The sequence below is a fragment of the Saccharopolyspora sp. SCSIO 74807 genome (genome assembly GCF_037023755.1).
GTDB lineage: Bacteria > Actinomycetota > Actinomycetes > Mycobacteriales > Pseudonocardiaceae > Saccharopolyspora_C > Saccharopolyspora_C galaxeae.
The window spans coordinates 2,504,078-2,561,748 of record NZ_CP146100.1 but is presented as its reverse complement, the minus strand read 5'-3'; the positions used below and the strand labels follow the sequence as shown (position 1 = coordinate 2,561,748).

The following is a 57,671-nucleotide window of genomic DNA, read 5'->3' as shown; positions in this document are numbered from 1 at the left end:
GGCCAACTCGAATCCCGGATCCGCCAGCTGCAGGAACTGCTGCGCACCGCCAAGGTCGGCGACGTCCCGACGGAATCCGGCATCGCCAAGCCCGGCTCGGTGCTGACCGTCCGCTTCGACGGCGAGGACGAGACCGAGAAGTTCCTGCTGGCCACCCGCGAGGAGGGTGCGCACGGCGAACTGGAGGTCTACTCGCCCAGCTCCCCGCTCGGCCAGGCGCTGCTGGAGGCCAAGCAGGGCGAGACCCGCGAGTACGAGCTGCCCAACGGCGGCACCATGAAGGTCACGCTGGTGGAGGCCGAGCCGTTCCTCGGTTGACCCGCGGGCGGTGCGGGTGCGGCCCCGCGCCCGCACCGCGCTATTGCTGACCGGTCGGTTTTCCGACCGGTCTTTTTCTCGATCCGCTTTTCGGACAATCGCGAGTTCGCGGAACGACCGGTGGTGGATTCCTCGGCATTGCGGGGAATTAGCGGAATCGATCTGGGCGCCGCCCCCGCTGCGGTCCGCGCGGGCGCGGCGCGGTTTTTGATCGGCGCTCGCCGCGTTCCGGCCCCAACGATCTCGAACCAATTCGGGCCCGCCGGCGAGCGCATCGCGCGCCCGGTGCGCTGATCCACCCGGCTTATCCCGGCACTCATCCATTGGTGCCGGATCCGGTTACGTTGCGCAGTCGCGTTTCGCGCAGCGCTGAGCGGTCACTCCTCCTCGGCGATCCGCTCCAGCAGCGGCCGGAACCGCGGCGGCACCGGCGTGGACAGCGCGATCGAAGTCGAGGTCCGCAGCACGTGCGGCACCGCCACGACCTCGTCGACCACCCGCTGCAGGTCCGCGTTGGAGCGCGCCACGATCCGCACGAACAGATCCCCTTGGCCGGTGGTCGCGTGCACCTCGCACACCTCGCCGATCGCCGCCAGCTTCGCGGCGACCGCGTCCCGCCTGCCCTGCGCGATCTCCAGCACCGCGAACGCGGTGAGCCCGTAGCCCATTTCGGCCAGGTCCAGGTCCGGCGGGAACCCGCGCAGGATCCCGCTGCGCTGCATCCGGTCCATCCGCGCCTGCACGGTCCCGCGGGCGACGCCGAGCCGCCGGGAGCACTCCAGCACTCCCAGCCGCGGCTCGTCGGCCAGCAGCAGCAACAACCGGGCGTCCAACGAGTCCATTCCGCACCTGCACAACCTGCTCGGAGTTCCGCGGTTCGCCGCGGCCATGCTGGACAACTTGTCCAGTGTTCTCGACGGCGATTGCTCAGGATGCCCGACGGGCCCACGCTGGCGCAGCAGCGCCGTACCAGCGAGGAGGACATCGTGACCACTGTGGACCCGCACGGCACCGAGCACGTGGGCACCGGCGAACTCGATGACGTCACCTTCGACCAGATGCAGCGGCTCGTCGGCCTCGTCGAGCACGACGACAGCCGCGACCCGTTCCCGGTGCGGGCGATGGACGCGGTGGTGTTCGTCGTCGGCAACGCCACCCAGAGCGCGCTGTTCTACCAGGTCGCGTTCGGCATGGAACTCGTCGCCTACCGAGGCCCGGAGCAGGGCGAACGGGACCACAAGTCGTACGTGCTCAAGTCCGGGTCCGCGCGGTTCGTGCTCAACGGCGCGGTCGATCCGGACAGCCCGCTGGCCGACCACCACCGGCGGCACGGGGACGGTGTCGTGGACATCGCGCTGGAGGTCGAGGACGTGGACCGCTGCGTCGAACACGCCCGCGCGCAAGGGGCGCGGGTGCTCGACGAGCCGCACGAGGTCTCCGACGAGCACGGCACGGTGCGCACCGCCGCGATCGCCGCCTACGGCGAAACCAGGCACACGCTGCTCGACCGCAGTCGCTACACCGGCCCCTACCTGCCCGGTTACGTGCCCCGCAGCGGCGGCTACGTCAAACCCGAAGGAGCCCCGAAGCGGCTGTTCCAAGCCGTGGACCACTGCGTCGGCAACGTCGAACTGGGCCGGATGGATGAGTGGGTGTCGTTCTACAACCGCGTGCTCGGGTTCGTGAACATGGCCGAGTTCGTCGGCGACGACATCGCCACCGAGTACTCCGCGCTGATGAGCAAGGTCGTCGCCAACGGCAACCACCGGGTGAAGTTCCCGCTCAACGAGCCTGCGGCGGGCCGCAAGAAGTCGCAGATCGACGAGTACCTGGAGTTCTACCGCGGCGCGGGCTGCCAGCACATCGCGCTGGCCACCGGCGACATCCTGCGCACCATCACCGCGATGCGGGCGGCGGGCGTGGAGTTCCTGGCCACGCCGGACTCCTACTACGACGACCCGCAGCTGCGGGCGCGGATCGGCGAGGTGCGGCTGCCGATCGAGACGCTGAAGGAGCACGGCATCCTCGTCGACCGGGACGAGGACGGCTACCTGCTGCAGATCTTCACCAAACCGATCGGGGACCGGCCGACGGTGTTCTTCGAGCTGATCGAGCGGCACGGTTCGCTCGGCTTCGGCAAGGGCAACTTCAAGGCGCTGTTCGAGGCGATCGAGCGCGAGCAGGAGCTCCGCGGCAACCTCTGAGTCCGATCGGGCGCCGCGCGGGCGTGTCGGCAAGCTCGCACATCCGGCGAAACCGTCCGGTGATCCCGAGTGAGCGGACCGTTGGACCGATCTTGCGGGGCGAACGGTCCGCTCACTCCGGCACGACCACACCGGCCCGGATGGCGCGCGGGCGTGTCGGCCGGGGCCGAGTGCTCAGCGCTTCGCCACGACGGTGAAGCCCGCACTGGACAGCTCCGAGACCACGTGCTCGCGGTGCTCCGGCCCGCGCGTCTCCAAGCTGACCTCCACGTCGACCTCGCCCAGCGCCAGCGCCCCGGAAATCCGCGAATGCTCGATGTCCAGCACGTTCGCCGCCAGATCGCCGAGCTGCGCGACCAGCCCGGCCAGCGAACCCGGCCGGTCCGGCAACCGCACCCGCAGCGACAGGTACCGGCCCGCGGAGGTCATGCCGTGCTGGATGAGCTGCAGCAGCAGCACCGGGTCGATGTTGCCGCCGGAAAGGACCGGCACCGCAGGCGGGACGACCAGGTCCGGACGCTCCAGCAGCCCGGCCACCGCGGCCACCCCGGCAGGCTCGGCGACCAGCTTCATCCGCTCCAGGCACAGCAGCAGCGCCCGGGACAAGGACTGCTCGCTGACCGTGATGACCTCGTCGGCGAACGCCGACACGTGCTCGAAGGTCACCGCGCCCGGCTCGGCGACCGCGATGCCGTCGGCCATCGTGCGCGTGTCGGTGACCCGCACCGGATGCCCGGCGGCCAGCGAACCCGGCCAGGCCGCGGCCTGCTCCGCCTGCACCCCGATCACCCGGACCTCCGGACGCAGGGCCTTCACCGCGGCGGCCACCCCGCCGAGCAGACCGCCGCCACCGGTCGGCACCAGGATCGTGCCGACCTGCGGCAACTGGTCCAGGATCTCCAGCCCGACCGTGCCCTGCCCGGCCAGCACCGCGGGGTGGTTGAAGGGGTGGATGAACTCGGCGCCGGTGCTGTCGGCGTATTGCGTGGCGAGCGCGAGCGTCTCGGACAGCACTCCGCCCTCCGCCCGCACGGTCGCGCCGTAGGACTGCGTCGCCGCGAGCTTCGGCAGGGTGGCGCGTTCCGGCATGAACACCGTGGAGCGAATGCCCAGCAACGACGCGGCCAGCGCCACGCCCTGGGCGTGGTTGCCCGCGCTGGCGGCCACGACACCGGCCGCGCGCTGCCGCTCGGTCAACTCCTGCAACCGCACGTATCCGCCGCGCAGCTTGAACGACCCGGTGCGCTGCAGGTTCTCGCACTTCAGGAAGACTTCGCCGCCGACCTGCTCGGCGAGCACGCGGGAATGCTCCAACGGCGTGCGGCGGATGACGCCTTCGAGCTCCTCGGCGGCCGCGCGCACCCGGTCCAGGCTGATCAGCATTCTTCCATCGTGCACCAGCGCGAATCCCGACCGCTGCGCGAGGTGTTGGGTACTCTCGGAGGGCACCTGATCGTCCGGACTTCGACCGCGGCGCTCGACCGGCGCCGGCGGCACGCCAGGCGCCGAAAGGGCACTGGTCCGCACGGCGCCACTGGTCCGCAAGGCGCCACTGGGAGGACGCATGACCTCGGCGACAGCCTCGACGGGCACGGTCCGGCTGGTCGGCGGGATCGCGGTGGCCACGATCCTGTCCGGGACCGCGGTGCTGGTGGTGGCTCAGGCGGGCTGCGACGACCCGGGCGGCTACGCCCCTCGCGAGGAGGGCGTCACCGAACTCGTCGGCGGCTGCGTCGGGCCGGAGGACCTGCCGATCGCACCCGAGGTCGAGTCCGGCCAGCACCCGCTCGTTCCCACCAGCGACCCCGCGGTAGCACCCTGACCTGCACGTACGCGGAAGTGCGCGCTGGCAGCCCGCGCGCACTTGAGCGCACGGGTCGCCGCGGCGATCCGCTCAGAGCGCGGCGAGCAAGTCCTCGACGAGGTCGTCCGGGTCCTCGATGCCGACCGACAGCCGCACCAGCTCGGCGGGGACCTGCAGCACCGAACCGGCGGTGCTCGCGTGCGTCATCTGCCCCGGGTGCTCGATCAGCGACTCCACGCCGCCGAGCGATTCGGCGAGGGTGAACAGCCGGGTCCGGGCGCACACCTCAAGCGCCGCCTGCTCGCCGTCGACGTGGGTGAACGAGACCATCCCGCCGAAGCCGCGCATCTGCTTGGCGGCGACCTCGTGGCCGGGATGTTCCTCCAGGCCCGGGTAGTAGACCTTGGCGACCTTCGGGTGCCCGTGCAGCGCGTTGACGATCCGCTCGGCGTTCGCGCTGTGCCGGTCCATCCGGGCGGCCAGCGTCTTGAGTCCGCGCAGCGTCAGCCAGGCGTCGAACGGGCTGGGCACCGCGCCCGCGCTGTTCTGCAGGAAGGCCACCTGCGCGGCGAGCTCGTCGGAGGAGGTGAGCACCGCGCCGCCGACCACGTCGGAATGCCCGCCGAGGTACTTCGTGGTCGAGTGCACCACCGCGTCCGCACCCAGCTCCAGCGGCCGCTGCAGGTACGGCGAGGCGAACGTGTTGTCCACGACCAGCTTCGTGCCCACGTCGCGCGAGAGCTGCGCCAGCGCGGCGATGTCGGCGATGTTCAGCAGCGGGTTGGTCGGCGTCTCCACCCAGATCAGCTTCGTCTCCGGGCGCACCGCCTGCCGCACCGCGCCGACGTCCGAGACCGGGACCGGGGTGTACTGCACGTCCCAGCCGGTGAGGACCTTGTCGATGAGCCGGTACGTGCCGCCGTAGGCGTCGTCCGGGATGATCACGTGGTCGCCGGGGCGCAACGTCGCGCGCAGCACCGCGTCGCTGGCCGCCATCCCGGAGGCGAAGGCCGCGCCGTGCTTGGCGCCCTCCAGCGCAGCCAGGCATTCCGCCAGCGCGGTGCGAGTGGGATTGCCGGTGCGCGAGTACTCGTAACCCGCTCGCTGTCCGCCGACACCGTCCTGCGCGTAGGTGGAGGTGGCGTGGATCGGCACGATCACCGAGCCGGTGGCCGGGTCGGGTTCCTGGCCCGCGTGGATCGCGCGGGTGGCGAAGCCGTCACTCATGTGCAGCAGCGTACGGGCCCCTTCGGCGGATGGCGCCCGGCAGGTCCGAGCGCACCCGAAGCGGTGATCTCCACGACGACGGCCCCCGGCGAACCGGGGGCCGCGGCGTTGGAGCGCTCAGCTCACAAGGGGTGCTGCGAAGGCTTGATCACCACTGCGGGGGCTGCTGCCCGTACTGCTGCTGCGGGTAGCCGCCCTGCTGCGGTGGCTGGCCGTAGGGATTGCCGTACGGGCCGGGCTGTCCGTAGCCGGGCTGGGGCTGGCCGGGCTGGCCGGGCTGGGGCTGGCCGGGTTGCGGCTGCCCGAACCCGCCCTGCGGCGGCTGGCCGTAGGGGCCGGCCTGCGGCGGCTGCTGCCCGAACTGCGGCTGGCCCGGATGCGGTTGACCGGGCTGGGGCTGGCCGAACGGCTGACCGGGTTGCGGTTGACCGGGTTGCGGCTGGCCGAACGGCTGGCCCGGCTGGGGCTGGCCGAACCCGGCGGCAGCCGGGGCCGGAGCCCCCGCCGAACCACCGGAGAGCCACGCCCCGGTCCCGGGCAGGAACGCCAGCACCGCGACCGCGGCGCCGATGAGCAGCGTCAGGATCGCCGACCACACCGCGGAGGGGAGCACGAAGATGTTGATCAGGGACACGACCGCGACCACCGCGCCGGTACCGCCAGCCAGAATCTGGCCGAGCGACTTGCGCTGCAAGATGAACGCGCCACCGACGATCATCGCGATCAGCACCACGATCGAGATCACGATCATCGTGACCGGGAACGCCAGCGACGGCGTCGGCGCGGTCATGCCGAGGGATTCGGACAGCTGCTTGAGCCGGTTCACCGCCGAGATCATCATGAACATCCCGACCAGCTGCAGGACCAGCATCAGCCCGCCACCGCCGATCGCGGTCCAACCGGCCGCCTGCGCGAGCCCGCGGTTGTTCTCGCCGCCTTGCTCGCCGAACGCGCCGTAGCCGGTGTTCGGCGGCGGGGCACCGAATCCCGGCTGGGCCTGCGGAGCGGGGAAACCGCCGCCGGGCGTGCCAGGCTGCTGAGGCGCGCCCGGGTACTGGGGCTGCTGGGGGAACCCGCCCGGCTGGCTCTGCGTGCCGGGCTGGTTGTACATCGGCTGCGCGGGCTGCATGTTCGGCGGGACGACCTGCGTGGTGCCTTCACCGGGAGCCGAGCCGGACGTGCCGGGCTGCTCGTACATCGGCTGCGGCGGCTGCATCGTCGGCGGCACGACCTGGGTGGATTCGCCGGTGCCGTACTGCTGCGCGGGTTGCTGGGCAGGCCGCACGACCTGCGTCGAATCACCGGGCGCTTGCCCGGACTGCCCGGTGCCCTGCTGTCCGGTTCCCTGCTGCCCGGCGTCCTGCTGCGGCTGCGCCGGGCGAACGACCTGCGTGGCGTCCGGGTTGGGGGCCTGTTCGGCGTCCGTGGCCTGCGGGTCCAGCTTGGAACCGATCTGGGTGCCTTCCGCGTCCGGCGGCTCGCCACCGGCTCCCTGCGGTTGCTGTCCCTGCTGGCCACCGTCCGGCGGCTGCGGAGAGCTCATCGGGTTTCCTGACCCCCTTGGGCGTGAAGCACGAAATCCTTGGTGTTGCGTCCTGCACACGCTATCCGATAGGTGAGCAGCGTAGCGGCCATCCGTAACGAATCGTCAACGTCCGGCGATGAAGGCCAGCACGTCCTGCCGGGTCACCACCCCGGCCGGTTTGCCGCCGACGAGCACCATCGCGCCGTCCGCTCCCGCCAGCGCGGACATCGCGGCGCTGATCTCCTCACCCGCGCCGATGGTCGGCAGCGGGGGCGACATGTGCTGCTCCACCCGGTCGGCGAGCTGAGCGTTGCCCGCGAACAGCGCGTCCAGCAGGTCGCGCTCGTTGACCGCCCCGGCGACCTCGGCGGCCATCACCGGCGGTTCGGCGTTGACCACCGGCATCTGCGAGACGCTGAACTCGCGCATGATCGCGACCGCCTCCGCGACGGTCTCGTTCGGGTGCACGTGCACCAGCTCCGGCATCGTGCCGTCCTTGCGCAGCAGCACGTCCTTCATCGACCCGCCGGCGTGGTCCGGGGACAGGAAGCCGTACTTGGCCATCCAGGAGTCGTTGAACACCTTGCCGAGGTAGCCGCGCCCGCCGTCGGGCAGCAGCACCACGATCACGTCGTCCGGCCCGGTGCGCTCCGCGATCCGCAGCGCCGCGGCCGCGGCCATCCCGCACGAGCCACCGACCAGCAGCGCCTCCTGGTGCGCGAGCTCGCGGGTCATGCCGAAGGAGTCCTGGTCCGAGATCGGCACGATCTCGTCGCAGATGCCGCGGTCGTAGGTCTGCGGCCAGAAGTCCTCGCCGACGCCCTCCACCAGGTACGGCCGCCCGCCGCCGCCGGAGTACACCGAACCCTCCGGGTCGGCGCCGATGATCCGCACCTTCCCGCCGGAGACCTCCTTGAGGTAGCGGCCGATGCCGGAGATGGTGCCGCCGGTGCCGATGCCCGCGACGAAGTGCGTGATCCGGCCCTCGGTCTGGCGCCAGATCTCCGGGCCGGTGCTGAGGTAGTGCGACTCCGGGTTGGCGTCGTTGGCGTACTGGTTCGGCTTCCACGCGCCGTCGATCTCGGTGACCAGCCGGTCCGAGACGCTGTAGTAGGAATCGGCGTGCTCCGGCGGAACCGCGGTCGGGCACACCACGACCTCCGCGCCGTACGCCTCCAGCACGCTGCGCTTGTCCTCGCTGACCTTGTCCGGGCACACGAACACGCAGCGGTAGCCCTTGCGCTGGGCCACCATCGCCAGCCCGACGCCGGTGTTGCCGGAGGTGGGTTCGACGATGGTGCCGCCGGGCCGCAGCTGCCCGGACTCCTCGGCGGCCTCGACCATCCGCAGCGCGATCCGGTCCTTCACGCTGCCGCCCGGGTTGAAGTACTCGACCTTCGCCAGCACCGGCGTGGAAGCGGAGCCTGCCAGCGAGTTCAACCGCACCAGAGGGGTGTTGCCGACGAGGTCGACGACGTGCTCGACGTACTCCACTGCGCCAGTCCCTTTCGCAGTCGTGACGATGTGGTGTTGAGCCTAAATGCCCGCAATCGGCTAACCCCGCCGCCCGCCCGGCCGACACGCCAGGCGGGAAGGTTTTGCCGGTCGGCAGCGTCTTCGGTGATGGAGAGATTTTTCGGTCCGAGCCGACGACATCGGGCGGCCGACGGATTTCGCGCCGGTCGGCGCAGGAGGGGCAGGTCATGATCGGGGCTCGTGCGGTGCGGCTGGCGATGATGGCCGCCGGCACCCTCGGAGGGCTTTCCGGAGCGGCGTACGGACTGCTCAACGGCCAGTCGCGGTACGCGCGCCGGGTGATCGGCGTGCCCTCGGCGGTGCCGCTGCGCTCCGACGGGGTCCACCTGCCGGACGGCAGCGGACCGGTGGCACCCGCCGACCTGCCCGCGGGCACCGAGCCGCTGGAGCTGGTGGTGCTCGGCGACTCGTCGGCGGCGGGGCTGGGCGTGGACTCCCCGTACGAGCTGCCGGGCGCGCGGATCGCCCGTGGCATGGCCGAGGAGACCGGGCGGCCGGTCGCGCTGAGCACCTACGCGATCGTGGGGTCGACCTCGAAGGACCTGGCCGCTCAGGTGCAGGCGGCGTTGAGCAGACCGCCGCAGCTGGCGCTGGTGATCATCGGCGCGAACGACGTGACCGCCCGGCAGTCGGTCGCGGCCTGCGCCGCGCTGCTCGGTTCCGCGGTGGGCGAACTGCGCGCTGCGGGCGTCGGCGTGGTCGCGGGGACCTGCCCGGACCTGGGTGCGATCCGGCCGATCCCGCAGCCGCTGCGGTCGGTGGCCTCGTCGTGGAGCCTCGCGCTGGGGCGGGCGCAGCGCCGGGCCGTGGAAGCCGCCGGCGGGCACGCGGTGCCGTTGGCCGATCTGCTGTCTCCGGAGTTCCTGACCCGGCCGCAGGAGTTCTTCAGCCCGGACCGGTTCCACCCCTCCGCCGCCGGGTACGAGGCGGCCGCGAAGCTGCTGCTGCCCGCGTTGTGCGCGGCCATCGGCGAATGGAGTGGTGGACCGTTGCCGCAGGCACCGACCCGTTCCGCGGCCGCGGAGGCGCGGCGGCCGACCAGCCGGGCGATGGCCCGGCTCAACCGGCGCTTCGGGCGCCGCGGCACGGACTGAACCGCACGCGGAAGGTGACGGTCGTCTCAGGCGGAAGCGGGCCGCGTCGGTTTTACAGTGGCCGAGAACGGCACGCCGTGCCAGCTCGGTGTCGTGCGCAGTGCGTCGGCGTTCGCTTACAACGCGGTCATCGCGGTCCTGCCCGGCGCGGTGCCAGCATCGTGCGCAGCACGGTATTGGAGATCGTGCGAAGCACGGTGTTCGGACACGGTGCGAAGCACGGTGTTGGGCACAGTGCGCAGCACGGCATCGGACACCATGCCCCGGCACGCCCCGAACGAAGGAGTTCCCGCCATGCCCGAAGCAGTGATCGTTTCCGCTGCCCGCTCCCCCATCGGCCGCGCAGGCAAGGGCGCACTGGTCGACGTCCGCCCGGACGACCTGTCCGCGCAGATCGTGCGCGCGGCGCTGGACAAGGTGCCGGAGCTGGACCCCACCGAGATCGACGACCTGCTGCTGGGCTGCGGCCTGCCCGGCGGTGAGCAGGGCTTCAACATGGGCCGCGTCGTCTCGGTGCTGCTGGGCTACGACCACCTGCCCGGCGCCACGATCACCCGCTACTGCTCCTCCAGCCTGCAGACCACGCGGATGGCGCTGCACGCGATCAAAGCCGGTGAGGGCGACGTGTTCATCAGCGCCGGTGTGGAGGCGGTGTCCCGGTTCGCCAAGGGCAACTCGGACTCGCTGGACGACACGCACAACCCGCTGTTCGCCGACGCCGAAGCCCGCACCCAGGCCACCGCGGAGCAGGGCGCCGACGACTGGACCGACCCGCGCGAGTTCGGCAAGGTCCCGGACGTCTACATCCCGATGGGCCAGACCGCGGAGAACCTGGCACGGGCCAAGGGCGTCTCCCGCGACGAGATGGACGACTTCGGCGTGCGTTCGCAGAACCTCGCCGAGAAGGCGATCGCGAACGGGTTCTGGTCGCGCGAGATCACCCCGGTGACCACGCCGTCCGGACAGATCGTCGACTCCGACGACGGGCCGCGCGCCGGGGTCACCAAGGAAGCCGTGTCCGGCCTCAAGCCGGTGTTCCGCCCGGACGGCCGGATCACCGCGGCGAACTGCTGCGCGCTCAACGACGGCGCGGCCGCGCTGGTGATCATGAGCGACACCAAGGCCAAGCAGCTGGGCCTCACTCCGCTGGCGCGGATCGTGTCCACCGGGGTGAGCGGGCTGTCCCCGGAGATCATGGGGCTCGGCCCGGTGGAGGCGTCCAAGCAGGCGCTGGCCCGCGCCGGGATGGGCATCGGCGACATCGACCTGGCCGAGATCAACGAGGCGTTCGCCGCGCAGGTCATCCCGTCCTACCAGGAACTCGGCCTGCCGCTGGAGAAGCTGAACGTCAACGGCGGCGCGATCGCGGTCGGGCACCCGTTCGGCATGACCGGCGCGCGGATCACCAACACGCTGCTGAACTCCTTGCAGTGGCACGACAAGCAGTTCGGCCTGGAGACGATGTGCGTCGGCGGTGGCCAGGGCATGGCGATGGTCCTCGAACGGCTCTCCTGACCCGCTGCGCCGGGTGTGAGCGACGGATCACGCTCCCGAAAAAGCGCCCGTTCCCTGCTGGGAACGGGCGCTTTTCGTGCGTTGCGCGGCGCTAGTTGTTGTTGAAGTAGGACAGCAGCCGCAAGATCTCCAGGTACAGCCAGACCAGCGTGGTCATCAGACCGAAGGCGATGTACCAGCTGACCTTGGCGTCCACACCGCTCTTGATCGCCCGGTCCGCGGCGTCGAAGTCCAGCAGGAAGCTGAACGCGGCGATGCCGATGCACAGCAGGCTGAACCCGATGGCCATCGGGCTGCCGTCGCGCAGGCCGAGCCCGCCGGGCACGAAGAACCCGACGACCAGGTTGACCAGCATCGCGACCGCGGCACCGGCGACCAGGCCGATGATCCACTTGGTGAGCTTCGGCGTCACCCGGATCGCGCCGGTCTTGTAGACCACCAGCATCGCGGCGAACACGCCCATGGTGCCCGCGATCGCCTGCATGATCATGCCGGGGCCGCCGACGCCGGTCCGGCTCAGCAGTTCGCCGAAGACGTAGCTGATGCCGCCGAGGAACACGCCCTCGACCGCGGCGTAAGTGACGACCAGCCAGGGGCGCACCTTCTTGGTGAAGATGATGACCAGCGACACCACCAGGCCCACGATCGCAGCGGGCAGCGCCAGCATGGCCATCCCGCTGACGTAAGTCGCAGCACCGGTGATCAGCGTGATGGCGAGCGTGATGGCCGTCTTGGTGACCACGTCGTCGATGGTCATCGGACGCGCGGTCTGCGGCGGAGCAGCCGGCGCGCGGCCGGGCGCTGCGGTGCCGCCCCGGCCGTAGTCGAAGTTCGCGTACCCGCCGCTGTGTCCCGGCAGGTTCTTGAACGCTGGGTTGCTCGTTGTGCGCAACTCGTCCTCCTGGCGTGCTTTGCGCCGTCACCGTGCTAACGACCGAACCCGCCGGTTGGTTCCCGACTAGGTAAAGCCGACATTACCTGCCTGGCGGTGATCAGTGCCCGCCCCGTCGGAAACTACTCCGCATCGCAATGTCCGGGAATAACGGTCACGTTCCGGCGGCAACCTTTCCACCGGGCTGCGGCCGGTACTGCTGGAACTCCTCGGAAGGCCGCTGCGCTGGGCCGGAAGAGTGCCGATCGAGGCCGAGCCCGCCGCCGATGTCGCTTTCGGTGACCGCGCCGATTACCCGGATGCCCGCTTGTAACCACATTCCGTGACCGGAAGTATCCGCTGCGGGCGTCCGCGTGCCACGTCGGGGGGTTTGCGCCGGTCAGCGGCTCACGAAAGTGAGCCGCTGATCGCGAGGACGTCGGCGCCCCGCTCTCCCAGACCGAGACTGGAGCATGGATGCGCACGTTCAAGAAATTGCTCACAGCGGTGGCCGGATCCGCTGTGCTCGCCGGCGGCGTGCTGCTGGCGACGCCCGGCGCCGCCGTCGCCGCACCGGAAGAAGGGATCGGCCACGAAACCAAACCAGGACAGCCCTACGCAGGCGTGCAACGGGACCGCGACTGGCTCGGCTCGTACATCGTCGGCGACAAGCAGGTGTGGTGCGTCCAGTTCGCGCTGAAGGCGCCGGACACCGGTGAGCAGTACCAGCCCGGCGACGAACTGCTGACCAAGTGGGGCACCCCGCTGCCCGACGACGTCGCGGCGAACATCTCCTACCTGCTGCTGCGCTACGGCAGCACGCAGAACCCGGACGAGGCGGCGGCGCTCGCGCACCTGCTGCACTCGTGGACCTCGCCGCCGCGCACCCCGGACGACCTCGACCCGGGCAAACCGTTCGAGCAGATCGCCTACGACGTCGACTTCCAGTTCGGCAAGCTGCCGCAGAGCACCAAGGACGCGGTCGAACGGCTGCGCGCCGACGCGGAACGCAACCGCGGGCCGTGGCAGGCGTCGCTGGCCGCGCCGGAGCAGGAACAGGTCATCGGGCAGCAGGCCGACTGGACGTTCACGGTCGAGCACCCGGACGGCCGCGGCGTCACCGGCGTCCCGGTCCGGATCAACGCCACCGACGCCGAGGTCGAAGGGCTCGACGAGAACGGGACCATCACCACTCCGGAAAGCGGTGAGCCGCTGCAGCTGAAGGTGACCCCCACCGGCCCGAACCCGAAGGTCTCCGGTGAGCTGGCCACCCCGGCCGAGCGGCCGCACGTGCAGGAGGCGGTGCAGAACCCGGACGGCGTGCAGCGGGTGGTCTCCACCGGCGGCGAGAAACAGCTCACCGTGGACGACACCGTCCCCGCGGTGACCGCGCCAGGGACGGTCTCCGTCGGCAAGGTCGACGAGCAGAGCAAAGCAGGCATCGCCGGGGTCGCGCTGCGCGTGAGCCTGCCCGACGACCAGCCCGCACTGCGCCAGGACGGCACCCCGCTGACCGGGCAGGACGGACAGCCTGCCGTGATCACCACCGGTCCGGAGGGCACCGCGGAGATCCCCGACCTGCGCACGCCGCAGGAGATCAAGATCACCGAGGTGGCTCCGGCGGAGGGCTACGAGGAAGCGTTCGACCCGCAGCAACCGCCCTCGGTCACCGGCACCTTGGAACCCGGCGCGACGCTGGCGCTTAATCTGAGCAACAAGGCGAACACCCCGACCGTGCCGATCCGCATCCCCGCGGGCGACCCAGGTGCGGGCGGAGTCGTGGAGTTGCCGGGTGACGACGGGACGCCCGCCGGGCTGCTCGGTCTCGGCGCACTTGCGCTGACCAGCGCGGCCGTGACCGGTGGCGTCGCGTACCGCAAGCGGCTCGTCTCGGCGGGCAGGCGTTGACCGCCCCCAAGCGGCGGCGGTGGCTGATCGCGCTGGTCGTGGCCGGTGCGCTCGCGATCGCCGGGGTCTTCGGGGTGGTCGCCGGGACGCTGGGCGGTGGGCGCGAGGTCGCCGCCTCGGCGCCGCGGGGCACCACCGGAGCGCAACCGGCGCCAGGACCCGTGCAGGCCGCTGACCTGCCGCCGCAGCCGGTGCAGATCCCCGCCGGGCAGCCACCGGGCACCGTCAAACTGCCGCAGGGCGGCACGGCGGAACTGGTGCGCAAGGAAGTCGACCGCTCCGGCACCCTCCCGGTGCCGGACGGGGTGGACGAGGCCACCTGGTGGGGCGCCGGGCTGGACGCCCCGGACGGGGCGACGGTGCTAGCCGGGCACGTGAACTGGAAGGGCTCCGTAGGCCCGTTCGAGGAGCTGTGGGAGTCCGCGGCGGACCAGCCGGTCACCGTGGTCGACGACGGCGGCCGCGAATACCGCTACCGGGTCTCCGAAGTCGTCACGGTCTCCAAGGAAGAACTGCCCGCCCGCGCGGCCGAGCTGTTCGGCCAGGGCGGCCCGCACCGGCTGGTGCTGGTCACCTGCGGCGGCCGGTACGTGGGCGGCGGGCTCGGCTACGACGAGAACCGCATCGTGGTCGCCACACCGGCCTGACGAACGCGAAAAAGCGGGATCCCCGGGCGGGGATCCCGCTTTTTCGCTGCTGCGCTAACGGCGCTTCTTGCTCTTTTTGGCGGAAGCTGCCTGCTTGCCCGGGCGCTTCTTCTGCTGCGGGCGCCGGTTCCCCGGACTTGATTGCTGCGCGGGTTTCGCACCGGGCGCGGGTTTGCTGCCGGCCACCGCGGTGGCGCCGTCCTCGGACGACGGGGCCTGGCCGTTCTCGGACTGCTCGGCGGTCTCGGTCGCCTCGCCGTCGCCGGAGTCGTTGTTCTTGGTCTGCGAAGGCTTCTGCCCCGGCTTCGGACGCGGCGCGTCCTTCTTCGCGGCGAGCTCCTTCTCCTTCTCCCGCTCCTGCTCGCGGTCGATCTTGTTGCTGATGAAGTGCTGCTGGCCCAGCGTCCAGATGTTGTTCGCCATGAAGTACAGCACCACGGCGATCGGCAGCACCCAGCCGGAGAACAAGGTGCCGACCGGCGCCACGTACATCATGAACTTCCCCATCATCGCGGTCTGGGGATTCGTCATGGAGGCGTCGGTCTGGCGCTTCTGCGACATCCGCATCGTGAAGAACGTCGCGATCGAGGCGATCACCATCAGCGGAATGCCGACCGCCATCATGTTCGCCCGCGTGGTGTCGAACTGGGCGAGCTCCGCGGCGGGCTGGGTGAGCCAGTTGCCGAGCTTCGCGCCGAAGATGTCGGCCTTGGTGAACGACACCACTTCGGCGCGGTTGAAGATGTAGTTGCTCTGCGCCTGCGGGGTGAACCCGCGCAGCACGTGGAACAGGCTCAGGAACACCGGGATCTGCAGCAGCGCGGGCAGGCAGCCGCCGACCGGGTTCACCCCGTGCTCGGACTGCAGCTTCTGCATCTCCTGCGCCATGCGCTGGCGATCGTTCTTGTACTTCTCCCGCAGCTTCTGGATCTGCGGGGAGAACTTCGCCATCTTCCGGCCGGCGCGCATCTGGCTGATCGCGGGCTTGAGCAGCAACACGCGCAAGCTGAACACCAGGAAGAACACCGCCAACGCCCAGGCGAAGCCGTTGTCCGGCCCCAGCACGGTGCCGAAAACCTTGTGCCAGAACCACAAGATGGCCGACACCGGATAGAGGATAAAGTCGAACACTCAACCACTCCTGGTCATCGCCCGGTTCGCCCCGGGCAGCTTGCACGGGCGCTCCGCACACCGCCCTCAGCTCTACCAGGGTGCCATGTCCGGCCATCCGAACGAGTAAGGGGCGTGAACTCGGCACGGAGAGTAACCCGGCGGCGACCGCGCTCGAAGGCGGTGCGCTCCGGATCCCGGGGCACCGGCGCACTTCGTGGCGGGCCGCTCACTCCTCGGCCAGCGCCGTGAGAACCGCTTCGCCGTACTTGCTCAGCTTGTTCTGGCCGATGCCGCTGATCGTGCCCAGCTCGTCCAAGCTCGCGGGTGCTCGCGCGGCGATCTGGCGCAGCGTGGCGTCGTGGAAGATGACGTAGGCGGGCACGCCCTGCTCCTTGGCGGTGGCCGCGCGCCACGCGCGCAGGCGCTCGAAGACCGGGGCGGCCTCGGCGGGGAGTTCGACCGCCTCGGCACGGCCCGACTTGGCCGGTTTCGCGGCCTTGGCGGGCTTTTCCGGCTCCCGGCGCAGCCGCACGGAACGTTCGCGGCGCAGCACTTCACCGCTGGTCTCGGTCAGCACCAGAGTCCCGTAATCGCCCTCCACCGCCAGCAGGCCCTGCGCGAGCAACTGGCGCACCACGCCGCGCCAATCGTCGTCGCGCAGGTCGGTGCCGACGCCGAAGACGGTGAGCTGGTCGTGGCCGTGCTGCTGGATCTTCGCGTTCGACTTGCCGAGCAGGACGTCGATCACGTGGCCCGCGCCGAACTTCTGCCGCCGCTCGTGCAGCAACCGGTACACCGCCGAGAGCAGCTTCTGCGCGGCGACCGTGCCGTCCCAGGACTCCGGCGGATGCAGGCAGGTGTCGCAGTTCCCGCACGGCTGCCCGGGCTGGCCGAAGTAGGCCAGCAGCTGCACCCGGCGGCACTCCACCGTCTCGCACAGCGCGAGCATCGCGTCCAGGTGCGTGGCCTGCCTGCGGCGATGCGCCTCGTCGCCCTCGGAGTTGTTGATCATCTTGCGCTGCTGCACCACGTCCTGCAGCCCGTAGGCCAGCCACGCCGTCGACGGCGCGCCGTCCCGCCCGGCGCGGCCGGTCTCCTGGTAGTAACCCTCCACCGACTTCGGCAGGTCGAGGTGCGCGACGAAGCGCACGTCGGGCTTGTCGATGCCCATGCCGAACGCGATCGTGGCCACCACCACGAGCCCGTCCTCGCGCAGGAACCGGGACTGGTGCGCCGCACGGGTGCTCGCGTCCAGGCCCGCGTGGTACGGCACCGCCGGAATCCCGTGCTGCGAGAGGAACTCCGCCGTCTTCTCCACCGACGAGCGGGACAGGCAGTAGACGATGCCCGCGTCGCCTGCGTGCTCGGTGCGCAGCAGCTCCAGCAACTGCTTCTTCGGGTCGTTCTTGGGCACGATCCGGTACTGGATGTTCGGGCGGTCGAAGCTGGCCACGAACCGGCCCGCCTGCTCCAGCTGCAGCCTGGTCGCGATCTCGCCGCGGGTCGCCTCGGTGGCCGTGGCGGTCAGCGCGATGCGCGGTACGTCCGGCCAGCGCTCGTGCAGCATCGACAGCGCCAGGTAGTCCGGCCGGAAGTCGTGGCCCCACTGCGCGACGCAGTGCGCCTCGTCGATCGCGAACAGCGACACCTTGCCGTCGTCCAGCAGCGAGACGGTCGAATCCAGGCGCAGCCGTTCCGGCGCGAGGTAGAGCAGATCCAGCTCCCCGTTGCGGAACGCGGCCTCCACCGCGCGCCGCTGGTCCGGGTCCTGGGTCGAATTGAGGAAACCGGCGCGGACCCCGAGCTCGGTGAGCGCGTCGACCTGGTCCTGCATCAACGCGATCAGCGGTGAGACGACCACCCCGGTCCCGGCCCGCACCAGCGCAGGAACCTGGTAGCACAGCGACTTCCCGCCCCCGGTCGGCATCAGCACCAGCGCGTCCCCACCGGCGCCGACGTGCTCGACGATCTGCTGCTGCTGCCCGCGGAACGAGTCGTAGCCGAAGACGCGGCGCAGCACTCCGAGCGCGGCGGAGTCGGAGTCGCCGTACTCGGCAGGGTCGCTGAGGCTGCTCTGCGCGGAAGTCACCCGGGGATTCTACGAAGCCGGGAACCACCCGAAGCCGGACATCATGCATCGGCGAGTCGGCTTGCTTACCGGCTGGGCTCGCCCCTGCCCGGGCACGCCCCGGCGGTGCGAATCACGGCCGTTCGGCTCTGCACCCGCAACGGCCGAAGCCGGATTTTGGGAGCGCCGACGTTTCGTCGCCGGGGAGGGATTGTCGGTGCGGCGACTTACCGTGGCGACACACGCGGGAAGGCGGCCGGCCACGAGCCGGCCCTGGCAGGAGGCGGACCGCCATGACCATGACCAACAGCCTCGTGGACGACGAATTCCTGCAGCAGGCGAACCCGTTCCGGCGGGAGCTGCTGGCGCACTGCTACCGGATGCTCGGCTCGGTGCACGACGCCGAAGACCTGGTGCAGGAGACCTACCTGCGGGCCTGGCGGGCCTACGACCGGTTCGAAGGCCGCAGCTCGCTGCGCACCTGGCTGCACCGGATCGCGACCACGGTGTGCCTGACCGCGCTGGAGAACCGGGGCAAGCGGCCGCTGCCGACCGGGCTCGGCGCGCCCGACTCGGCGCCGCAGGACGCGCTGGACGAACAGCGCGAAGTGCCGTGGTTGGAGCCGGTGCCGGACGCGATGCTGCCCGAGCGCGCAGACCCCGCCGCGATCGTGGCCGAGCGGGAGAGCACCCGGCTGGCGTTCGTCGCGGCGCTGCAACACCTGCAACCGAAGCAGCGGGCGGTGCTGCTGCTCCGGGAGGTGCTGAAGTGGCGGGCCGCGGAGGTCGCCGACCTGCTCGGCACGACGACGGCGGCGGTCAACAGCAGCCTGCAACGCGCCCGGGCGCAGCTCGAACAGGCAGTGCCCGCGCAGGACGACGTGATCGAACCGCTCGAACCGCGCCAGCGGGCGATGCTGCAGGAGTGGGTCGCGGCGTTCGAGGCGAAGGACGTCTCGGCGATCGTCGCGCTGTTCACCTCCGACGCGGTGTGGGAGATGCCGCCGTTCACCGGCTGGTACACGGGTCCGGCCACGATCGGCGAACTGATCGCGCAGCGCTGCCCCGCGGGCCCCGGGGACATGCGCCTGGTGGGCACCGCCGCGAACGGGCAGCCCGCGTTCGGGGTCTACATGCGTGGTCCGCGCGGGGAGTTCGAGCCGTTCCAGCTCCAGGTCCTCACGCTGGCGGGCGGCCGGGTGCGGCACGTGGTCGCGTTCGGCGATCCGGGGCTGTTCGAGACGTTCGGGCTGCCCGCCGCGCTGCTCGCGGAGTCGCCCGCGGACAAGCGCGAAGTCACACCCGCGCGATGAGTTTCCGGCACGTGCGCGGTCCGAACGGGTGCGGCCGCACATCTGCTGGGGGTGATGTGCGGCCGTCCCGCACCGGGCGGACCCTCACCGGGCGAACTCGGGGAGCCGCTCGGCAACGGACTCCGGGGACGGCATCGCGGCGATCTCGGCGGCGAGTTCGCGCGCGACGCGCCGGTGCTGCGCGCCGCCCAGCAGGGCTTCCGCGGCGTCCCGCACGTTCGCGGTGGTGACGTCGGCTCCCAGCAGTTCCGTGCCGGCACCGAGTTCCGCCACGGCAGCGGCGTTGCGGAACTGGTCCGCGCCCCGCGGCAGGAGCAGCTGCGGCAACCCCGCTGCCGCGGCGGCGAGCATGGTGCCGCTGCCGCCGTGGTGCACGATCAGGTCGACCCGGCCGAGCAACTCGGCCTGCGGCAGCCAGCTGTGCACCGAGACGTTGGCGGGCAGCTCGCCCAGCGCCGCCGGTTCGACCGTCGGCCCGGCGGCGACCAGCACGTCGGCGTCCAGCTCGGCGAGCCCGCTGACCGCTCGGCCGAGCACTTCCGCATCGCCGAACGCGGTGCCGAGGGTCAGGTAGATCAGCGGCCGCGTCCCGCCGACCGGCGGCAGCTCGCCGGGCTCGGCGAACGGCACCGGGCGCAGCGGAATCCGCTGGACGGCCAATTCGGATTCCTGCAACGATTTCGGGGCGACGTCCAGGAACGGGTTGCCGAGCGCGCGCAACTCGCCTGCGGGCAGTTCCACGCCGAATTCCGCGGCGACCGCGCGCAACGTCGGTCCGAAATCGCCGAAATCGTCCGGTGCGACCAGTCCGAATCCGTGGCAGACGCCCGGAATACCGGCGCGCGCCGCGGCGATTCCGGCACCGTGGTTGCCCGCTTCGTGCACCACCAGGTCCGGTTCGGTCGCCGCCAGCACCGGCTGGAGGTCGACAGCGAACCGCCGGGGCAACTCGCCCGCGAAGACCTGCGTCATGAGCTTCTTCCACGCCTCGCTGCCCGGTTCCGGACGGCGCTCGCCCGCGCCCGCCGCGGCGTACCCCTCCGGGATTGACATGCCGACCGCAGCAGTGCCCAATCCGAGCTCGCGCAGCGCGGGCAGGAATTGCGCACCGGTCGTGAAAACGACTTCGTGGCCCTGCGCGAGCGCGGCGCGGGCCAACGGGACCATCGGATAGGTGTGGCCGTAGCTGGCCAGGCTGGAGAAGAGGACTCGCACGCGGCCGAATGCTACGGGCGGTTTCACGAGCGGCGCCAGCCGCTTGCGGGTTCCCGCGGACTCGGCCGGAACACCGGCAAAACACTTCCCAGTCGGCTCGGGGCTGGTGGCGCTCGCGGATTTCCCCACCAATCAGCGAACGCCCCAACACCTTCACCGCTCGGCGGACTCCCGCATCGGAAGGTGCACCAGAACGAGCCCGATCCCGGCGATGACCAGGTTCTGCAACGCCGGCTGCAAACCGTTCCACTTGTCCGACTGCCACATCTGGAACCACTCGCCGCCGATGGTGATGAAACCGCCGCCGAACAGCAGCAGTTCCAGCAGCCAACCGAGGCTGGCCAGCCTCCGCGCGGTGTCGATGCCCTGCGAACCGGGGCGCACCCAGAAGACGAACGCGGCCACGAGCACGACCGCGGTCAGCACCTCCCACACGATCACCGCGAGGTAGCCGGCCTGGGCCAGCCCCGGCGTGGTGATCGCCCGCCACATCGTGCCGTCGGTTTGGAACGTGGTGTCCATCGCGAACACGTGCTGCACGAATTCCGCGTTGGTCCCGTAGTCGGTGATGTTGCCGAACGCGATCAGCCCGATCTGCACCGCGGTGATCGCCACCAAAGCGGTGATCACCGCGCGCAAGCTGCCCAAAGATCTCAGAAGACGCATGGCGCGGACCTTACGCAACGCCGCAGGACCGCAACGGCGTTCGCGCCGAAACGGTTCGATCACGGCGAACTGGCAGGATGCGGCCGCGGGAAGGAGGTGGCGATGCGGGTGTGCCTGGTGTCGCACCGGTTGGGCGGGTTCGACGGGGTCAGCGTGGAGGCCGCCAAGTGGGTGAGCGGGTTCCGCTCGCTCGGCGCGACGGTGACCCGTGCGGCGGGCCATTTCGCCGCCGACGAACCCGGTGACGTGCTGGTCCGGGGAATGTGGGCGGACCGGCCCGGTGGTGCACCGCCCGCCGTCGACCACGGCACGATCCGCGAGCTGTGCCGCGGGCACGACCTGCTGGTGCTGGACAACGCCGGTTCGCTGTGGAGCGCGCCGGACGCTTCCGCGGCCTGGCAGCGGCACGCCCTGGAAGCAGGCATCCCGACCGTGCTGCGCCACCACGATCCGGCATGGCAAGGGCCCGCGCTGCGCCGGGTCGAAGGGGACACCGTGCCGCTGCACCACCCCGCGCACCTGCACGTGCTGATCAACGAGCACACCGCGCGGGAGTTCGCCGGGCGCTGGCCCGAGCTGGCCCGCGCGGACGCGCTGCGCGTGTTGCACAACCGGGTGCACGTCGACGCGCTGAGCAGCGGAGATCGCGCCGGGACCCGCGACCGGTTCGGCGTCCGGCCTGCGGAGACGCTGATCGCGCACCCGGCGCGGGTGGAGAGCGCGAACAAGAACATCCCCGGCGCGGTACGGCTCGCGCTGGATCTGGAGGAGGAACTGGGCGCTCCGGTGCGCTACTGGCTCACCGACGACGAGCCCGCAGGCGGCGAGGTCGCCGAAGCGCTCGCCCGCGCACCCGGGCTGGTGCGCGGGCGCGTGGCCGAACAGGCCGATCTCTACGCCGCCGCGGACCTGGTCGTGCTGCCATCGACCTGGGAAGGCTGGGGCCTGCCCGTCGTCGAGGCCGCCGCGGCCGGTCGGCTCGTGGCCGCCGGGCCGTACCCGGTGCTGCGCGAGATCCGCGCCGCGGGGTTGATCGTGCCCGGCCCGGACGAGGTGCGGCGCATCGCCGAGCTGCTGACCGGCGGTGCCGAAGTGCGGGCCGCGAACCGGGCCGTGGTCCGCCGCCGGTTCGACGCGCAGGAACTCCCGCAGGAACTCACCGCTATCGCGACCCGGGCCCGCGAGCTGTCCCGCGGCTGACGGCCGCGGTCAGGACGAGCACACGTCCCGGTAGGCGACCTGCGGGATGGTCCGCTCCCACTGCGGCTTCGGCAGCACCCCGCTTGTCGACTCGCAGATGCGCCGGATCGCGTGTTCCACGTCGAGGTCCCACAGCCGCACGGTGTTGTCCTCGCTGGTGGAGACCAGCACGTTCCCGTCCGGGCTGAACCCGACCGCGTTCACCGCGGCCCCGTGCTCGGACAGGCTCTGCCCGATGGCCCGCGGCTCGTCCCGGTCCGACACGTCCCACAGCCGCACGGAGCGGTCCACGCTGCCGGTCGCCAACGTGCGCCCGTCCGGGCTGAACGCCACCGAGATCACCGACTGGGAGTGCCCGGCCAACGGCCCGCCCACGGGTTTCGGTGCCGCCGGGTCGGTGATGTCCCAGAGCCGGGCGACCTTGTCGCTGCCCGCGCTGACCATCGTCTTGCCGTCCGGGCTGAACGCCACGGCTTTCACCGCCGAGCCGTGCGCGGTCAGCGGCGGCCCGAGCAGGTGTGCGCGCGCCGGGTCGTGCACGTCCCACAGCCGCAGCGTGCCGTCGTCGCCCGCGGTCGCCAAGGTGCGCCCGTCCGGGCTGTAGGCGATCAGGTTCAGGAAACCGGTGTGCCCGGACAGCGGCGTGCCGAGCCGCTTCGGGTGCAGCGGATCCCGCACGTCCCACAGCTGCACGGTGGTGTCGGTGTCGCCTGCGGCGAGGACGGTGCCGTCCGGGCTGAACGCGACGTCGCCGACGTAGCGGGTGTCCACGGCCAGCGGCGCGCCCAACGGCTTCGGACGCGCCGGGTCGCTGAAGTCCCACAACCGGACCTGGCCGTCACCGCCGCCGGTGGCCAGCGTCCGGCCGTCCGGGCTGAAATCCAGGTACACCGAGCTGGGCTGACCGTCGTGCACCTGCAGCGGCGGCCGCAGCTGCCGCGGGTGCAGCGGGTCGGTGGTGTCCCACACCTGCAGCGTGCGGTCTTCGGCCGCGTTGACCATGGTCCGCCCGTCCGGGCTGAACTCCGCCGAGTTGACCGCCGCGGCGTGCCCGGACAGGACGCGCTCGGGCAGCGACCACAACCGGACGACGCCGTCGTCGCTGCCGGTGGCCAGCGTGCGCCCGTCCGGGCTGAACCCGACCGCGTAGACGGTGCTGCTGCCTGCGGCGAGGTTCTGCCCGAGCTGGGCGGGGTTGCGCGGATCGCTGATGTTCCACAGCCGGGCCGTGCTGTCCTCGCTGCTGGAGGCGAGCTTGTTGCCGTCCGGGCTGAACTTCACCGACCACACCGGGGCCGCGTGCCCGGTCAGCACCGGCCCGAGCGATCCCGCCCCGGCCGGGTCCCGGGTGTCCCAGAGCCGGATCGTCTTGTCCACGCTGCCGGAGGCCAGCTTGCTGCCGTCCGGGCTGAACGCCACCGAGTGCAACCCTCCGGCGTGCCCGCGCAGCACCGGGCCGACCGGAGACGCGCGGGCCGGGTCCGCGACGTTCCACAGCCGCACGGTCGAGTCGTCGCCACCGGTGGCCAGCGTGCGCCCGTCCGGGCTGAAGTCCAGCGTCCGGACCCGCGCGGTGTGCCCGCGCAGCGGCTCACCGAGCTCGGCCGGGCGCGCCGGGTCGGAGACGTTCCACAGCCGCGCCGTCGAGTTCTCGTTCGCGGTCGCCAACGTGCGCCCGTCCGGGCTGAACGTGAGCAGGTAGACCGTGCCGTCGCCGCCGGTGATGGGCGGGCCCAGCGGACGCGGGTGCGCCGGGTCGGCAACGTCGTAGAGCCGCACCAGGCCGTCGTCGGCCGCGGCGGCCAGCGTCCGGCCGTCGGGGCTGAACACCGCCGAGGTCGCCCAGCTGCCGAACCCGGTCAGCGGCGGCCCGAGCGGTTTCGGCGCACCTCGATCGGACACGTCCCACAACCGCACGGTGCGGTCGTAGCCGGCGGTGACCAAGGTTTTCCCGTCCGGGCTGAACGTGGTCAGGTACACGGCGCCGTGGTGGCCGGTCATCGGGGTGGCCAGCGGGGTGCTCTGGGTGGACAGCAGCCTGGTGTGCACGTCGGGATCGTCCGGGCGCATCCGCTTGGCCAGCAGGTTCAGCCGGGCCGCCGCGGACGGATCGGTGGCCTGCACCTGGTCGGCCTGCGCGAGCACCTGGCGGAACCGGGCGTCGTAGCGTTGCTGCACCGCCAGCATCCCGGCGACGGCGGCGATCACCGCGAACAGGCACACCGCGGCGACACCCGTGCGGCGGGACCAGCCGGCCCGGCGGCGGTGCCGCAGCGAGGCTTCGAGGAACTCGCGGCCTGCCGTGCTCAGCTCCGCGCCCGGCTCCTGCTGCGCCCAGCTCCGCGCGGTCTTCAGCCGCGCGCCGCGGTAGAGCAGCGAGGGGTCCTGGTTCTCCGCGTACCAGGCTTCGGCGTCCCGTTCCAGCCGTTGCCGCGCGAGGTTGCCCGCGCGGTCCTGGTCGATCCACCCGCGTAACCGCGGCCAGGCGTACAGCAGCGCCTCGTGGCTGATCTCGACGGCTTCGGACTCCAACGTCACCAGCCGCGCCGAAGCCAGCACGTCCAGCGCGCGCCGCGCGGCCTCGCGGTGCTCGGCGCGGTCGATGATCTCCTGGCGGGTGGCGCGCCGGCGGGTGTCCTGGGTGTCGTCGCCGACGTGCACCAGCCGCAGCAGCACTTGCCGAGCGGCGGTCTGCCCGCTTTCGTCCAGCTCGGCCCAGGCGCGTTCGGCGCTGCCCGCCACCGCGGTCTGGATGCCGCCCGCCGCGCGGTAGCCGGCGATCGTGAGCCGGCCGCTCTGCCTGCGCTGCCAGGTCACCAGCAGCGCGTGCGAAAGCAGCGGCAGCGCACCCGCGTCGTAGGCCCGCTGCCCCGGCTTGCCGTAGGAACGGCCGATGCCCGCCCCCAGGTCCCGCAGCAGCACGTCCACCAGGCCGGACTCGATCTGCAGCCCGGTGGCCTTGGCCGGACCGGTGATCGCTTTGCGCAACTCGGCCAGCGTCATCGCGCTGAGCACCATCTGCCGGTTCTGCAGCGCCTCGGCCAGCTCCGGGAAGTCCAGGCACCGCCCGTAGAAGTCCGCGCGCAGTCCGAGCACCACCAGGCCCGGCGCGTTCCCGGTGGTGCACATGGCGTGCAGGGCCTGCACGAACAACGCTCGGGTGGCGTCGTCCGGGCACATCGTGAAGGTTTCCTCGAACTGGTCCACGACCAGCACGAGCCGCGCCTCGTCGCCCTGCTGGGCGCGCAGGTGTCCGGACACGGCGTCGCGGACCGCCTCGGCGAAGCGGAACTCCTCGTCGGCGCCCGCCGGCACCTGCTCGACTTCCCCCAGCAGCGCACCCAGCTCCGGAACCAGGCTGATCAGCACTTTCAGCGGATCGTCGCCCGGTGTCACGGTGCGCACCGGCCAGGACGCCGAGCCCTGCTCCGGCAGCGCGCCCGCGGCGATCGCCGGGATCAGCCCGGCGCGCAGCAACGACGACTTCCCCGCCCCGGAGGCGCCGACGAGCATGGTGATGCCGCCTTCCTCGGCGGCCATCCCGAGCCGGTCGACCAGCGTTCCGGTGCTGCGCTCGCGGCCGAAGAACCACGCGGAGTCGGCCTCCTGGAAGGCGGCCAGCCCGCGGTACGGGCACAGCCCGGAGTCTTCCGCGGGCGGCTCGGCGGAGCTCGGTGCCTCGTCCGCGGGCGGCTGGTCCGCGGACGGCTCGGACGAGGTGGGGGTGGCCAGCGCCTCTTCCCAGAGCCGCCGCCACGCCTGCACGTCGTAGAGGCCCGCCACCGGCGGCTGCGCCCGCTGCTTGCGGGCTTCGCCGATCAGGATCTCCAGCACGACCGACAATGCGGCGAACCGGGCGGGCACGTTGCGGCCGCGGCGCCAGTCGCTGATCCGCTGCGCCATCGCGCGGATCGGGCGGCCCCGCTCGTCCAGCTTGCGGGTGCGTTCGACGGCTTCGGCGACCCGCTTCAACGGCGGATCACCGGCGGTTACGTAAAGCAGCGCGAACCGTTCCGCGAACAGCGCTCGCGATCCCGCACCCGATGCCGAAGAACCCGTCCGCCGGTCCGTCATCTCCGTCCTCCTCCGGTCCGGATCCGGACCGGAAAATCCGATGCGCCATGTTGCGCAGGCATTTCCGCGTTCACCGGTGCCGGGCAGACCCAACCGGGCGCCGATGACTGCCATGCTTTCGCACACGGGCTGCGCCGGGAGGAGCCAGGCGCACATTCCTCCGCGGTGACTCCGGGCAGCAGCCGGCTGGCGGGCGGTGTGCCGCTGACGTGACTGGGGGTTTCGTCAGCGGCACGCCACACCACGTGGCCTCGCCGGGCGCCCGGCGCCGGTCCGCCCCGAGCGGGCACGCGCGCCGACTTCCGGCGATCACGAGACTACGCGGATCGCACCCGCACCGTGGCGTTGGTCGGAAACGGATCGGTTCCGCGCGGCCGAGCCCCGCGATCGGCATCTAATCACCAGGCTTACGGCGGATCACACCGCGTGATCGATCCGCCAAACTTGATCGAATGTCAGACCTGCTCGACGCCTGGGACAAGATTGCGTCGGTCGTTTCGGCGTTCATCGGCATCGCGTCGTTGCTGTTGTCCATCCGACAGTTCCGCAGGGTCAAAGCCGCGAGCCAGCCCCGCATCCCGCTGCCGGACGAGGATCCGGTCATCGCCCTCCACGAGGAACCGGCCGCGCGCCCGCGGGAGCAGGCCCTGATTCCGCTGAGTGCGACATTGCTGCTGGCCACGCTGCTGCTGATCTATTCAGATGCCGCCGGTTCGCACGGCTGGCGACTCGTCGGCCTGGTGCTGATGGGCGCCATCGTCGTGCTGGGCATGGTCGCCGAGGCGCTCACCGACCACCGGCAAGTCCCGGCCCGGCCGGAGTCGGTGCCGAAGACGCCGAAGCGCTCGATCTTGCGCGCCGCGACGGTGCTGCCGCTGGTCCTCGTCGGCTACCTGTTCGTGAACATCCCGGCCGACGGCTTCGGCCTGCTGGTCACCCGCATCCTGCCCGTGCCGGCCACCGGGCTGTTCGCCGCCGTCATCCTCACCCGCAGCCCGGGGCGACGGGCCGCGTCCGCACGCCGCACGATGCGCCCGCTCGGTGCGTTCCTGCTCGGGTTGATCATCGGGGCCATCGCGCTGCTGGTCCAGCGCGGCCCGGCGGCCGGCTGGTCGACCAGTGAGAACGTCGACGGCGCCTACGCCGAAGGCACCATCACCCGCACCACGGACGGCGAGCTGGAAGTGTCCGGGGACGTCTTCGACAACGTCGCGAACTACCTCGGCACCCGGCTCTACGTCGATGCCCGGCAACCCGGCGGTTCGGTCACGCACCGGTCCTTCCACAACGGCGGGGGCGAGGGAAGCGCGGAGCCGATCGACGGGGACACGGGCATCGGCGTCGCGAGATACACCGTGCCCGGAGACACCGAGTCGATCGACGTGCTCATCTGCTCCACCAAAACCGACGAGGACGAGGAAGTGATCTTCGACGTCCAGTGCGCCGCCACCCCTACCCGGATCTGGCCCCGCTGAGCGGAATCCGGCGTCCGGCGCCTTGGTGATCCCCGCTGCGCAGCGGGAACGATGCGAATTCCGCGCGCCTGCGGGACAGGGAGGGTGCCCCCGGTCGGGGTCGAACCGACACTCGGACGAGTTTAAGTCGTCTGCCTCTGCCAATTGGGCTACGGGGGCTCGGCCGCGCGCTGCCGTCAGGTGAACGGCGGGGCCGCCGGGTGGGACGCATCGAGCGTGCCCGCGGTTCCGGCTGATCGAAAACCGCCGTGCAGAGCAACCGGTGGCTGCACGATCAACGCGCGACGGGCGGGTGGGCTCACCGGCTCCACCCCGGTAACGGTGCCGCGGCGGAGAGGTGCTCGAACCGCTCGGCGACCCACGAGTGCACCGCCGCGGAGACCGACCCGTCCTGCGCCCGGTGCTCGAACCAGCGCCAGTCGCAGTTGACGTTGACCTCCAGGAACACGTGCTCACCGCGCACCGCGAGCAAGTCGACCGCGGCCACGTCCAGCCGCCAGTAGCGGCACAGCGCCAGCAGCTTGGTGATCAGATCGCTGGGCAGCTCGACCCGCTCCACCACCACGGAATCCGGATCGACCCACAGCTGCGCGGGATCGAGCTTGTCCACCCGGTAGGCGATCACCCGCTCGCCGACGACGAACGCGCGGATCTCGTGGTCCGCCTCGAGGTACTGCTGGACCAGCACCGGCGCGGGTTCGCGCCCCTCGGTGGAGCGGCGGATGTCCAGCGGTCGCGGGAAAAGCCCGCGCAACGCACCGGGTTCCGGCTCCAGCAGGTGATGCCCGGCGGTTTTGACGATGCAGTTGTCCCCGCCGGGCCGGTTGCGGCCGGGCAGCGTCGTCACGGTCGTCCGCGGCACCCGCAAGCCGAACGCCGCCGCGTCCCGCAGCTGCGTCAGCCGGTCCAGGTGCGAGCTGGAGCGCACCGGGTTGATCTGCTCCCAGTCGGTGCGCCCGGACAACCAGCCGGACACCGCGCGCCACTGCTCGCGGACGTAGGCGCCGTGCACGGTGGTCGGGTCGACCGGCAGCGCGGTGATGTCGAAGTGCCTGCGCCACACCAGGATCGGGCGCAGCAGCCAGCGCTCGAACTCGATCAGCGGGTTGTCGGTGTAGACGGTGAGCGCGACCTCCAGGCACCGGTCCGCGTCGATCCGCACCATCCGGATGTCCCGTTCGGCCAGCGCCAGCGACAGCTCGTTCATCTCCATGTCCGCCGCGCGCGCCAGCACCAGCACGCACGGGGTGGGGTCGCCGTCGCCCTCGTCGACGAGGTCGGCGCGGTGCATCCGCTCCTGGAAGTCGAGGCTCGCGTCGTCGGAGCGGAAGAAGTAGTCCTGGCCCTGCAGCAGCAACGGGCCCGGCCGGAAGTCGTGCGCGGGCGGAAAGGGGCGCGCGAGATCGTCCGCCCCCTCGCTCATCAACCCCAGCCTCCTGCGATACCGCGAATCAGCGAGTGCGCCCGGCGCCCGCGCGGCGGGCATCCGGACTCAGTCGTCCTTCTTGCGGAACACCTCGGACGCGGCGCGGTATTCGGCCGCGAAGTCGGCCAGCGGACCGTCCTGGACCTCTCCGCTGCGCAGCAGAGCGGCAAGCTCCTGGAGCGTCAAAGGTTTCAACCCCTTCCGGGACCGCGGCATCCTTTCAGGTGACGATGCCCGTACAGTTTTCGGTTCCCCGCTACTCAATGTCAAGAGTAGCGGGTCACCTGATCGCCTGCGCGGAGCAGTCCCATCACGAGAGCGCCAATGCCGCTACCCAGCGAACACTCGCCGGTAACTTAGCTCGCCGCGGCGCGCTCGAAATCGGCCTTCGGGTCCTGGATCTGGCCCATCGACACGGCCTCCCTGCGGAACAGGAACGCCAGCGTCCAGTCCACGATGATCCGCAGCTTGCGGTTGAACGTGGGCATCCGGCTCACGTGGTACGTGCGGTGCATGAACCACGCGACGAACCCCTTGGCCTTGAAGCCGTAGACGTCGGCCACACCCTTGTACAGCCCCAGCCCGGCGACCGAACCGGCGTACTTGTGGTGGTACTCCTTCGTCCGCTTGCCGCGCAGGCTGGCCAGCAGGTTCTTGCCGAGCTGATCGGCCTGGCGCACCGCGTGCTGCGCGGACGGCGCGCAGGTCGCGGACGGGTCGTCGTCGGTCTTGGACAGGTCCGGCACCGCCGAGCAGTCACCGGCGACCCACACGTCCGGCAGTCCTTCCGCCTGCAGGTGCGCGGTCGCCTTGACCCGACCCCGTTCGTCCAGCGGCAGGTCGGAGTCCTTCAGCACCGGGTTCGCCTTCACACCCGCGTTCCACACCAGCGTGTCGGTGTCGAACTCGGTGCCGTCGGACAGCACCGCGTGCCCGTTCTCGACGGTCTTCAGGAAGGTGTTCAGGTAGACCTGGATGCCGCGCTCTTCCAGCGCCTTGACGACGTAGACGCCCATCTTCTCGCTGACCTCGGGCATCACCCGGCCTGCGGCTTCGACGAGGATCCACCGCATGTCGTCGCGCGAGATGTTCTCGTAGTAGCGCGTCGCGTACCGGGCCATGTCCTCCAGCTCGGCGAGCGCTTCCGCGCCCGCGAACCCGCCGCCGACGAACGTGAACGTCAGCAGCCGGGAACGCATCTCCTCGTCGGAGGTGTTGGCCGCGGCGTCCATCTTCGCCAGCACGTGGTTGCGCAGGTAGATGGCTTCGCCGACGGTTTTCAGGCTGATGCCCTGCTCGGCCAGGCCGGGGATGGGCAACAGCCGGGGCACCGAGCCGAGCGCGACGACCAGCTGGTCGTAGTGCAGCGTTTCGGCACCGGTCTGCGGGTTCTCGATCGTCACGGCCTTGTCGGCGTGGTTGATCTCGGTGACGCCTGCGGTGATCACGTGGCACCGCTTCAGGACTCGTCGCAGTGGCGCTACCACGTGGCGAGGCTCGACCGAGCCCGCGGCCGCTTCCGGCAGGAAGGGCTGGTAGGTCATGTGCGGCTGAGGGTCGACCACGGTGACGGAAGCTTCCCGGCGCCCGAGCTTCGACTGAAGCTGCAGCGCCGTGTACATGCCGACATAGCCGCCGCCGAGGATGAGAATCCGGGTGGGTTCGGATTTACCAGCCATGCCGCTATGGTCGCACCACTGAAGCGCGACATGGCTCGCACACCCCCTTAATGTGACGCCAGTCGCGCGTGGCGGTGATCACGCATCACGGATCGTGCGCGCGCGCATGCGCTCGGTGCTCATCGAAAGGCGAGCCGCAACACTGCTCGAGGGGTGTCGGTGCGGCCACCCTACCGACTTTTGCGGCTGCCGTGCCAACTCACCGCAGCACCTTCGGCCGAACCGCCGCTATGACGACTTTCCGCCGCTGCTCGACACGATTCAGCAACGCTGCGGAACAGGAACTCGATGCGCACTCGGACAATCGCGACGGGGTTACCGCCCGGCGATCACCGGCGGTCCGCGTGCCGGACGAGCCCGGCGCCCGGGACATTTCAAACGGATTCCGCGAACCGCCGAGGAGATTTGCTGTTCGTCACACCCCCAACTCCGGCAATGCGCGAATCTCGATGCGTCGATCAGCGAAGACTTCCACCGACCGCCTCCCGGCATCCCCTCGCGGATATCCCGCGCAGCACGATCCTACTGATCTTGCAATCGCGACTGGCCTGTTCGCGGCAGACACGCACCGTCGCCGACGAGCCGGAAAGCGTTTGCACCGCCGGAGAGCCTGCTCAACGGACTTCCCGGCGAGGTCCGATCAATCGTGCGGCCCTTGGCGGATCCGTTCATCGAGGTCATCGAGATGGTCTCCGGAGATCCGGACGATCTGGTGCGGGCGGCCGAAGTTTGGCGCGACGCCGCCTCGCGCACCCGCGAGATCACCTCGCAGCAGCGGTCGGACGGCGCGCAGACCCGGCAGCACTGGAAGGGTGCGGCGTCCGACGCCTTCGGCGCCAAGCTCGAACAGATCGGCACGACCCTCGACGAAGTCGCCAAGAACCTCGACGACACCTCCGAGCTGCTCGTGCAGGCCGCCCAAGGGTGCGCCGAAGCCGCGAACCTGATCCTGGACATCCTCGTCGACCTGCTCATGTTCCTGATCGCGGACCTGCTGATCAGCCTGGCTCTGGCCGTGATCAGCGCAGGGGCGTCGATGGCAGCGGGGGCAGCCGCGGCCGCTGCCAACGCGGCGCGCGCGTTCTCCCGGGTCATGAAGATCGTCGAAAAGCTGGCAAAGCTGATGGACCGGCTGCATGACCTGATGAAGCAGCTCAAGCGGGGCCTGGACACCTACAAGCGGGGCTTCGAGGAACTCAAGGACCTGAAGAAGTCGACCAGTCTGTTCAGCCGCGAAGGTCTCCTGGCGCGCGGTGGGAAATCCGCCTACACGGCGCCGGTCCGGATACCGCTCGGGCAGGCGATCGGCGAGCCGGTTCCGGGCGGCGCGGCCGGACTCGGGGCGAACATCGGCAAGGACGTCTACAAGTACGCTCAATCCAGTTCCGGCGAGATCAATCCGCAACCGAACCAAGGTCAGTGACCATGCCGCTGTTGAACGCATTCAAGATCCACGGTGACGCCGCTCAGCGAGCGCTGCAGAACCAGGAAACGCTGCTGGCATTGAGCCCGGCGACGGTGGCTTACGGAGTAACCCGCGGGTCTCGCGGCGCGGAACCGGATGCCGACCGGGTGCACGACAAGCTCGGCGAGGTCGCGGGCCGGGCGGGTGCAGCCGTCAAGCGCGCGGAGGGGAGAAGCCGCCCGCGGCGCGGAGTGGTCCGAGCACTGCTCGCTCCGTTCGCACTCTTCGGCGCCGGCCCCGCGGGTCCGAGGGACTTCCCCGAATCGTGGTTCGGCGGCCGCACCTGCGAAGGACGGGGTGGATCCGCCGCTCGCGCCGTTCAACAGAGCACCAAAGAGGTCCGGGAATCATACCTGGCCGTTTCCGACCGACGTCTCCTGCTGCTGGGGCAACGGGAGTCAGGCGGTCCGATGAGCGTGCTGTGGACGGCGTCTCGGGATGCGGTCGCGATGGCTCGCCGCCGTCCTCGGCTCTTGGCGCGAGCACGGTTGGAAATCCGTTTCACGGATGGTTCGTGGGTCGTCTTGAGCGCATGGCCGCCGAACATCGGGAGCTGGCACGCCAAGCAAATCGTCGACGCTCTCGCTCGGTGATTCGAGAAGAACGGGGGAAGATCATCGATGTCCGAGATCTCCGAGCGCATGGAACAGCTGATGCGCAACGTGCAAGAACAGGCCGCGAAGGCCGACGAGCTGCAATCCGCCGTGGAGAACGTGCGCGGCACGGCGACCAGCGCGGATCGCTCGGTAACTGTCACCGCGGCATCCTCGGGTGCAGTGCTGGACCTCAGTTGGACGCACAAGCGGCTCGCCAGTCGCACGTGGTGCTCCAGAAGACGATCTTGTCGACGATTCGGGAAGCGACCCGCAACGCCGCCGAGCAGCTCGACGAGGTCGCCGAACCGCTGCTGGGTGACCAGTTCGGGCAGTTCCAGCACCTGATGAAGGCCGGAACCGGACACGTGGCGACTCCGGGGGAAGACGCCAAGACTGCCCCACCACCTCGGTTTCAGGCCGACGGCACCGGGGATGACGGACGACGAGCTCCACGCGCGCCTGGCGGATCCAGTCTCAGCTGATGCGACCGCACTACTGCAGGATCAAGCGGTCGCCTGGTCGTAGACGAACTCGGCGACCTGTGCCTGGTACTCCGAGTACGTATCCAGCGCGAGCGGCACGGCAGCCGCGACGATGTCGTAGTTGATCCGGATGTATTCGTGCACGATCGCGTTGCGCATGCCCACCGAGGGTTTGATCTTCGCGACGATCGCGGCCGTCAGGGCCTGCGCTTGCTCCATCAGATCAAAGCTGTCGCGGTAGTTCTCGGGAGCACGCCCGAGGAACCGAGCTGATGTGCGTATTGATATCAGCGGCCAGATCCACCAAGCGGCAGGTCAGCCGCTCGACGGCAGCCGCTGTCACAGGATCGGACCGCAGTCTGCTCGCGTCCAGCGGGGCGATGCTTCGCAACGTCGTGATCGCCCGGCCGACCGCGTCGAGCTTGTTGCGGACAACCGCTACGTCCACCTGCCTACGGGTCATCGTCGGGCCATCAGCTTGAGATCGAGGAGGCGGAGGTGCTTGGTCTCCATCTCCGTCGTCAGCGCCGCCATCTGCGCGAGCGTGAACAAGCTCGGCTCCGCTTCGTACAACAGCAGGCTCTGCGGACCGAGCGCGCGGGCAGCGGCCACCACGCCGGCAGTGTTCAGGTCGAGGAGATCGATTCCGTCGAAGCCGCTCATGTCCATCAGATCGTCGATCAACCCGATGACGTCCAACATGTTCCCCGGCCGATGCCGACACGCGACGTCCAGATCCGCCGGCGGCCGCGTCGGCTCATCCTCCACAACGCTGCCATGCACGACGAGCAGATCCAGGTCGTACCTGCTGCACAACTGCGCGATCTCACCCGACTCCACTGCAGCGTGGAGCCGCTCAAGCGCTTCGCGCGGCGTCGTCATCACTCCTCAGCATAATCGACGACGCGCTCCTGGCGGAGCAAGATCGCCTACTACCGAGCGGGTGCGGCCGAGCACGACCGGCGCTACACCGCGCGCCAAGACTTGCAGGGAAGGCATGGCGTACTCATCAGACATCCCCGTTCCCTTCAGTGGTAGTCCACGATCTCGACGTTCTCCGGTCCAGCCGACGTCCACTCGAAGCAGATGCGCCACTGCTGGTTGATCCGGATGCTGCACTGACCGGATCGATCTCCATTCGCCTTCTCCAGCCGGCCTTGATAACGACAAGCGTTATGCACTGGTGCCGGACCTCACCGAAGGCCTGCCAGGCCCTTCGCCTGCTCCAGGACCTCCCGCAGCATCGCCGGAGTGAGCTTGCCGGTGAAGGTGTTCTGCTGGCTGACGTGGTAGCAGCCGAGCAGGTGCAGGTCCGCTCCGCCGTCGGTGGCGGGTAGTTCGGCGTGCGCGGCGTGGCCGAACTTCGGCTGCGGCGAGGGCACCTGCCACACCGCGTCGCGCAGTACCGGCAGCAGGGCCTGCCAGCCGAAACCGCCCAGCACCACGACGACTCGCAGCGTGTTCCGCAGCAGCACGAACTCGTGGGAAAGCCAGCTGCGGCACGTGTCGCGCTCACCGGTGGTGGGCTTGTTCGCGGGCGGCGCGCAGTGCACCGGCGACGTGATTCTGGTGCCGTACAACGTCAAACCGTCGCCGAGGCCGTAGGCGTGCGGCTGCGATGCGAGGCCGACGTCGTACATCGCCTGGTAGAGCACATCGCCGGAACGGTCACCGGTGAACATCCGGCCGGTGCGGTTCGCGCCGTGCGCGGCGGGGGCGAGACCGACGATCGAGATCGCCGCGTCCGGCGGTCCGAAACCCGGAACCGGACGGCCCCAGTAGGTCTCGTCGCGGAACGCCGCCCGCTTCTCCCGCGCGACCCGTTCGCGCCACTCGACCAGCCGCGGGCAGGCCGTGCAGCGGGCGACCCGCTCGTCCAGCTCGCCGATCGCGGTGGTGCCTGCGGCCGCGGTGGCGGGGTCTTCGACGGGATGCTCGATCAGTTCGGAGATCACCAGCCCACGGTGGCAGAAACACCGCGGAGCTGCGGTACGCGGCACGTAGGGTGCGGATATGGCAGCCAGCGAAACGAAACCCGGCGACTCCGAACAGGCCCCCGCGAACACCCCGGCCGAGCCGGTCGACGACCTCGTCAGCACGCACCACACGATCACCGCCAACGGCGCGGAGCTGCCCTACACGGCCACCACCGGCCGCATCGTGCTGCGCGAAGAGGTCTACACCGACGGCAAGTTCGAAGGGCACAAGCCGAAGGCCGAGGTCTTCCTGACCTCCTACGTCGCCGACAGCGCCGAACCGCGCCCGGTGACGTTCGCGTTCAACGGCGGGCCCGGATCGGCCAGCGTGTGGCTGCACCTCGGGGTGCTCGGACCGCGCCGGGTGCTCTCCGGCGATGCGGGCTCGCCCGCAGCCCCGCCGTACGGGCTGGCCGACAACGAGCAGACGCTGCTGGCGCACAGCGACCTGGTGTTCATCGACCCGGTCTCCACCGGTTTCTCCCGCGCCGTCGAAGGCGGCGACCCCGGCGGTTTCCACGGCTACAAGGCCGACATCGAATCCGTCGGCGAGATCATCCGGTTGTGGACCTCGCGCAACGGGCGGTGGATGTCGCCGAAGTACCTCGCCGGTGAGTCCTACGGCACGCTGCGCGCCGCGGCGCTCGCCGAGCACCTGCAGGACCGGCACGGGCTGTACCTCAACGGGCTGCTGCTGATCTCGTCGGTGCTGGACATGGGCACTATCCGGTTCACAGAAGGCAACGATCTGCCGTACTGGCTGTACCTGCCGACCTACGCCGCCATCGCGCACCACCACGGCAAGCACGGCGACCGCCCGCTTCGCGAAGTGCTGGACGAAGCGGAGAAGTTCGCCTCCGGCGACTACGCGTGGGCGCTGGCGCGGGGCGCGCGGCTGTCCGCGGCCGAACGCGCGGACATCGTGCGGCGCACCGCGGAACTCACCGGCCTGTCCGAGGACTACGTGGACCGCGTCGACCTGCGCATCGAGCACCTGCGGTTCTTCACCGAGCTGCTGCGCGACCAGCGCCGCACGGTCGGCCGAATGGACGGGCGCTTCCTCGGGTGGGAAGCCGACGCGGCGGGCGAACGGTTCACCGACGACCCGAGCGTGTCCGGCATCATCGGTGCCTACTCGGCGGCGATCAACCACTACGTGCGCGAAGAGCTGGAGTACGTCAACGACCTGCCGTACGAGCTGCTCACCAGCCGCGTGCAGCCGTGGTCGTACAAGGAGTTCGAGGGCGCCGCAGTATCGGTCGTGGACAGGCTGGGTTCGGCGATGCGCGCCAACCCGCACCTGCGGGTGCACGTCGGTGCCGGCTACACCGATGGCGCCACGCCGTACTTCGCGGCCGAGCACGTGCTCGCGCGGCTGCCGATTCCGGAAGAGCTGCGGGAGAACATCGAGGTCCGCTACTACGACGCGGGCCACATGATGTACGTGCACGAGCCGTCGCGGGTGCAGCAATCCGCCGACCTCGCCGAATTCGTCCGCAACGACCGTCCCTAGTGGACGCGGGACCGCAGTTCGACCAGGGGTGAACGGGCCGTTCGGCCAACCGGAGTGGAACCGGCGGTCCGTTCACCAGCGCACGGCGGGCGGGCGGCGGGCGCGAATACCCATGGTCATCGACCGCCCGTTGTTGCACCATCAACAGCATGGTCGAGAGTGATCGAGAGCGGTTCACCACGCTGCCGGAGGTGCCGGACACCGACCGGCCCAACTCCGCGCGGATGTACGACTACTACCTGGGCGGTTCGGCGCACTTCGCGGTCGATCGGGATGCCGCCGACGACGCGCTGCGCGTGCTGCCGCAGTCGGCGACCTACGCGCAGGCGAACCGGGCCTTCCTGGGGCGGGCGGTGCGGTTCCTGCTCGCGCAGGGCATCGACCAGTTCCTCGACCTCGGTTCGGGCATCCCCACCGTCGGCAACGTGCACGAGATCGCGCACTGGTCGAACCCGCGCGCTCGCGTCGCCTACGTCGACCACGAACCGGTCGCGGTGGCGCACGCCAGGCGGATGCTCGAAGGCAAGCCGAACGTGACGATCACGCAGGCCGACGTGCGCGACGTGGACAGCGTGCTGGCCGCGCCCGGCGTCGCGGACATGCTGGACTTCGGCCGCCCGCTGGCGGTGCTGGCGATCGCCATCCTGCCGTTCGTGCCGGACGACGCCGAGGCCAGGCAGCTGGTGGCCCGCTACCGGGCCGCGAGCCCAGCGGGCAGCTGGCTGGCGATCTCGCACATCTCGCAGGTCTCGGCCACCGACGAGCAGGTGCGGGTCGCGCACGAGGTGATGGCCCGGACCCCGACCCCGGTGGCGTGGCGCAACCGCGTGGACATCGAGTCGCTGTTCGACGGGTACCGGCTGGCCGATCCGGGCCTGACGTTGTCGCCGCTGTGGCGGCCGGACCGGACGATCGACGAGGACGAGGCGGCGCTGGCCAACGCCTACGGCGGCGTCGGCTACCTGGTCTGACCGTGGGCGGGCCGCGCGGCCCGCCCACGCCCGGCTCACGCGAGCACCTGCGGCCGCTCCTCCGCGAAGTGGCAGGCCGCGGGGTGCTCGCCCAGCCGGACCTTCAGTTCCGGCGCCTGTTCGGCGCAGATGTCCTGCGCCTTCCAGCACCGGGTGCGGAACCGGCAGCCCGACGGCGGATCGGCCGGGCTCGGCACGTCCCCGCTGAGCCGGATGACCTCCCGCTTGCCCCGCAGCTGCGGATCCGGGACCGGCACCGACGAAAGCAGCGCCTGGGTGTACGGGTGCTGCGGGTGCTCGTAGATCTGCTCCTCGGTGCCGACCTCGACCATCTGCCCCAGGTACATCACCCCGACCCGGTCCGACAGGTGCCGCACCACGCCCAGGTCGTGCGCGATGAAGATGTAGGACAGCCCGAACTCCTGCTGCAGCTCGCCGAGCAGGTTCATCACCTGCGCCTGGATCGAGACGTCCAGCGCGGAGACCGGCTCGTCGCACACGATCACCTTCGGCCGCAGGGCCAGCGCCCGCGCGATGCCGATGCGCTGGCGCTGACCGCCGGAGAACTGGTGCGGGTAGCGGTTGATGTGCTCGGGGTTGAGCCCCACCACGTCCAGCAGCTCCTGCACCTTGCGGTTGCGCTCGCCTTTCGGCGCGACCTCCGGGTGGATCTCGAACGGTTCGCCGACGATGTCGCCGACGGTGCGCCGCGGGTTCAGCGAGGTGTACGGGTCCTGCAGCACGATCTGCATGTCCCGGCGCAGTTTGCGCAGTTGCGCCCCGCTCATCCCGAACATGTCCCGGCCTTCGAAGGTGGCCGTGCCGCTGGTCGGCTTCTCCAGCCGCATCAGCACCTGGGCGAGGGTGGACTTGCCGCAGCCGGACTCGCCGACGATGCCCAGCGTCTCGCCCTTGTACAGGTCGAACGACACCCCGTCGACGGCCCGCACGTGGCCGACGGTGCGTTGGAACACCACTCCCCGGTTGATCGGGAAGTGCTTGACCAGGTCGCGGACCTGCAGGATCGGCTCAGTCACTCTTGATCAACTCCTCCGCGAAGTGGCAAGCGCTGGTGCGGCCGAGCCCCAGGTCGTGGTGCTCGGGCAACTCCTGACGGCACAGGTCCTCGGCCCGCGTGCAGCGGGGGTGGAACGGGCAGCCCGCCGGGATGTCCATCAGGTTCGGCGGCAAGCCGCGGATCGTCTCCAGGTCTTGGCCTTTGAGGTCCAGCCGCGGGATGGACCGCATCAGGCCCTCGGTGTAGGGGTGGCCCGGCTGCCGGTAGAGGCCGAGGGCGTCCGAGGACTCCACGATCCGGCCCGCGTACATCACCACGATCCGGTCGGCGACCTCGGCGACCACGCCGAGGTCGTGGGTGATCAGGATCAGCCCCATGCCGCGCTCCCTGCGCAGCTCGTCGAGCAGGTCCATGATCTGCGCCTGCACCGTCACGTCCAGCGCCGTCGTCGGCTCGTCCGCGATGAGCAGGTCCGGGTCCAGCGCCAGCGACATCGCGATCATCGCCCGCTGCCGCATGCCGCCGGAGAACTGGTGCGGGAACTCCTTCACGCGCTGCGCGGCGTTCGGGATCTTGACCATGTCCAGCAACTCCACCGCGCGGGCGGTGGCGTCCTTGCGGGACATGCCGCGGCGCGTGCGCAGCTGCTCGGAGATCTGAAAACCCACGGTGTAAACGGGATTCAACGCGGAAAGCGCGTCTTGGAAGATCATCGCCATCGAGTCGCCGCGCAGTTGACGCCGCCGATCTTCGCTGGCGGTGAGCATCTCCTCACCGGCGTAGCGGATCGCCCCGCCGGTGACGAACCCGGGCGGGGTGTCCAGGATGCCCATCACGGTCTGCGCCGTGACGCTCTTGCCGGAGCCGGATTCGCCCAGCACCGCCAGGGTCTCCCCCGGATCGACGTGGTAGCTCACGCCGTTGAGCACCTTCGCCACGCCGTCGCGGGTGCGGAACTCCACGTGCAGGTCCTCGACGTCGAGCAGCCGCCCGCCCGCCTTTTCGTCCACTTCGGACACAGCGGTCCTCCTACTTCTGCTTCGGGTCGAGGGCGTCGCGGACCGCATCGCCGAGCATCACGAACGCCAGCACGGTCATCACCAGGAATCCTGCCGGGAACAGCAGCAGGTGCGGCGATGCCTGGATGAATTCGCGCGAGTCGGAGATCATCACGCCCCAGGACACGACCGGGAACTTCAGCCCGAGCCCCAGGTAGGACAGCGTGGCCTCGGCTCCGATGAACCCGCCCAGCGCGATCGTGGCGTACACCAGCACCGGCGCCAGGCAGTTCGGCAGCATGTGCCGCAGGATGACCCGCGACGGCTTCGCTCCGAGCGCCCGCGCGGCCTTGACGTAGTCCTGCTGCTTGGCCGAGATCGCCGCCGACCGCATGATGCGCATCGCGATCGGCCAGGACAGCACCGCGATCGAGATGACCACCTGCATGATCACCCGGGTACCGCTGGGAATCTCGTCCGGCGAGTTGAAGGTGGTCAGGATGACGATCGCGCCGAGCACGAACGGCAGTCCCAGGAAGATCTCCGAGAGCCGGGACAGCAGGTTGTCCACCCAGCCGCCGTAGTACCCGGACAGGATTCCGACCACCGAGCCGATCAGCACCGTGCCCAAGGTCGCCAGCAGACCGACCGTGATCGAGGCCCGGGCTCCGTGCACGGCGCGGGCGAAGATGTCCCGGCCCTGCAGGTCGTAGCCGAACCAGGCTTCCGCGGACGGTCCCTCGCGGGATTTCAGCAGGTCCGAGTGGTTCGGATCGACCGAGGTGAACAGTTGCGGGAAGGCCACCATGGCCAGCAGCACCAGGATGATCGCCGAGGCGATCAGGAACATCGGCCGCCGCAGCAGGTCGTGCCAGGCATCGCCCCACAGCCCGCGTGGCTTCTCCTGCTTCGCCGCGGCGTGCGATGCCTGCGCCGCGAGCAGACCTGCGCTGTTCTGCCCGGTGGCCACGGCGTGCTTGGTCGCGGCCGAATCCTGGGTGTCCTCGGGAGTGGTGGGAGAGGAGGCAGTCGGTTCAGTCATATCGAATCCTCGGGTCCAGGACCGCGTAGAGAACATCCACGAGGAGGTTCATCAGCAGGTACACCAGCACCAGCAGGGTGACGATCCCGGTGACCGTCATGCCTTCCTTGGTCAGGATGGCCTTGTAGACCAGCCCGCCGATGCCGCGGATGTTGAACACGCCCTCGGTGACGATGGCACCGCCCATCAGCGCGCCCAGGTCGGTGCCCAGGAACGTGATGACCGGAATCAGCGAGTTGCGCAGCAGGTGCACTCCCACGACCCGGTTCGGCTTGAGCCCCTTCGCCGTGGCGGTGCGCACGTAGTCGGCGCGCTTGTTCTCCATCATGCTCGTGCGGGTCAGCCTGGCCACGTAGGCCATCGACAGGCTGCCCAGCACGAAACCGGGCACCAGCAGCTCGCCGATGCTCGGATCGCTGCCGACCGAGGTCTTGATCAGACCGAGCTCGGTGCCCAGCCAGACCTTGAGCAGGAAACCGGTCACGAACACCGGCAGCGAGATCAGGAACAGCGTGGAGATCAGCACCAGGCTGTCCAGGAATCCCTTGCCGCGCAGGCCGGTGAGGATGCCTGCCAGCACGCCGATCACGGCCTCGATCAGCAGCGCCACGATGGCGAGCCGGACCGTGGTCGGGTAGGCGTTGGCGATCAGGTCGCTGATCTGCACACCGGCGTAGGTCTCGCCGAAGTTCCCGGTGAACAGCTGTCCCAGGTACTTGAAGTACTGCACGATCAGCGGATCGTCGAGGTTGTACCTGGCCGTCATCTCGGCGACGTACGACGGCGGGCAGGCCCGCTCACCGCACTTGCCCGCGAACGGGTCGCCCGGCACCGCCCACACCAACGCATAAATGATGAACGTGGTGCCGATGAACACCGGGATCAACTGCAACAGGCGTCGCAGCACATAACGTCCCACCGGTCCTCCTGATTCACACCGAGCGCCGCCCGGTCCGCGCAGTTGCGCAGCGGCCCGGGTGCGGTGCGCTGCTTCATGGCTGCTGGGGTTTGAGCGTCACCGACGTGAGGTCGAGCTTGCGGAACGGCGTCGCCTTCGCGTCGGCCAGCCGGTCGGACAGGCCCGCCTGCACCGGCTGGCTCCACAGCGGGATCACCGGCATGTCCTGGGCCAGGATCCGCTCGGCGGCCGCGTAGCGCCGCTCCGCTTCGGGAATGGTCGGTGCCGCGTTCGCCCGGTCCAGTGCGGCGTCGAACTCCGGGTTGGAGTACTCGTAATCGTTCGAGGACGCGCCGGTGCGGTAGAGCTGCGTCAGGAAGGACTCGATGCTCGGGTAGTCGGCGATCCAGCCGGTGCGGAACATCCCGGAGAACTCCCGGGCGCTCGCCTGCCTGCGAAACTCGCTGAACGTCGGGGTCGGGGTGAACCGCACGTCGATCCCGAGGGTCTGGCGGATGCTGGAGGCCACCGCCTCGGACCATTCGGAGTGCCCGCCGTCGCCGTTGCTGATGATCTGCAGCGTGCCCTGGAATCCACCGGCCTTGGCCAGCAGCTCCTTCGCCTTCTGCGGGTCGTAGGTGCAGTATTCGCCGCACTGGTTCGGCACGTAGCCCTGGACCGACGGGGCGACCCAGCCGTCCGCGGGCGTTCGGCTACCGGCGAAGATCTGCCGGGTGATCGTCTCGCGGTCGATGGCCATCGAGATCGCTTTGCGCAGATCCGGGTTCTGGAACCGCTGGTCGTAGAGCGGGAAGGCGATGTTCTGCGTGAGCAGACCCGGCTTCTCCTGCGCCCCGTCGCCGAGGTCGGTGCGCCAGATGTCCCCGGCCAGCGCCGAGACCGGCACCTGCCGGACGAAGTCGAGGTTGCCCGAGACCAGGTCCTCGTAGGCGGTGTCCAGCTCGTCGTAGACCTTGAACTGCACCTTCGGGACCTTCGCCTTTTCCGCTCCCTGGAACCCGTCGTAGCGGGAGACGGTCAGGCTCTCGTTCGGCACCCGCGACTCGAACTTGAACGGCCCGTTGCCGATCGGGTGCTGCTCGAATCCCTCCGGATCGGCGAAGAACCGCTCCGGCAGCGGGTAGAACGGCCCGTAGCCCAGCATCGTCGGGAAGATCGTCAGCGGTGCTTTGAGCTCCACGGTGAACGTGGTCGGATCGACGACCTTGAGCCCGGACAGCTCGTCGGTCGGCGGCGTCGCGCCCTCCTCCTCCGGGTTGAGCTCGTCGTAGCCCTTGACCTGCTCGAAGAAGCTTCCGCCCTGCTGCCCGTTCGGCCCGTAGGCGGTGTAGTTCCACGCCTTGACGAAGCTCTCGGCGGTGACCGGGCTCCCGTCGTGGAAGGTCCAGCCCGGTTTGATCTTGATGGTGTAGAACCGGTGGTCCGGCGAGGGCTGGATGGACTCGGCCATCTCGTTGTGCACCGAGGAGTCGTCCGGCGAGTACTTCACCAGCCCGGCGAACAGCGCGTCCATCACGTTGCTGCCGTTGGCCTCGGTGGTGTTGCCCGGGACCAGCGGGTTCTCCGGCTCGCCCCATTCGACGGTCACCGTGTCCCTGGGCGCCCCGCTGTCCCCGCCGCCGCAGGCCGTGGCGAGCATGGCCACCGCCAGCGGGACCGCCAAGCAGGCGGCCAGACGTCGCTTGCGCATGTTGCGTCCTCCCACTTCCACGCGCCCCCTCAGCGGAATTCCGGGGCACCAAGCACAGTGGTGATGAGCACCACCGCGACAGCGTAAACATAATTGAGGGCGGGCCACCCCCAGAACGCTGTCACGAATTCGAAACTTTCTGGTTCGATGCAGAAACCGGCCACCCACCACCCGGATAGTCCGGCCCACATCGTGGGAACTAGCTGATGGAAAGCGCTATGCCGTCCAGGATGTCGTGCTCGGACACCGAGATCGCCTCGATGCCGGCGCGTTCCCTCAGCTCGTCGGCGAGAACCTGCACGACGAGCGCGCCGCCGCCGATCACATCGACCCGTCCGGGATGCATTGAACCGATCGCGGCTCGTTCTTCGTGAGTCATCGTCAACAGCTCCGACGTCGTTTCTCGAAGCTGTTTCTGGGATAAACGGGAAAGGTGAATTGCGGCCGGATCGTAATCCGGCAGGTTCTGCGCGACCGCGGACAACGTGGTGACGGTGCCCGCGACGCCGACCCAGGTCCGCGCGCCGGAGGCGTCCACCGCGGCGAAAGCGTCGTCGAGCACGCCACGGGCGACCTGCTCGGCATCCCGGACCTCCTGCTCGGACGGCGGGTCGTCGTGCAGGCAGCGCTCGGTCAGTCGCACGCACCCGATGTCGGCGGAGTAGGCGGCCGTGATCTCGGCGCGTGCACCGTCCCAGCGACCGACGACGACTTCCGTGGAACCACCGCCGACGTCGGTGACCACGAACGGGCCGGCCGCCGGGTCGAAGTCGCCCACCGCGCCGATGAACGAAAGGCGGGCCTCCTCCGCACCGGTGATCACCTCGGCGTCCACGCCGAGCGTTTCCCGCACCATGGCGAAGAAGTCCTCGCGGTTGGCCGCGTCGCGGGTCGCCGAGGTCGCCACCATGCGGACCGCCTCGGCACCGTTCTCGCGCGCCACCGCCGCGTAATCGACCAGCGCATCGCGGGTGCGCCGCAACGCCTCGTCGGCGAGTCTGCCGGTGGCGTCCACGCCCTGCCCGAGCCGCACCACCCGCATCTCGCGGTGCACGTCGCGCAGCTCCGGCGAACCATCCGGCCGGGCGGTCACGTCGGCCACCAGGAGCCGGATCGAGTTGGTCCCGCAGTCGATCGCCGCCACCCGTGACATCGCTGGTCTCCTCGTGCTCGTATGCATCGCCAACGCTCGGCGCGTTCCTCGGTCGGCAACGCTATCGGCCGGGTGGAAAAGGCGAATGTGGACACACCGTCGGCGTGTCGGCGTGGACATCGACAGGGCCCGCGGGTAGAGCCGCTGCGGCCCCGCGCGCTGGGCGAACGTCGTGATGACGCCGTTGGAGGCTCTCCTCGGCTCCGCCTGATCGAGTGATCATGGGGCGAAGTCGGCGGGCACCTCGCACGGGTCGAGCGGACCCGAGCCGCCCGACTGCACGTAGACGATGTCGCCGGGCGATGCTTCGCCCGCGTCGGTCGTGCCCGCGGGCAACGCGCGGCCCGTCGCGGAGAGCTGCTCGGCCGGGACGAACCGGCCTTCGCGCAGCGTGGCCGCATCGCACTCGCGATCGGCGGGGTCAGCTGACGTGGACGGTGCGCTCGTCTCGGAACCACCGGTCGGTTCGGAGGTTTCCGGCCGCTGCGAGCCGGCGGTCGAACTCGGTGCGACCGGTCCGTCCGTGGTGGGCGTGGTCGACGGAGTCGGGGGCTGCGAACCCTGCGAAGACGGGAGCTGCGCAGACGGGCGCTGCGGGACCGTCGAGGTCTCCGATGGCGCAGCCGGATCCGAAGACAGGTCGGGAGCCGGGCCGACCGAACTCGGCGGCACGGGACCCGTCGAGCTCGGGGCGGGCGGGACGGTTTCGGAGTCCGTCACGGACGGCTCACCGCTCGGCGCCGGCGTCGCCGGTTCGCTCGGGACCGACGGGTCGCTCGGCGTCTCCGGATCGCCGGTGAGAGCAGGCATCGACGGCTCGCTCGGGAATCCCGGAAACGGTTGCTCGCTCGAAATGCCCGGTGCTGCGGGCTCTTCCGGCCAACCCGGCACCGACGAGCCGGTGCCCGGTACCGGCTCACCCGATGGCTCGGGCGCCGGTGGCGTGTTCGCGGACGGCGGCACCGCGGGATTCGACGCGTGCGGGGCGCTCGGCTGCACCGGTTCACCAGCCGCAGAACCCGGCCGCGGCCCAGGAATCGGTTCACCGGAAAGCCCGCCGGGCGAGCCGGGCGGCGGAGTCACCGCCGACCAACCGGGCCGCGCCGGCGCCACCGGCTCACTCGCGGATTGCGGCAGCGCCACCGCGTGCGGCCGCTCGTTCGGCAGCCGGCTGCCCGCCAGCACGTCCTGGTCCCCGACGTCGGGCAACGGCTCCAGCGGCGACGGGGTCACGCCGCTGTCGTAGGCATCGGCCCACCGCAGCACGGTGCGCACGTATTCGTCGGAGTGGTTGTAGCGGAACACCGCTTCGGCCAGCTGCCGCGGATCGCGCAGATCGGCATCGCCATCGCAGAGGTAAGCACCGGCGCTGGCCACCGCGTCGTGCACGTTGTGCGGGCTGAGCACGCCGTCGTCGTTGCCGTCCATCGCGTGCTTGTTCCAGGTCGACGGGATCAGCTGCATGGACCCGACCGCGCGGTCCCACACCGGATCACCGTCCAGGCTGCCTTGGTCGGTGTCCGGGATCGCGGCCACACCGGGACCGCCGCTGAGCCGCGGCCCGAGGATGGCGGGCACCGTGGTGCCGTTGACGTCGATCCGCCCGTCCCGCGCGTGCCCGGACTCGATCCGGCCGATGGCGGCGAGCACCGACCAGCGCACTCCGCAGGCCGGGTAGCTCTGCCCGAGCCGGTCGGCCGCGCCGACGTAGGCGGCGAGCATCGGTTCCGGGATGTCCAGCGAACCGCGCGGCAGGTCCGCGGCCGGACCGGGCAACTTGCGGGGTTCGCCCGCGAGGTCGAGCAGGTTCTCGCTGGGTTCGAGGTTGCGCGGCAGATGCCCGGTGGCTCCGTAGCGGCTACCGCCGGGCGCCCCGTCGGCGCGACCGTCGCGCAGGGTCGGTGGCGGCATCGACAGCAGGGCGCTGGACGCCGCCACCATCAGGACGGTCGGAGTGAGGAACGTGGCGGCGCGCCACCTGCGCCGGTTGCGGCGACGAGCGGTTTGCCGGGTGGTGCGAGCTGCCACGGCGCCTCCAGCCCCAAAGTGTTCTCGCCTGCGGCGAACTCCACCGTGGCACGTACTCGCTGGTCACGAAGTTCGTCGACACCATCGAGTGAAACGGTGCAGCCGACGTCGAGGGCTACTGCGCGGTAGCCGCTTTGGCCTACCCTGCTGCGCATGACGCTCACCGGCGAGCCGCACGTGCACGGCAGGACGGAACCCTGGTCGACCCACGACGTGACCAACCAGCCTCCGCCGCTGGACGGCTTCGACCCGTTGTCCTGCGATCCCGCGCTGCGCGAAGCCGTCAGACGCTACGCGCCGACCGCACTGCCCGACCTGCGCGAACTAGCGCTCGAGTCGGGTTCGGCCGAAGCGCGCGAGCACGGCAGGCTCGCCAATGACAATCCGCCCGAGCTGCGCACCCACGACCGCTACGGCAACCGCGTCGACGAGATCGAGTTCCACCCCTCCTGGCACTGGCTGATGAACCGCGCGGTCCGGCACGGCCTGCACGCCGCGCCGTGGCGGCCGGACGCGGAACCCGGTGCGCACGCGCGCCGCGCCGCCGGTTTCTACCTGTGGTCGCAGGCCGAGGCAGGACACGGTTGCCCGATCTCGATGACCTTCGCCGCCGTGCCCGCGCTGCGGCACTCCCCCGAGCTGGCCAGCCAGTACGAGCCGGGGCTGTCCTCGCCCGACTACGACTTCGGCCTGCGTCCCGCCGCCGCGAAGACCGGGCTGCTGGCCGGGATGTCGATGACCGAGAAGCAGGGCGGTTCGGACGTGCGGGCGAACACCAGCACCGCCGAGCCGCTGGCCGACGGGACCTACCGGATCACCGGGCACAAGTGGTTCACCTCGGCGCCGATGAACGACCTGTTCCTCACGCTGGCGCAGACACCGGACGGGTTGAGCTGCTTCCTCGTGCCGCGAGTGCTGCCGGACGGCAGCCGCAACGAGATCCGGCTGCAGCGGCTCAAGGACAAGCTCGGCAACAAGTCCAACGCTTCCGCGGAGCTGGAGTACACCGGCGCGCTCGGGCACCTGGTCGGCGAAGCGGGCCGCGGAGTGCGCTGCATCATCGAGATGGTGTCGATGACCAGGCTGGACTGCGTCCTCGGTGCGGCGGCGAACATGCGGGTCGCACTGTCCGAGGCGGCGCACCACGTGCAGCACCGCAGCGCGTTCGGCGAGCGGCTGGCCGATGCGCCGCTGATGCGGACCGTGCTGGCGGATCTCGCGTTGGAGACCGAGGCGGCGACCGCGTTGGCGATGCGGCTCGCGTCGGCCGTGGACGGGCAGGGCAGCGACACCGAGCGGGGATTGCTGCGGCTCGCGCTGCCTGCGGCGAAGTTCCACGTGTGCAAGCGGGCCGCCACGGCGGTGGCCGAAGCGCTCGAATGCCTCGGCGGCAACGGCTACGTCGAGGAGTCCGGGCTGCCGCGGCTGTACCGGGAGGCGCCGCTGATGTCGATCTGGGAAGGCTCCGGCAACGTGACCTCGCTCGACGTGCTGCGTGCGCTGCACAAGCAGCCCGCGTCGGCGGAAGCGCTACTGGGCGAGCTGGACGCCGCGGCAGGCGCGGACCGCCGCTACGACGACAGCGTCCGACAGCTGCGCGAGGAGATCGCAGCGCCCCGCCCGGAACGGGCGCGCAAGCTGGCCGAACTGCTGGCGTTGACCTTGCAGGCTTCGCTGCTGATCCGGCACGCGCCGACCGCGGTCTCGGAGGCTTTCGTGGCGACCCGGCTGGTACCGGACACCGGCCGGTCGTTCGGCACGATCCCGGACGGGCTCGCCGCCACCGCACTGCTCGAGCGGGTCACGCCGGGACGCTGAACGATCAGGAAGGCGCGTTCTCCGGCCAGCGGCGAGTGATCTCGTCCAGCACCTCGTCGCCGAACGGATTCACCCCCGGGCCCTTCGCGAGCGCGTGCGCGAGGTGCACGTGCAGGCACTTCACGCGGTCCGGCATACCGCCCGCGGTGACCTGAGTGCCCAGCGGTTCGATCGCGTCCCGCTCGGCCAGGTAGGACTCGTGCGCGCGGCGGTAGGCGGCCGCCAGCTCCGGATCCTCGGCGAGCCGGTCCTGCATCTGCCGCATCCGGCCCTCCGCCTCCAGCGTGGAGCACAGCGCGCTCAGCCGGGGCGAGGTCAAGTAGTACAACGTCGGGAACGGCGTGCCGTCCTCGAGCCGCGGATTCGTCCGCACCACGCTCGGCTCGCCCGCCGCGTCCCGCGCCGCCACCGCCCGCAGCCCGCGCGGCGGCCTGCCGAGCTGGTCGGCGATGCTTTCCCGATCGTGCTCGGTGACCGTCGAAATGTCGTTCACTGCTCGTTCCCCGTCAGCGACTTCCACAGGTTCTCGTACCACGGCCCGTCATCCGCGGGCGTCGGCGCCGGCGGCGGCTGGGCCTGCTGGTGCGGGAGTTCCACGATGTACGGCGTCTCCCCGGGGCGCACGTAGCCGAGCCTGGCGCGCGCCTCGGTCTCGACGTGCTGCGGATCGGAAAGCTGCGCCTTGCGCTCCTGCAATTCCTGGACCTGCTGGGAGAGTTCGACCCGCTTGTCGTCCTGCGCGGCCAGCTCGCCGCGCTGGCTCAAGTAGGTGCGCAGCGGCACGGACACGCTCAGCGCCATCGTGCACAGCAGCAGCGCCAGCAACGCCGCCCGGCGCGTCGACGAGAGCTTGAACGCGCCACCGGTCGGCGACTTGCGCTGCGATTTGGACCGCGGCGCCGCCGCGCGCGGCCGGGAACCGCTCTTGGTTCCCGACCGCTTCACCGGCTCCCGCGAACGACCGGTACGGCGCGCCGCGGGGGTCTCGCCCCCGCGGCGGCGTTGCTGTCGATCAGAGGACCGCCCGCTCGGCATCGCCCGCACCCGTCGTCGTCGAAGTCACCCCGGCCGTGTTCAGACCGCTGGTGACCAGGATGTCACGCCTCCGGATTGAGCCGCGGGAACGCCAGCTCACCCGCGTAGCGCGCCGCGTCGCCCAGCGCTTCCTCGATGCGCAGCAGCTGGTTGTACTTGGCGATCCGCTCGCTGCGCGCCGGGGCACCGGTCTTGATCTGGCCGCAGCCGGTGGCCACCGCGAGGTCGGCGATCGTGGTGTCCTCGGTCTCGCCGGAGCGGTGGCTCATCATGCTCTTGTAGCCGCAGGAGTTGGCCAGGTTCACCGCGTCCAGCGTTTCCGAGAGCGTGCCGATCTGGTTGACCTTGACCAGCAGCGCGTTGCCCGCGCGGCGGTTGATGCCCTCCTCCAGCCGCTCCGGGTTGGTCACGAACAGGTCGTCGCCGACCAGCTGCACGCGGTGGCCGATCTCCTTGGTCAGCTGCACCCAGCCGTCCCAGTCGTCCTCGGACAGCGGGTCCTCAATGGACACCAGCGGGTAGGAGTCGAGCAGCTCGTTGTAGTAACCGGCCATCTGCTCGGGGCTGCGCTTGGCCTTCTCGAAGGTGTAGACGCCGTCCGAGTAGAACTCGGTGGCGGCCACGTCCAGCGCCAGCACGATGTCGGTGCCCAGCTTGTAGCCGGCCTTCTCGACGGCGGTGGCGATCAGGTCCAGCGCCTCGCGGTTGTTCGGCAGGTCGGGGGCGAAGCCGCCCTCGTCGCCGAGGCCGGTGGGCAGGCCCTTGGACTTCAGCACCGACTTCAGCGCGTGGTAGGTCTCCGCGCCCCAGCGCAGCGCGTCCGAGAAGGAGTCGGCACCGACCGGGGCGATCATGAACTCCTGCACGTCCACACCGGTGTCGGCGTGCGCACCGCCGTTGAGGATGTTCATCATCGGCACCGGCAGCACGTGCGCGTTCGGCCCGCCGACGTAGCGGAACAGCTCCAGCCCGGCCGAGTCCGCGGCGGACTTCGCCACCGCCAGCGAGACGCCGAGGATCGCGTTCGCGCCCAGCCGGGACTTGCCGGGCGTGCCGTCGAGGTCCACCAGCTTCTGGTCGACCACGCGCTGCTCGGTGGCGTCCAGCCCGGCCAGTTCCGGGCCGATCTCGTCCAGCACGCCCTCGACGGCCTTCTCCACGCCCTTGCCGCCGTAGCGCTCGGCGTCGCCGTCGCGCAGCTCGACCGCCTCGTGCTCACCGGTGGAAGCGCCCGAGGGGACCGCGGCGCGGCCCAGCGTGCCGTCCTCCAGTGCCACCTCGACCTCGACGGTGGGGTTCCCGCGCGAGTCCAGGATCTCGCGGGCGCCGACCTGCTCGATGATCGCCACGTGTGCTCCTAACCAGGGTTTGAGGTATGGGCGGCCCCGGCTCGCCGCACCGCTGGACGCGCGCGGCGGGCCGAACCCCCGAGGACCGCCCCTGAGCCTATCGGGGCCCGGTGCGGCGACGTCGCCGACTTGAGCGGGAGCACATCGTCCCGCGATCAGGATCGATCACGTTGCACGGCGCGTGATCGAACGGCGGCCGCGGACGTGCCGATTACCATCCGCTCGGCAGTCGAGGAACAGCGGGGTCGGCACGTAGTGTTGTCCGCGTCATGAGGGACGAAGAGACCGTGGAAGCGTTCCGCCGGGCGGAGAACCTGGTCTCCCAGCGACGGCCGTGGGAGGCCCTCCGCGCGCTGCAACCCGTGCTCGCCATCGCCGAGGACAAGCCCAGCGTGCAACTGGTTCTCGGCCGGGCGTACCTGTTCTCGGCCCAGTTCCGCCGGGCGGAGCTGGCGTTCCTGCGGGTGCTGGAGCTCGACCCGTCCGACCATTACGCGCGGCTGGTGCTGGGACGCACCCTGCAGCGGCAGGGACGGTTGCTGGAGGCCCGCAGCCAAGTGCAGATGGCCGCGACGATGAATCCCGATCCCGCTTACCAGGAAGCGCTGGGCGAGATCAACGCCCGGCTGGCCATGCAGAACGACTGAGCCGCTGCGGCGTTGCGTCGCGGCCGTTCCGGTCACGGGTCGGTCGCGTGCGGTTCAGTCGCGGCGGTTCGCCGCGCCGGCGTAGGTCTCGGCGATCGCGAAGACCTTCTGCCCGTACTCCACCGAGTTGTTGTACGACATCACCGATCCCCACCAGCCCTGGCCGGTGGTGAGATCGCGGCCGCTGGAGCAGAGGTACCGGGCGGCGGCCATCGAGGCGTCGTCCAGGTTCTGCGGATCGCCGACCCCGTCGCCGCTGCCGTCGGTGGCCCACTTGCGCCAGGTCGACGGGATGAACTGCATCGGGCCGACCGCGCGGTCGTGCATCGCGTCGCCGTCCAGCACACCGCCGTCGGTGTCTCCGATCGCGCGCACGCCTGGAGTCCCGTCCAGCGGGACACCGATGATCGGCTTCGACGGGCGGGCGTCGTCGCCGAGCAGCCGGTTGCCGTACCGGCCGTGGTTCGACTCGATCCGGGCGATCCCGGCGATCGTGGACCACGAGATCCGGCACTCGGGCTGGTACTCGCGCATCGCGAGATCGGCGTTGACGTAGGACAGCAGCGCCCTGGAAGGCACGTCGACCACCGAGGCGATCCCGTCGGCCCACTCGCGCACCGGATCGCCGCCTTCCGGTGCAGGTTGTTGCACCGGCTCCTGCACCGGCGGCGCGGCGGAACCCGGCAGCACCGGGGCGGGTTCGACGGTCTGCTCCGGTGGCGGCCCGGCTTCCGGGGCGGCGGCCGGACGGCCGAGCACCGCGGTCAGGCCGACGCCGACCCCGGCGGACGCCACCAAGGTGAGCGCGACGGCGAGTCGTCCGAGGACGGCGAACACGGCGCGCAGCCGCGAAGGAGTGGGGTCGGTCACGCGAACAGGTTACTTGGCGGTATCAAGCAGAACCAGGGAGCGTTTAGGGAGCGGTGCGCACAGCGGGGTCGTTCAGCGGAACATCAGGCGCCTGCTCGCTGCGGAATCTCAGCGGAGAAGTCGCCGCACGGCTCGGTTTCCCGCCGCACCGGAGCGTTCGCCGATCGACCGGCCACCCGTGCGGACCCGTACCTGCGCTCAGTTCTCCGTCGCCAGGGTGCGGCTGATCCTGCCGTACTGATCGGCGTGGTCGATCACGTCCTGGCCGTAGTCGTGGCTCTCGTTGTAGTCCAGCAGAGCCCTCCAGAACCCGTCCGGATTGCGCAGATCGCCGCCGACCGTGCACAGGTATCCGGCCGCGGCCAACGCCGCATCATCGATGTCGTTCGGGTCGGCTACCCCGTCGCCGTCGGCATCCGCCGCCCAGCGGTTCCAGGTGATCGGGATGAACTGGAGCGGGCCGATCGCCCGGTCGAACACCAAGTCTCCGTCCATGGCACCGCGGTCGGTGTCCTCGATCCGCTTGACCCCGTTGCTGCCGTCCAGCGGCAGACCGCGGATCGCCACGCTGGGCCGTCCGGTCTCGTCCAGCTTGGCGCCGCCGTAGCGGCCGTGGCTGGATTCGATGGCGCCGATCCCGGCCAGGGTGGACCAGCCGATGCCGCAACCGGGGTGCTCCTGCTCGGCCGCGCGTGCCGCGTAGCCGTACGCCTGCAGCGCGGCGAGGGGAATGTTCAGCTCGTCGGACATCGACTCCGCCCAGCCGGTGAGTTGCTGCTGCGGCCGGTCCTGCACGGACATCGGAGGATTGCCGGAGTGCGCCAGCTGCACCCGCGGCGGTTCCACTCCCGGGTCCGGTGGCGCCACGGCAGGCGGCGGGTCGGCGGCGACCCTGGGCTCGTTCTCCGCGCGGTCTTCCTCGGGCGGAGCGCACGACACGAGCACGGCGAGCACCGGTACCACTCCGGTGAACAACCACGGTCTGCGCGCACCCTGTTGCTGCGACACCAAATGCCTCCCTCTCCCACCTCAGTGTGCACGTGCCCGTCGTGCGCCCGGAGACGAACCGGACAAGTCACGCGCTCCCGGAGCACTTGTCGTCGGCAACGCGAGTTCTGTGACGGTGCCGGTCGGATTCGCCGGGCAGCGCGAGCGGACCGGGACCTCCGGGGGTTCGTGGCCGACCGCCGTTCCGCGTGGCGTTCCCACTTTCGCGGATGCGGACCTGCTCGCCGCGAGCGGGTCCGCGAGCGGCGAACCGGATTCGCACCGGCGGCGGGAATCCACTCCGGTGCCCGCTCATTCCCCGCTCGCCGCCCAGTACCGCCGCCAGTCCGCAGCGTTGCAGGTGGCCGGGTCCTGACCGGCCGCACGTGCCGCGGCTTCGGCCGCGCGGACGCGCGAGGCGAACGCCAGCGCGCTGGCGCGCAGCTCGTCCTCCGGATCCGCGCCTTCCAGGCGGGCACGCGCCACCAGCCCGAACAACCTGTCGCCCACCGACGTGCCGGTGGGCAGCAGGTCTTCCGGCAGGTCCGCGCGCCCGGCGCGCTGCGCGAGCTTGGCCGCCAGCGCCGCGGCCGGCTGCCCGGTCGCCACTCCGTCCACGATGGACTCGCGCTGCTTCTCCCGTTGCTTGAGCTCGTCCCAGCGCAGGTGCTGCGACTCCGCGTCGTGCACGGTGTCGTCCTCGGCGAACACGTGCGGATGCCGGGAGACCATCTTGCTCACCAGCTCGGCGGCCACCTCGTCCACCCCGAACGGGTCCGCGGCGTGCTCGGCCGCCACCCGCGAGTGGAACAGCACCTGCAACAGCACGTCGCCCAGCTCCTCGCGCAACGACGCCCGGTCCCGCTGCTGGATCGCGTCCAGCAGCTCGTAGGTCTCCTCCACCAGGTAGCGCCGCAGCGAGTCGTGGTCCTGCTCCGCGTCCCACGGGCAACCACCCGGAGAACGCAACCGGTCCATGACGGTGACGGCGTCCAGCAACTCCACGCCGACCGGGGCCGCGGCGCCGATCAGCGACGCACCGGCCGCGCGCAATTCCCGCGCCTGCGCGGAAAGCAGGTCGGGCACGATCAGCACGACGGGCTCCCGGCGGGCCTGCGCGAGCAGCGCCTCGGCCGCCGGTGCCGCCGGGAACTGCAACGCCGAACGGGTCGCCGCGGACAGCCCGTCGGCGGCATAAACCGCCGAGGCCCGGCGCACCGCGGGCATCGCCGCAGCCGGGAGCACGTCGCCGAGCCGGTCGTCGACGAGCACGACCGCCGAGCCGGTCGCGGTCCCATCCGACGTGCTGCTCGGTCCCTCGGAATGTTCGCCGGTCACCGGGTGCGCGGAAGACATGCGGCGATTGTCGCAAGCACGGGTTCGTGCCTTGCCGGAGCGCTTGATCCATGCCGTCGAGATTGCCCGCGGCGGCGGCCGGACCCCCGCCCGACACACCGGCGCGTCACCTCGTCCGGGTGATCTCGAAACCGGCGAATCCCGAGGGCGCGGCCTCGCACCATCAGGCCCGCCGCGGCTGGAAGGCGATACCGATCGTCTCCCCCGCGCTCGGCGCGGCCGAAAGCGCGATCTCGTCCCACACGCCGTATCGCGGGCTGAGCTGCACACCGATCCGCTGCGCGGTGACCCGCAGCAGTTGCGCGCCCACCGCCTGCATCTTCGCCTCGTCCGCACCGGCCCCGCTCGGCGCCGCCCGCTCCTCGGTGCTGCGCTGCTTGATCCGCACCACGGTCCACTGCCCGGACTGCGGCTGGAGCTCGAACGCCATCGTCGTACCCGGCAGCGCGCCGAACAGCGGCGTCGCGGCCGCCAACTCCGGCACCTCGGCCGAACGCAGGTGCTCACCGGTGGCCGCGCCAACGCCCGCTTGCCGGTCGGCGGCCACCACTGCCGCGGATTCCTGCTCGCCGCGGGACATCCGGCGCGCCTTGTCCTCGGCCTCGCGCCGATTGGTGGCGGAGGTGACGTCGTAGGTCACCCCGAGCCGATCGATGTACTTGCGGCCGAGCTCGCCGGTCAGCAGCCGCGAACGCATCGCGTCCCGGAAGTCGGCCGGGGTGTAGATCTGGCCCGCGCTGGCCTTCTCCGGACCACCCGCCGCGTTGATCAGCTCGGTGAGCTGCCGCTCGTCCACCCGCAATCCCTCGTCGCGGGTCGCCTGCTCCACCAGGCGCCTGCGGACCAGGTCGGTGGCCAGCCGCCGCCCGAACTCGCCGAGCTGGCCCTGCTGGTCCAGCTGCTGCTTGGCCGCGGGTTCCTTGTCCAGCACGGTGCGGAAGCGGCCCTGCACCTCGTTGACCGGTATCCGCGAGTCGCCGACGAAGGCCGCGGCACCGACGGACGCGGGTCCGTTTCCGCAGCCCGCGAGCAGGATCGCGGCCAGCACCAAGGAACCGAGCAGGCGGGAGCGGATGATCGCGGAACGCACGGCGGCCACCTTCTCACGAGATCATCCCGGGGTGAAGGCGCACCACCTGGCAGGACCCTCGATCGTCCACTGTGTACGGTCAATGCACGCAGGGCACGCCGTCGGCGGTGATCGGTTTTTCCGGAGCGGGAGACTGCGCCGGACGCGGCGCGGCCCGCTGCAACCCGTCGAGCCGCAGACTCGGCGCACCGGCGAAGTTCTGCGCACCCGGCCCGTCGTAGTCGCTGCCCAGGTACACCTGCACCGAACCGGCGGAAACGGACCCGCTCTCGGCCACCGGCAGCCCCCCGAGCGCCGCCGCGACCTGCTCGCCCGAAGCGCTCTCACCGGGCGCGACCCGCACCACCGACGAGCTCATCGACTTCGCGTTGCCCGTCTCGCCCGAGACGAACCCTTGTCCCGCAAGGTTTTCCTGCACCGAGGCCGCGAGGCCGGTGACGCCCGTCGTGTTGTAGACGTGCGCGGTGATCTCCGGCCGTGCGGTGCTCTCCGATGGTTGCGCGGCCTCGGACCGCTCGGCTTCGGCCCGCTCGGCCTGCTGCCGGACGAGTCGTTCCTGCGGAGGCAGCAGCAGGTCCGCGACGAACTGCCGCACCTCGGACTCGTCGATGGTCACGTCCTCCTTCCCGGATTCACCGACGAGTTCCACCGGGATGGTCTGGAAATCGATGTCGCCACCGGCGATGCCGCGCATCTGCTGGGCGAAGCTGAGCACGTCCCAGCCCTTGTCCAGCACCACGGACTGCCGCACCGCCGAGACCAGCTCGGACAGCTTCGCCGGATTCGCCAGCGTCCCCGCGGACAGCACCTCCTGCGCCAGCCCGGACATGAACACCTGCTGCCTGCGCACCCGATCCAGGTCGTAGCGCGGAAGTCCGTACCGCTGCCGCACGAACGCGAGCGCGTCACCGCCGGAGATCCGCTGCGGACCCGCGTCGAAGTCCGCACCGGAATCGGGCTCATCGACCGGTTCCAGCAGGCACACCGGAACCCCGCCGACGGCCTTGGTGATGTCGTAGAACCCGAGCAGGTTCACCTCGGCGTAGTGGTCGATGCTCACCCCGGAGAGGTCTTCCAGGGTCTTGATCAGGAACTTCTGGCCTTCGGCCTTGGACTGCAGTTCGAGCTGCTTCGGGTCGGTGACCCCGCTGGACTGCAGCCGCTGCTCGGCGGCGCTCTTGGCGCGGGCCATCGCGGAGTTGAGCTTGTTCTTCCCGAACCCGTTGCCCATCCGGACCATCGTGTCGCGCGGGAACGACACGGCGCTGGCGCGCCCGCCACCGTTCGGGATCCGGATCAGGATCATCGTGTCGGTGAGGTCGCCGCCCCCGTCATCGGTGGTCCGCAGCGTTTTCAGGACTTCGTCCGGCAGCGGGTTGCCGTCGAAGTCGGTGCGGCTGTCGTTGCCGACCAGCAGGATGTCGGTGGCACCGTCCGGCTCGCTGAAGCCGCCGATCACATCGCTACCCGCCAGCCCGCCGTTGAGGCCGCGCAGCGTCGCCCACGCGTAGCCGGTAGTGGCCAGTACCGCGACCGACAGCAGCGCGACCATCGTCCGCGCGAACATCCGGGCAGGTCTGCGCCGCTTCGGCGGCTCGGCCCAGGTGTCGCTGCGCGGCACTGGGCGGCGCACCGTGGTGGCTTCACCGGGCCGCGAAGGTCCCGGGCGCGGGCTGGGACCCGGACGGGATCCGGGGTGCTGCGGTCCTCGCGAGCGACCTTCCACCGCTGGTCCTTTCGTCCACCGCACGGCGCGCGTCGGTCAGGATGTTCCTGCACATTGACAGACG

The 57,671-nt window shown here is 70.5% G+C and carries 49 protein-coding genes, 1 tRNA gene and 1 pseudogene (1 of these 51 cut by a window edge); 18 read left to right on the top strand and 33 right to left on the bottom strand.

The features are described from left to right. A protein-coding gene (gene greA / locus V1457_RS11740; RefSeq protein ID WP_200069304.1) for a transcription elongation factor GreA crosses the window boundary here: on the top strand, positions 1 to 318 show its 3' portion. Its footprint begins 171 nt before the window's first position; only the last 318 of its 489 coding nucleotides appear in the window; its start codon lies beyond the left edge, outside the window; the stop codon is at positions 316 to 318. A gap of 377 nt (positions 319 to 695) precedes the next feature. Here the strand turns inward: greA and V1457_RS11735 are convergent, their stop codons facing one another. Beyond that, positions 696 to 1,160, bottom strand: coding sequence for an Lrp/AsnC family transcriptional regulator (locus V1457_RS11735; protein ID WP_338603430.1), 465 nt, complete (start codon positions 1,158 to 1,160; stop codon positions 696 to 698). Positions 1,161 to 1,376: 216 nt separating this feature from the next. Here V1457_RS11735 and hppD point away from each other — a divergent pair, with 216 nt between their 5' ends. Beyond that, positions 1,377 to 2,522 (top strand): 4-hydroxyphenylpyruvate dioxygenase, encoded by a 1,146-nt coding sequence (gene hppD, locus V1457_RS11730; RefSeq protein ID WP_338604952.1) that lies wholly within the window; start codon positions 1,377 to 1,379, stop codon positions 2,520 to 2,522. A gap of 174 nt (positions 2,523 to 2,696) precedes the next feature. Here hppD and ilvA read toward each other — a convergent pair whose 3' ends face one another. Further along, complete coding sequence (gene ilvA, locus V1457_RS11725) at positions 2,697 to 3,905, bottom strand: threonine ammonia-lyase (RefSeq protein ID WP_200069302.1); 1,209 nt, start codon at positions 3,903 to 3,905, stop codon at positions 2,697 to 2,699. A 181-nt stretch (positions 3,906 to 4,086) separates the two neighbouring features. Between ilvA and V1457_RS11720 the strand changes: the two genes are divergently transcribed. Beyond that, positions 4,087 to 4,344 carry a hypothetical protein gene (locus tag V1457_RS11720; RefSeq protein WP_200069301.1) on the top strand — a complete coding sequence of 86 codons (258 nt, stop codon included), beginning with the start codon at positions 4,087 to 4,089 and terminating at the stop codon, positions 4,342 to 4,344. 72 nt (positions 4,345 to 4,416) lie between these two features. On the opposite strand, the gene V1457_RS11715 is transcribed toward V1457_RS11720, so the two are convergent. The 3 genes from V1457_RS11715 to V1457_RS11705 all read right to left on the bottom strand — a co-directional run bounded on the left by V1457_RS11715 (position 4,417) and on the right by V1457_RS11705 (position 8,572). Then, the gene (locus tag V1457_RS11715) at positions 4,417 to 5,553 is read right to left on the bottom strand and encodes a cystathionine gamma-synthase (protein WP_338603426.1); all 1,137 of its coding nucleotides are present in this window, start codon (positions 5,551 to 5,553) and stop codon (positions 4,417 to 4,419) included. A gap of 148 nt (positions 5,554 to 5,701) precedes the next feature. Beyond that, complete coding sequence (locus tag V1457_RS11710) at positions 5,702 to 7,096, bottom strand: hypothetical protein (protein ID WP_338603423.1); 1,395 nt, start codon at positions 7,094 to 7,096, stop codon at positions 5,702 to 5,704. A 105-nt stretch (positions 7,097 to 7,201) separates the two neighbouring features. Continuing rightward, positions 7,202 to 8,572, bottom strand: coding sequence for a cystathionine beta-synthase (locus V1457_RS11705; RefSeq protein WP_200069298.1), 1,371 nt, complete (start codon positions 8,570 to 8,572; stop codon positions 7,202 to 7,204). Positions 8,573 to 8,781: 209 nt separating this feature from the next. Here V1457_RS11705 and V1457_RS11700 point away from each other — a divergent pair, with 209 nt between their 5' ends. Continuing rightward, positions 8,782 to 9,708 (top strand): SGNH/GDSL hydrolase family protein, encoded by a 927-nt coding sequence (locus V1457_RS11700; RefSeq protein ID WP_200069297.1) that lies wholly within the window; start codon positions 8,782 to 8,784, stop codon positions 9,706 to 9,708. Positions 9,709 to 10,002: 294 nt separating this feature from the next. Further along, positions 10,003 to 11,223, top strand: coding sequence for an acetyl-CoA C-acetyltransferase (locus V1457_RS11695; RefSeq protein ID WP_200069295.1), 1,221 nt, complete (start codon positions 10,003 to 10,005; stop codon positions 11,221 to 11,223). 91 nt (positions 11,224 to 11,314) lie between these two features. Here V1457_RS11695 and V1457_RS11690 read toward each other — a convergent pair whose 3' ends face one another. Continuing rightward, the gene (locus tag V1457_RS11690) at positions 11,315 to 12,115 is read right to left on the bottom strand and encodes a Bax inhibitor-1/YccA family protein (protein WP_200069294.1); all 801 of its coding nucleotides are present in this window, start codon (positions 12,113 to 12,115) and stop codon (positions 11,315 to 11,317) included. A gap of 456 nt (positions 12,116 to 12,571) precedes the next feature. On the opposite strand from V1457_RS11690, the gene V1457_RS11685 reads away from it, so the two are divergent. Next, positions 12,572 to 14,002, top strand: coding sequence for a hypothetical protein (locus tag V1457_RS11685; protein ID WP_338603416.1), 1,431 nt, complete (start codon positions 12,572 to 12,574; stop codon positions 14,000 to 14,002). After that, positions 13,999 to 14,649 carry a class F sortase gene (locus tag V1457_RS11680; RefSeq protein WP_338603413.1) on the top strand — a complete coding sequence of 217 codons (651 nt, stop codon included), beginning with the start codon at positions 13,999 to 14,001 and terminating at the stop codon, positions 14,647 to 14,649. Before V1457_RS11685 ends, V1457_RS11680 begins: the two co-directional genes overlap by 4 nt. A 54-nt stretch (positions 14,650 to 14,703) precedes the next feature. Here V1457_RS11680 and yidC read toward each other — a convergent pair whose 3' ends face one another. Both yidC and recQ read right to left on the bottom strand, forming a co-directional pair. Then, entirely contained in the window at positions 14,704 to 15,756 is a 1,053-nt protein-coding gene (gene yidC / locus V1457_RS11675) for a membrane protein insertase YidC (protein WP_407074761.1), read from the bottom strand. 232 nt (positions 15,757 to 15,988) lie between these two features. Further along, complete coding sequence (recQ, locus tag V1457_RS11670; protein ID WP_338603407.1) at positions 15,989 to 17,851, bottom strand: DNA helicase RecQ; 1,863 nt, start codon at positions 17,849 to 17,851, stop codon at positions 15,989 to 15,991. A gap of 278 nt (positions 17,852 to 18,129) precedes the next feature. Here recQ and V1457_RS11665 point away from each other — a divergent pair, with 278 nt between their 5' ends. Continuing rightward, on the top strand, positions 18,130 to 19,143 hold the full coding sequence (locus V1457_RS11665; RefSeq protein WP_407074784.1) for a sigma-70 family RNA polymerase sigma factor: 1,014 nt from the start codon (positions 18,130 to 18,132) through the stop codon (positions 19,141 to 19,143). A gap of 84 nt (positions 19,144 to 19,227) precedes the next feature. On the opposite strand, the gene V1457_RS11660 is transcribed toward V1457_RS11665, so the two are convergent. Beyond that, positions 19,228 to 20,358: a nucleotide disphospho-sugar-binding domain-containing protein gene (locus V1457_RS11660; protein ID WP_338603401.1), complete on the bottom strand. Its 1,131-nt coding sequence runs from the start codon at positions 20,356 to 20,358 to the stop codon at positions 19,228 to 19,230. Between the two features lie 153 nt (positions 20,359 to 20,511). After that, entirely contained in the window at positions 20,512 to 21,024 is a 513-nt protein-coding gene (locus V1457_RS11655) for a DUF2165 domain-containing protein (protein ID WP_295147848.1), read from the bottom strand. Positions 21,025 to 21,126: 102 nt separating this feature from the next. Here V1457_RS11655 and V1457_RS11650 point away from each other — a divergent pair, with 102 nt between their 5' ends. Then, positions 21,127 to 22,224, top strand: a complete 1,098-nt coding sequence (locus V1457_RS11650; RefSeq protein ID WP_338603396.1) for a glycosyltransferase — start codon at positions 21,127 to 21,129, stop codon at positions 22,222 to 22,224. 9 nt (positions 22,225 to 22,233) lie between these two features. Here the strand turns inward: V1457_RS11650 and V1457_RS11645 are convergent, their stop codons facing one another. Further along, the gene (locus V1457_RS11645; RefSeq protein WP_338603392.1) at positions 22,234 to 26,298 is read right to left on the bottom strand and encodes an AAA family ATPase; all 4,065 of its coding nucleotides are present in this window, start codon (positions 26,296 to 26,298) and stop codon (positions 22,234 to 22,236) included. Between the two features lie 452 nt (positions 26,299 to 26,750). Here V1457_RS11645 and V1457_RS11640 point away from each other — a divergent pair, with 452 nt between their 5' ends. Continuing rightward, a complete protein-coding gene (locus V1457_RS11640; RefSeq protein WP_338603389.1) occupies positions 26,751 to 27,773 on the top strand; it encodes a hypothetical protein in 1,023 nt (340 codons plus the stop codon). An 85-nt stretch (positions 27,774 to 27,858) separates the two neighbouring features. Here V1457_RS11640 and V1457_RS11635 read toward each other — a convergent pair. From V1457_RS11635 to V1457_RS11625, 3 genes are all read right to left on the bottom strand, one after another. Then, positions 27,859 to 27,932 (bottom strand) — tRNA-Leu (locus tag V1457_RS11635). Positions 27,933 to 28,071: 139 nt separating this feature from the next. Further along, on the bottom strand, positions 28,072 to 29,196 hold the full coding sequence (locus tag V1457_RS11630; protein ID WP_200069283.1) for a RimK family alpha-L-glutamate ligase: 1,125 nt from the start codon (positions 29,194 to 29,196) through the stop codon (positions 28,072 to 28,074). Positions 29,197 to 29,555: 359 nt separating this feature from the next. Continuing rightward, positions 29,556 to 30,878, bottom strand: coding sequence for an NAD(P)/FAD-dependent oxidoreductase (locus tag V1457_RS11625; RefSeq protein WP_200069282.1), 1,323 nt, complete (start codon positions 30,876 to 30,878; stop codon positions 29,556 to 29,558). 655 nt (positions 30,879 to 31,533) lie between these two features. Here V1457_RS11625 and V1457_RS11620 point away from each other — a divergent pair. The 4 genes and pseudogenes from V1457_RS11620 to V1457_RS11610 all read left to right on the top strand — a co-directional run bounded on the left by V1457_RS11620 (position 31,534) and on the right by V1457_RS11610 (position 33,421). Continuing rightward, positions 31,534 to 32,301, top strand: a complete 768-nt coding sequence (locus tag V1457_RS11620) for a WXG100 family type VII secretion target (RefSeq protein ID WP_338603385.1) — start codon at positions 31,534 to 31,536, stop codon at positions 32,299 to 32,301. Between the two features lie 2 nt (positions 32,302 to 32,303). Continuing rightward, on the top strand, positions 32,304 to 32,936 hold the full coding sequence (locus V1457_RS11615) for a hypothetical protein (protein ID WP_338603382.1): 633 nt from the start codon (positions 32,304 to 32,306) through the stop codon (positions 32,934 to 32,936). 27 nt (positions 32,937 to 32,963) lie between these two features. Next, a pseudogene (locus V1457_RS30595) lies at positions 32,964 to 33,074 on the top strand (hypothetical protein); the annotation flags it as partial. Positions 33,075 to 33,133: 59 nt separating this feature from the next. After that, positions 33,134 to 33,421: a hypothetical protein gene (locus tag V1457_RS11610; protein ID WP_338603379.1), complete on the top strand. Its 288-nt coding sequence runs from the start codon at positions 33,134 to 33,136 to the stop codon at positions 33,419 to 33,421. 21 nt (positions 33,422 to 33,442) lie between these two features. Here the strand turns inward: V1457_RS11610 and V1457_RS11605 are convergent, their stop codons facing one another. The 4 genes from V1457_RS11605 to V1457_RS11590 form a co-directional block, all read right to left on the bottom strand. Continuing rightward, positions 33,443 to 33,703, bottom strand: a complete 261-nt coding sequence (locus V1457_RS11605) for a HepT-like ribonuclease domain-containing protein (RefSeq protein ID WP_338604949.1) — start codon at positions 33,701 to 33,703, stop codon at positions 33,443 to 33,445. A gap of 177 nt (positions 33,704 to 33,880) precedes the next feature. Further along, on the bottom strand, positions 33,881 to 34,303 hold the full coding sequence (locus tag V1457_RS11600; RefSeq protein ID WP_338603376.1) for a hypothetical protein: 423 nt from the start codon (positions 34,301 to 34,303) through the stop codon (positions 33,881 to 33,883). A 146-nt stretch (positions 34,304 to 34,449) separates the two neighbouring features. Beyond that, a complete protein-coding gene (locus V1457_RS11595) occupies positions 34,450 to 34,602 on the bottom strand; it encodes a type II toxin-antitoxin system RelE/ParE family toxin (protein ID WP_338603373.1) in 153 nt (50 codons plus the stop codon). Between the two features lie 12 nt (positions 34,603 to 34,614). Further along, positions 34,615 to 35,310, bottom strand: coding sequence for a uracil-DNA glycosylase (locus V1457_RS11590; RefSeq protein ID WP_407074783.1), 696 nt, complete (start codon positions 35,308 to 35,310; stop codon positions 34,615 to 34,617). Positions 35,311 to 35,434: 124 nt separating this feature from the next. Between V1457_RS11590 and V1457_RS11585 the strand changes: the two genes are divergently transcribed. Next, a complete protein-coding gene (locus V1457_RS11585) occupies positions 35,435 to 36,910 on the top strand; it encodes a S10 family peptidase (RefSeq protein ID WP_200069278.1) in 1,476 nt (491 codons plus the stop codon). A gap of 149 nt (positions 36,911 to 37,059) precedes the next feature. Continuing rightward, on the top strand, positions 37,060 to 37,881 hold the full coding sequence (locus V1457_RS11580; protein WP_200069277.1) for an SAM-dependent methyltransferase: 822 nt from the start codon (positions 37,060 to 37,062) through the stop codon (positions 37,879 to 37,881). 35 nt (positions 37,882 to 37,916) lie between these two features. On the opposite strand, the gene V1457_RS11575 is transcribed toward V1457_RS11580, so the two are convergent. The 7 genes from V1457_RS11575 to V1457_RS11545 all read right to left on the bottom strand — a co-directional run bounded on the left by V1457_RS11575 (position 37,917) and on the right by V1457_RS11545 (position 46,729). Beyond that, positions 37,917 to 38,918, bottom strand: coding sequence for an ABC transporter ATP-binding protein (locus V1457_RS11575; RefSeq protein ID WP_200069276.1), 1,002 nt, complete (start codon positions 38,916 to 38,918; stop codon positions 37,917 to 37,919). Then, complete coding sequence (locus V1457_RS11570) at positions 38,911 to 39,909, bottom strand: ABC transporter ATP-binding protein (protein WP_295146404.1); 999 nt, start codon at positions 39,907 to 39,909, stop codon at positions 38,911 to 38,913. Before V1457_RS11570 ends, V1457_RS11575 begins: the two co-directional genes overlap by 8 nt. A 19-nt stretch (positions 39,910 to 39,928) precedes the next feature. Continuing rightward, positions 39,929 to 40,867: an ABC transporter permease gene (locus V1457_RS11565; protein ID WP_374220923.1), complete on the bottom strand. Its 939-nt coding sequence runs from the start codon at positions 40,865 to 40,867 to the stop codon at positions 39,929 to 39,931. Positions 40,868 to 40,931: 64 nt separating this feature from the next. After that, positions 40,932 to 41,858 (bottom strand): ABC transporter permease, encoded by a 927-nt coding sequence (locus V1457_RS11560; RefSeq protein ID WP_200069273.1) that lies wholly within the window; start codon positions 41,856 to 41,858, stop codon positions 40,932 to 40,934. A 73-nt stretch (positions 41,859 to 41,931) separates the two neighbouring features. Further along, entirely contained in the window at positions 41,932 to 43,548 is a 1,617-nt protein-coding gene (locus V1457_RS11555; RefSeq protein ID WP_338603364.1) for an ABC transporter substrate-binding protein, read from the bottom strand. A gap of 199 nt (positions 43,549 to 43,747) precedes the next feature. Next, positions 43,748 to 44,701, bottom strand: a complete 954-nt coding sequence (locus V1457_RS11550; protein ID WP_338603361.1) for a Ppx/GppA phosphatase family protein — start codon at positions 44,699 to 44,701, stop codon at positions 43,748 to 43,750. Between the two features lie 219 nt (positions 44,702 to 44,920). After that, positions 44,921 to 46,729: a lytic murein transglycosylase gene (locus V1457_RS11545; RefSeq protein ID WP_338603358.1), complete on the bottom strand. Its 1,809-nt coding sequence runs from the start codon at positions 46,727 to 46,729 to the stop codon at positions 44,921 to 44,923. A 153-nt stretch (positions 46,730 to 46,882) separates the two neighbouring features. On the opposite strand from V1457_RS11545, the gene V1457_RS11540 reads away from it, so the two are divergent. Continuing rightward, positions 46,883 to 48,547 (top strand): isovaleryl-CoA dehydrogenase, encoded by a 1,665-nt coding sequence (locus tag V1457_RS11540; protein ID WP_338603356.1) that lies wholly within the window; start codon positions 46,883 to 46,885, stop codon positions 48,545 to 48,547. Positions 48,548 to 48,551: 4 nt separating this feature from the next. On the opposite strand, the gene V1457_RS11535 is transcribed toward V1457_RS11540, so the two are convergent. From V1457_RS11535 to eno, 3 genes are all read right to left on the bottom strand, one after another. Next, on the bottom strand, positions 48,552 to 49,040 hold the full coding sequence (locus tag V1457_RS11535; protein ID WP_200069268.1) for a DUF501 domain-containing protein: 489 nt from the start codon (positions 49,038 to 49,040) through the stop codon (positions 48,552 to 48,554). Further along, the gene (locus V1457_RS11530) at positions 49,037 to 49,492 is read right to left on the bottom strand and encodes a septum formation initiator family protein (protein ID WP_295149569.1); all 456 of its coding nucleotides are present in this window, start codon (positions 49,490 to 49,492) and stop codon (positions 49,037 to 49,039) included. The genes V1457_RS11535 and V1457_RS11530 overlap by 4 nt, the downstream gene beginning before the upstream one ends. Positions 49,493 to 49,644: 152 nt before the next feature. Further along, positions 49,645 to 50,931 carry a phosphopyruvate hydratase gene (eno, locus tag V1457_RS11525; protein WP_200069266.1) on the bottom strand — a complete coding sequence of 429 codons (1,287 nt, stop codon included), beginning with the start codon at positions 50,929 to 50,931 and terminating at the stop codon, positions 49,645 to 49,647. A 269-nt stretch (positions 50,932 to 51,200) separates the two neighbouring features. On the opposite strand from eno, the gene V1457_RS11520 reads away from it, so the two are divergent. Continuing rightward, a complete protein-coding gene (locus V1457_RS11520; protein ID WP_200069265.1) occupies positions 51,201 to 51,578 on the top strand; it encodes a tetratricopeptide repeat protein in 378 nt (125 codons plus the stop codon). Positions 51,579 to 51,632: 54 nt separating this feature from the next. Here the strand turns inward: V1457_RS11520 and V1457_RS11515 are convergent, their stop codons facing one another. The 5 genes from V1457_RS11515 to V1457_RS11495 all read right to left on the bottom strand — a co-directional run bounded on the left by V1457_RS11515 (position 51,633) and on the right by V1457_RS11495 (position 57,502). Further along, positions 51,633 to 52,448 carry a lytic murein transglycosylase gene (locus tag V1457_RS11515; RefSeq protein WP_200069264.1) on the bottom strand — a complete coding sequence of 272 codons (816 nt, stop codon included), beginning with the start codon at positions 52,446 to 52,448 and terminating at the stop codon, positions 51,633 to 51,635. A 198-nt stretch (positions 52,449 to 52,646) separates the two neighbouring features. Further along, positions 52,647 to 53,456 carry a lytic murein transglycosylase gene (locus V1457_RS11510; protein WP_295149575.1) on the bottom strand — a complete coding sequence of 270 codons (810 nt, stop codon included), beginning with the start codon at positions 53,454 to 53,456 and terminating at the stop codon, positions 52,647 to 52,649. A 291-nt stretch (positions 53,457 to 53,747) separates the two neighbouring features. Further along, entirely contained in the window at positions 53,748 to 54,662 is a 915-nt protein-coding gene (locus tag V1457_RS11505) for a MazG family protein (RefSeq protein WP_407074782.1), read from the bottom strand. Between the two features lie 292 nt (positions 54,663 to 54,954). Beyond that, positions 54,955 to 55,881 (bottom strand): SurA N-terminal domain-containing protein, encoded by a 927-nt coding sequence (locus V1457_RS11500; protein WP_338603346.1) that lies wholly within the window; start codon positions 55,879 to 55,881, stop codon positions 54,955 to 54,957. Between the two features lie 79 nt (positions 55,882 to 55,960). Beyond that, entirely contained in the window at positions 55,961 to 57,502 is a 1,542-nt protein-coding gene (locus tag V1457_RS11495; protein ID WP_338603344.1) for an LCP family protein, read from the bottom strand. Between the last annotated feature and the right edge of the window lie 169 nt (positions 57,503 to 57,671).

Excerpts from the sequence above, each read along its gene's own strand:
- V1457_RS11505 (WP_407074782.1), bottom strand. The coding sequence starts at position 54,662 with ATGCCCGCGGTGCGCCGGGCCTCGGCGGTTTATGCCGCCGACGGGCTG.
- V1457_RS11710 (WP_338603423.1), bottom strand. The coding sequence starts at position 7,096 with ATGAGCTCTCCGCAGCCGCCGGACGGTGGCCAGCAGGGACAGCAACCG.
- hppD (WP_338604952.1), top strand. The coding sequence starts at position 1,377 with ATGCAGCGGCTCGTCGGCCTCGTCGAGCACGACGACAGCCGCGACCCG.
- V1457_RS11655 (WP_295147848.1), bottom strand. The coding sequence starts at position 21,024 with ATGCGTCTTCTGAGATCTTTGGGCAGCTTGCGCGCGGTGATCACCGCT.
- V1457_RS11640 (WP_338603389.1), top strand. The coding sequence starts at position 26,751 with ATGTCAGACCTGCTCGACGCCTGGGACAAGATTGCGTCGGTCGTTTCG.
- V1457_RS11630 (WP_200069283.1), bottom strand. The coding sequence starts at position 29,196 with ATGAGCGAGGGGGCGGACGATCTCGCGCGCCCCTTTCCGCCCGCGCAC.
- V1457_RS11685 (WP_338603416.1), top strand. The coding sequence starts at position 12,572 with ATGCGCACGTTCAAGAAATTGCTCACAGCGGTGGCCGGATCCGCTGTG.
- V1457_RS11720 (WP_200069301.1), top strand. The coding sequence starts at position 4,087 with ATGACCTCGGCGACAGCCTCGACGGGCACGGTCCGGCTGGTCGGCGGG.
- V1457_RS11585 (WP_200069278.1), top strand. The coding sequence starts at position 35,435 with ATGGCAGCCAGCGAAACGAAACCCGGCGACTCCGAACAGGCCCCCGCG.
- V1457_RS11625 (WP_200069282.1), bottom strand. The coding sequence starts at position 30,878 with ATGGCTGGTAAATCCGAACCCACCCGGATTCTCATCCTCGGCGGCGGC.
- V1457_RS11715 (WP_338603426.1), bottom strand. The coding sequence starts at position 5,553 with ATGAGTGACGGCTTCGCCACCCGCGCGATCCACGCGGGCCAGGAACCC.
- V1457_RS11520 (WP_200069265.1), top strand. The coding sequence starts at position 51,201 with ATGAGGGACGAAGAGACCGTGGAAGCGTTCCGCCGGGCGGAGAACCTG.
- ilvA (WP_200069302.1), bottom strand. The coding sequence starts at position 3,905 with ATGCTGATCAGCCTGGACCGGGTGCGCGCGGCCGCCGAGGAGCTCGAA.
- V1457_RS11700 (WP_200069297.1), top strand. The coding sequence starts at position 8,782 with ATGATCGGGGCTCGTGCGGTGCGGCTGGCGATGATGGCCGCCGGCACC.
- V1457_RS11735 (WP_338603430.1), bottom strand. The coding sequence starts at position 1,160 with ATGGACTCGTTGGACGCCCGGTTGTTGCTGCTGCTGGCCGACGAGCCG.
- V1457_RS11695 (WP_200069295.1), top strand. The coding sequence starts at position 10,003 with ATGCCCGAAGCAGTGATCGTTTCCGCTGCCCGCTCCCCCATCGGCCGC.
- V1457_RS11645 (WP_338603392.1), bottom strand. The coding sequence starts at position 26,298 with ATGACGGACCGGCGGACGGGTTCTTCGGCATCGGGTGCGGGATCGCGA.
- V1457_RS11550 (WP_338603361.1), bottom strand. The coding sequence starts at position 44,701 with ATGTCACGGGTGGCGGCGATCGACTGCGGGACCAACTCGATCCGGCTC.
- V1457_RS11665 (WP_407074784.1), top strand. The coding sequence starts at position 18,130 with ATGACCAACAGCCTCGTGGACGACGAATTCCTGCAGCAGGCGAACCCG.
- V1457_RS11555 (WP_338603364.1), bottom strand. The coding sequence starts at position 43,548 with ATGCGCAAGCGACGTCTGGCCGCCTGCTTGGCGGTCCCGCTGGCGGTG.
- V1457_RS11600 (WP_338603376.1), bottom strand. The coding sequence starts at position 34,303 with ATGACGACGCCGCGCGAAGCGCTTGAGCGGCTCCACGCTGCAGTGGAG.
- V1457_RS11580 (WP_200069277.1), top strand. The coding sequence starts at position 37,060 with ATGGTCGAGAGTGATCGAGAGCGGTTCACCACGCTGCCGGAGGTGCCG.
- V1457_RS11615 (WP_338603382.1), top strand. The coding sequence starts at position 32,304 with ATGCCGCTGTTGAACGCATTCAAGATCCACGGTGACGCCGCTCAGCGA.
- V1457_RS11650 (WP_338603396.1), top strand. The coding sequence starts at position 21,127 with ATGCGGGTGTGCCTGGTGTCGCACCGGTTGGGCGGGTTCGACGGGGTC.
- V1457_RS11540 (WP_338603356.1), top strand. The coding sequence starts at position 46,883 with ATGACGCTCACCGGCGAGCCGCACGTGCACGGCAGGACGGAACCCTGG.